This window comes from Pseudoduganella albidiflava, from assembly GCF_004322755.1.
GTDB lineage: Bacteria > Pseudomonadota > Gammaproteobacteria > Burkholderiales > Burkholderiaceae_D > Rugamonas > Rugamonas albidiflava.
Genome location: NZ_CP036401.1, coordinates 798963 through 856633, shown reverse-complemented (window position 1 = coordinate 856633; position 57671 = coordinate 798963). Strand labels below are relative to the sequence as shown.

Below are 57671 nucleotides of genomic sequence, written 5' to 3'. Positions count from 1 at the left end.
GGTGGGCCGGCATGCGCCACCCCGCCCTGCAATTGATGGTGCACGGCGAGCGCATCGCCGACCTGCAGCCGGCGATCGACTACCCGGGCGTGCGCATTGCCGGCACCACGCGCGTGGCCAACCCGAATTACCTGTTCATCGACCTGGAACTGGCTCGCGACGTGCGGCCGGGGAGTTTCGCGATCGCCTTCAGGCCCGCGGGCCAGGCCGGCGACAAGGCGCCGCCGGTCCTGACGCATGAGTACCGGCTGCTGCCCCGCGCACCGGGCTCGCGCGAGCGGCAGGGCTTCGGCGGCCGCGATGCGATCTACCAGGTGATGCCGGACCGTTTCGCCAACGGCGACCTGGCGAACGACAGCGCCACGGCGATGGCCGACAAGGCCAATCGCGCGGCGGGCGGTGGCCGCCACGGCGGCGACCTGGCCGGCATGGCCGCGCATCTCGGCTATGTGGCGGAGATGGGCTTTACCCAGGTCTGGCCCACGCCGCTGCTTGAAAACGACATGCCGGCGTACTCCTACCATGGCTACGCCGCTACCGACTTCTACCGCATCGACCGGCGCTATGGCGGCAATGAGGACTTCCGCGCGTTCGTGGCTGCGGCGCGCGGCAAGGGCATCGGCGTGATCCAGGACGTGGTGCTGAACCATATCGGCGCCGGCCACTGGTGGATGAAGGACTTGCCGATGCCGGACTGGATCGGCTACGGCGGCAAGCCGGTGCTGACGAAACACCACCGGGTGGCGAACGGCGACCCGTACGGCAGCCGCGCCGATGCCCGCAATTTCACGGAAGGCTGGTTTTCGCGCGGCATGCCGGACCTGAACCAGGCCAATCCCTTCATGGCCACCTACCTGATCCAGAACACCATCTGGTGGATCGAGTATGCCGGACTGTCCGGGCTGCGGATCGATACCTACGGCTATTCGAACAACGCCTTCCTCACCGAATGGTCGCGCCGCGTGCTGGACGAATACCCGAACCTGAACCTGGTCGGCGAGGAATGGAGCACGCGCGTGCCGGTGGTGGCGCGCTGGCAGCAGGGCAAGCAGAACCACGACGGCTACCTGTCTCACATGCCGTCGATGATGGATTTCCCGCTCAACGATGCGTTGCGCCGCGCGCTGGCCAGCCCGGTCGATGAAAAAGGCGTCGACAGCAACCACGGCACGTTCAGCCTGAACGACCTGTATGAAACGCTGGCCCAGGACCACCTGTATCCGGCGCCGCAGGACCTGGTGCTGTTCGAGGGGAACCACGACCTGCCCCGCACCTGGAGCGTGCTCAATGAAGACATGGGCCTGTGGCGCATGGCGATGGCCTACCTGGCCACGGCGCCGCGCATCCCGCAGTTCTACTATGGCACCGAGATCCTGATGCCCAGCACCACGCAGGGCCGCGACGACGCCTCGTACCGCCACGATTTCCCCGGCGGCTGGCCGGGCGACAGGGTGAACGCCTTCACTGGTGCCGGCCTCACCGCCGCGCAGCGCGAAGCGCAGGCCTACCTGAAGAAGCTGCTGAACTGGCGCAAGGGCGCCACGGTCGTCCACGGCGGCCGCACCATGCACTTCGGGCCCGAGCAGGACACCTACGTGCTGTTCCGCTACGACGGCACGCGCAAGGTGGTGCTCGCGCTGAACAAGAACCCGAAGCCCGTCACGCTCGACACCGGCCGCTTCGGCGAAATGCTCGACGGCGTGGCCACCGGTACCGACGTCATCACCGGGCAAACCTTTAACTTCGACCGCGGCATCGCGCTGCCGGCCCGCACGGCCATCATCCTGGAGCTGAAATGAACCGCACCGCCATCGCCACCGCCACCCTGGCCCTGCTGGCCGCCAGTCCCCTGCAATGCGCCGAACAGGAAGTCCCCTTCGGTTCCTGGGGCCGGCAGGAAAATGTCCGCATCACGACGCCGGACGACACCGCGCCGCTGCGCACCTATACGCACCGCACCACCATGGCCTTGCGCGACGGCGATCCGCAAACCGTCACGTATGCGGAAAACGCCGACCTGCCGCGCGTGCGCAGCGGCAACCTGGCATTCGATGCGCTGTTCGCGATGGCGATGGCCGAGATGCGGCAGGATGCCGTGTCCCACATCCGCGACGACAGCTACAACGTCGATGACAAGCGCGCCGGCCAGCCGATTCCCTGCGAGTGCTTTGAAACGGGCGAGAAATGGCATTACGTGTGGACCCGCGACCTGTCGTACGCGGCCGGCCTGGGCCTGGGCATGCTCGATCCCCGGCGGGTGCGCAACTCGCTGCAGTTCAAGCTCTCCGGCTACCGCGACGGGCTGAAGAAGCCGGCCGCCGTGCCGGGCAGCGACGATGGCCTGCAGATCGTGCAGGATACCGGCAGCGGCGGAAGCTGGCCGGTCAGCACTGACCGTGTCACCTGGGCATTCGGCGCCGACGAGGCGCTGAAGGCGTTGCCGCCGGCGGAGCGCGCGGCGTTCGCGCCCATCGCCCTGAAGGCCCTCCGGAACACCATCGAGATCGACCGCGTGGCCGTGTTCGATCCCGCGGCGGGCCTGTACAACGGCGAGGAATCGTTCCTCGACTGGCGCGAGCAAAGCTATGCGGGCTGGATCCCCGGCCAGCTGGCGCACATGGCCACCGCCAAGGCCCTGTCGACCAACGTGGCGCACTACAAGGCACTGTCGCTGGCCGCGCAGCTGGCCGGGGAACAGGGCGATGCCGCCGCGGCGCAGCGCTACGGCGACTGGGCTGTGCAGCTGAAGGATGCCATCAACCACCGGCTGTGGCTGAAGGTTGCCGGCATGTACAGCAGCCTGACGGCCGGCCACTTCGACGGCGCACCGCAGCACAAGTTCGACTGGCTGGGCCAGGCGCTGGCCATCGTGACCGGCGTGGCCGACGCCGGGCAGGCCGCCAGCATCGTCGAACGCTATCCGCACGGGCCGATGGGCGCGCCGGTGATCTGGCCCCAGCAGCCGGACCGCGCGGTGTACCACAACCGCGCCATCTGGCCGTTCGTCACGGCCTACGGCCTGAAGGCGGCGATCCAGACGCTGAACGTGGAAGCGGCCGATGCCGCCTACGACACGCTGCTGCGCGCGGCCGCCGTCAACGCCTCCAACATGGAAAACTTCGAGTGGCTGACGGGCTTGCCGATGTTCGATCCGAGCGGCGGCAAACGGCCTGAGCTGGCCGGCCCGGTCGTCAATTCGCGCCGCCAGCTGTGGTCCGTCGGCGGCCTGGCCGGCGCGCTGATCGGCGGCGCGTTCGGCATCTCCACCACCAGCGACGGCATCGTCGTCGCCCCCTTCATCACGTCGAAACTGCGCAACGAGGCATTCCAGGGCGCCGGCAGCGCCACCCTCTCCGGCCTGAAGCTGCGTGGCCATGCGATCGACGTGCAGGTGGTGCTGCCGCCACCGCAATTCCAGGCCGGGTACCACGAGGTGCAGCAGGTGCTGCTGAATGGCAAGCCGGTCGATCCGCGCATCAAGTGGGCCGACCTGGCCGAGCGGAACACCATCGTGGTGCAGCTGGGTCCCCTGCTGCCGGGGCGGCAGAAGCTGACCAGGGTCGCCGCCGATCCGCTGGCCATCGATCCCGCCGTGTTCTCGCCAGCGGAACCTGCGATCGCCTCCGCCAGCCGGGGCAAGCTGGCGTTCGGCGCCGCGCCGGCCGGCGGCGCCGTCTACAACGTCTATCGCGATGGACGGCTGGTGGCGGCCAACGTGAAAACCGCGGCGTGGACCGATCCGGCGCCGCGCCCCGCCGCGTGCTATGCGGTGGAAGCGGTGTACCCCGTCTCCGGCAACCGCAGCCACCACAGCGCACCCGCCTGCACCGGCGCCGCGATCGACATTCCCGCCGGCGACGCGCGCATCGTCTCCAGCATCAGGGCGCGCGGTGGCGTGATCGGCGGCTGGGGCGCGCCCGAGGACACCTTCAAGGCCGGCATCACGGTCCGGCAGCCGGGCACCTATGCCGTGCAGGTGCACTATCGGAACAACGCCCACCAGGTCAACCTGGGCATCACCGGCGGCGTCAAGTGGATGAAGGTGCTCGATGCCGGCGGCGGTACCGTCGCGCAGGGCGTGGTGCAGCTGCCTCACTCGCCCGAAGGCCAGCCGGTGTATTCGACGCCGCTGGCGGCGCAGCTGGCCGCTGGCCGCTACACGGTCGAACTGACGGACTTCATCAACATGAGCAGCCTGCAGTCGAACGCCACGTACGCCGATGCCGGCGGCAAGGCGGGCCCGATGAACCGGTTCGACATCCACGGCCTCCGGCTGCTGGCCACGAGCGCACCCGCACCCGCCCCGGTGGCGAAGGGCCGCCTGGAAATCGTCGACAGGTTCGCCTCGCCACAGCTGGGCAACGAACGCAAGCTGCGCATCTGGCTGCCGCCCGGCTATGACAGTAACGCCGGCAAGCGCTACCCGGTGCTGTACATGCACGACGGCCAGAACCTGTTCGACCAGAAGACGGCCTACAGCACCGAATGGCATATCGACGAAGTCGCCGACCGCCTGGCCGCGCAGGGCGACATGCGGGAGATCATCGTGGTCGGCGTCGACAACACGCCGGACCGGAACGCCGAGTACACGCCATGCTGCGACCCGCGCTGGGGCGGCGGCAAGGTGGCGGCCTATGGCCGCTTCCTCGCCGATACCGTGAAACCGTACATTGACAGCCACTACCGCACGCTGCCGGACCGCGCCAATACCGCCGTGATGGGATCGTCGTTCGGCGGCCTGGCGTCGCTGTACATGGCGCAGCACCACGCGGACGTGTTCGGCCACGCCGGCATCATGTCCGGCTCGTTCTTCTGGAATGGCGGCGCGCTGGTCGGCGCCGCGCCGCGCGCCGCGACCACGCCGGTACGGCTGTACGTGGATGCGGGCACGGGCATGGATGGCGTCGAGAGCACCCGCGCCTTCCACAAGGCGCTGCTGGACAAGGGCTGGCGCGACGGCGGCAACGTGCTGTACGTGGAAGACGAAGGCGGCATCCACAACGAGCGGGCCTGGGCCGGCCGCGTGCACCGCGCGCTGACCTGGTTCTTCCCGGCCGCTCAGCCGCGCAGCGGCAAACCGGCTTCCGCGCCGGTGGCGCAGGCGGCGCCGAAGTCGATGCAGTAAATATTGGTATCGCGCAGGTCCGGCGGAAAGCGCGCGCTGCGCAGGAAGCTCAGCCCGAGCTTTTCCAGCAGCGCGATCGATGGCGCGTTGGCCGGGCTGGCGATGCCGAACAGGCGCCGCAGCCCCAGCTTGCGGCGGGCGTGATCGACGATGGCCGCCGCCGCTTCATGCGCATAGCCCTGGCCCCAGTAAGCCGGCGCCAGCGCATAGCCGATGTCGGTGCCGGGCAGCGTATCGCGCAGGATCAGGCCGCACAGGCCGAGCGGCGCGCCGTCGGCCTTGCGTTCCACGAGGTACAGCGAATAGCCGAGCAGCCGCTGCAGGCGCATCGGCCCGGCCACGATGGCGGCGCGCGCGTCGTCCAGCGTGCGGATGCCCTTGTCGCCGATGTGTTCCAGCCACGACGGCTCGTTCACCAGCGCCAGGTAGAACGGCGCATCGTCCTCGCGCATCGTGCGCAGCAGCAGCCGCTCCGTTTCCAGGATCTTCATCGGGCCCTGCCCAACTGGCGGAAGTCGGCGCTGGCGGGCCGGCCCGGCAGGTCGAGGCGCGCCACGGCACGCGGCGATTCGGCCACGATGCGGCCGCGCCGCATCACCATGCGCCGCGCCGCCCGCAGCCGGATCGCCTCGACCGGATCGGCCGCGTCGAGCAGCACCAGGTCGGCGTGGCAGCCCGGTTCCAGGCCGTACCCTTCCAGACCCAGGATGCGGGCGGGATTCTCGGTGACGGCGGCGAAGCACGCGCGCATCGCCTGCTGGCTGGTCATCTGCGCCACGTGCAGGCCCATGTGCGCCACCTCCAGCATGTCGCCGGACCCCATGCCGTACCACGGGTCCATCACGCAATCGTGGCCGAACGCCACGGTAACCCCGGCCGCCATCAGTTCCGGCACGCGCGTCATGCCGCGCCGCTTCGGGTACGTGTCGTGGCGGCCCTGCAGCGTGATGTTGATCAGCGGGTTGGCGATGGCCGCCACGCCGCTTTCCGCGATCAGCGGCAGCAGCTTGCTCACGTAGTAGTTGTCCATCGAATGCATCGACGTCAGGTGCGAACCGGCCACCCGGCCGTGCAGTCCCAGGCGGTTGGTCTCGAAGGCCAGCGTTTCGATGTGGCGCGACAGCGGGTCGTCCGATTCGTCGCAGTGCATGTCCACCATCAGGCCCTGTGCCGCGGCGAATTCGCACAGCACGCGCACCGACTCGGCGCCATCGGCCATGGTGCGCTCGAAGTGCGGAATGCCGCCCACCACGTCGACGCCCATGCCGATCGCCCGCTTCAGGTTGGCCAGCGCGGTGGGGCTGCGCAGCAGGCCGTCCTGCGGGAACGCCACCAGCTGCATGTCGAGGTAAGGCGCCACGCGGCGCTTCACTTCCAGCAGCGCCTCCACGGCCAGCAGCCGGTCGTCGCAGACATCGACATGGGTGCGGATCGCCAGCAGGCCGCGCGCCACCGCCCAGTCGCAATAGCGCATGGCCCGTTCGACCAGCGCCTCCTGGGTCAGGGCCGGCTTCAGTTCCCCCCACAGCGCGATGCCTTCGAGCAGCGTGCCGCTGGCATTCACGCGCGGCAAGCCATACGACAGCGTGGCATCCATGTGGAAGTGCGCGTCGACGAACGGCGGCGCGACCAGGTCGCCTTCGGCATCGATCTCCCGCGCGGCGGTGACGGCGAGGCGCGGGGCCACGGCGGCGATACGGCCTTCCTGCACGGCGATGTCGATGCCGGTACGGCCATCGGGCAGCGTGGCGTTGCGAATGACAAATTCCATGAGCGAGCTCCGGCAATGGGGATGGCCGATTGTAGGGATAACGGGCCGCGGCATGCAACGCTTGCCGCAGAAATGGATGTTGCAGTGCATAAATCAACGAATAAAGAAAGCACAAAGCGCTTTGCAATGCCTTGTTTCATCGCTAGAATGCCTTTATTGCAACGCACCATTCCTTGTTCTTAGGAGAGCTCATGTCTTCGATTACCGAACAGATTTCCGCAACGAGCAGATCGCAGTTAGAAAGCCAGCTCAACTTCCTGAACAGCGTGCTGAAGAATACCGTCGAGGGCGCCGGACAGATCGTGGCGCTGAACCTGAGCACCGCGCGCAATGCCGCGGAGCGCGGCACGGCCGCGGCGCGCCAGCTGATCGAAGCAAAGGATTCGCGCGCCGTCCTCGACCTGGCCAAGCCGGCCTCCGCCATCGAAAGCCTGGTGGCTTACCAGCGCGAACTGTTTTCCATCGCCAGCCAAACCCAGCAGGCCTGGCTGAAAACGGCGACGGACCGCCTGCGCGCCGTGCCCGGCAAGACGCTGGTGCTGGCCGCGCCCGTCGTGGCGCAGGTGTCGGAATCCGCGGTCAACGCGGCGACGGCTGCCACCAACGCCGCCGCCGAGGCAGCCCAATCGGCCGCCACCGGCGCCACCGACACGGCATTCCGCGCCGCGCAGGCGGCCAGCGACGCCGCGCAGGCCGCCTCGAACAGCACGGTGGAAGCGGCCCGCGCGGCCAGCGGCACCGCGGCGCAGGCCGCCACCACGGCTGCTCAAGGCACCACCGAAGCCGCCACCAAGGCCGTGCAGGACACGAGCGAGGCCGCCACGAAGGCCACGCAGGACGCCACCGAGGCAACGGTCAAGGCCACCCAGGACGCCACCGAAGCGGCAACCAAGGCCACCGGCGACGCTGTCGAAGCGGCCAGCAACAACATCGCCAGGGCAGCCGAAGCGGCACCGGCCACCACCGACGTGGTCGTCGAAGCGGTGGAACGCGTGACGGAAGCGGCAGCGCAGGCACCGGTCGCGGCCGAACCGGCCGCGTCGACCGCGCCGCTGTTCGAGACCGAAGCGGCGGCATCGAAAACCGTGCGCGGCAAGCCGGCCACGAAACCGGTCGCCGAGGCACTGGCCGCGCTGGCCGACAACAAGCCGTCCCGCTCGGCCCCGGGCAAGTCGCGCAAATAAGCAGCAACCAGGTTGCAAGCAAGCCGCAAGCGAACCGGCAACTCACCGGCAAACAAGCAGGCAAGCAAGTCCATCCCTTCCGCCGCCGGGTCCGCACGGACCCGGCAACGCGCTCCGCCCGCCTGATGTATCCTTGCGAGCTTCACTGAAGGATATGTCATGAGTTTATCGAGGCTGATCACGGGCTTCGTGAGGGTGCACTGGCGCGCGTATGCCAGTGCCGGCGTGATGCTGGCGCTGGTCGCCGTCATCGGTGTCTGGATTCCCCGCAAGGTCGGCCAGCTGGTCGACGCACTGGCCGCGCAGCGCCTCCCGCACGCCGAACTGCTCGAAGGCGTGGGGCTACTGCTGCTGGTCGGCGTGGCCAATTATGGCTTGCGCGTGGCATGGCGCATCAAGCTGTACTCGACCGCCTACCGCCTGGGCGTGGAATTGCGCACCCGCTTCTACCGGCGCCTTACCTTGCAGGGTCCGGCCTTCTACCAGAAGCAGCGCACCGGCGACCTGATGGCGCTGGCCACCAACGACATCGATTCGATCGAGCAGGCCGCCGGCGAAGCGATGCTGGCCGGCTTCGATGGCGCCCTGACGCTGGTGCTGGTGATCGGCATCATGACGCTGGGTGTCGACTGGCGGCTTTCGCTGGTCGCGCTGCTGCCGTTCCCGCTGATGGCCTACGCGTTCTGGCGCATTTCCTCGCAGATCCACAAGGCCGCCGCCGATTCGCTGAAGCGCTTTTCGGCGCTGAACGACCATGTGCAGGAAACCCTGTCCGGCGTGCGCACGCTGCGCACGCTCGGCCTGGAAGGACGCAGCGCCGCCACGTTTTCCGAACTGGCCGGCAAGGCGGCCGACGCGGCGCTCACCGCGCAGCGCTGGGAAGCGGGCTATGAACCGGCGGTCGGCCTGACGCTGGCCGCCGCCACCGGCCTGACGCTGGGCGTGGGCGGCTACCTGGTGTGGACCGACCAGCTGACGATCGGCGCGCTGACCAGTTTCTCGATGTACCTGGGCCAGCTGATCTGGCCGATGTTCGCGGCCGGCTGGGTGCTGTCGCTGCTGGAACGGGGCCGCGCCGCGTGGCAGCGGCTGCAGCCGATGCTCGACGCGCCGCTGACCATCGCCGACCACGGCACGCTGGCCGAGCTGCAACCGGGCGACCTGGCGCTGGAACACCTTACCGTCTGCTATCCCGGCCATTCCGAGCCGGCGCTGGCGGACGTCTCGCTGCGCCTGCGCCCCGGGCAGACCCTGGGCCTGGTGGGGCCGACCGGCTCCGGCAAGACCACGCTGCTGCGCGTGCTGCTGCGCCAGATGGCGCCGCAGTCGGGCAGCGTGCGCTGGAACGGCCATGCGCTGGAAGACTACCGGCTCGATGCGCTGCGCAGCGCGATCAGCTGGGTGCCGCAGGAATCGTTCCTGTTCTCGGCGTCGATCGCCGAGAACATCGCGCTGGCGAAGCCCGGCGCCACCCGGGCCGAGGTGGAACATGCGGCCGACCTGGCGGCGATCCACGACGACATCCTGCTGTTCCCGCACCGTTACGAAACGGAAGTGGGCGAGCGTGGCATCACGCTGTCGGGCGGGCAGCGCCAGCGCGTGGCGATCGCCCGCGCCCTGCTGTCCGACAACGACCTGCTGCTGCTCGACGATGCGCTGTCCGCCGTCGATACCGGCACCGAAACGCGCATCCTCGAACACCTGGAAGAACTGCGCCGCGCGCGGCCGGTCCGCAGCGCTATCATCGCCAGCCACCGGCTATCGGCAGTGGTGAACGCCGACTGGATCGTCGTGCTGCACCACGGCCGCATCGTCGAGCAGGGCACGCATGACGAACTGCTGGCGCGGGATGGCTGGTATGCCAGCCAGTGGCGCTACCAACAACTGGAGGCGAGCCTCGATGCAAGCTGAAGACCTGGCGACGGAGAAAGACGCACAACAAAGCGTGGAAAAAGGCGTGGAAAAAGATGTGGAAAAAGGCGGGGAACAAGCCGCCGACCCGGCCCATGCCGACTCGATGCGGCGCGCGTTCGGCCTGCTGAAGACGGCCGCCGGACCGGAAGGGCACCACCTGTGGTGGGCCGTGCTGTGGCTGGCCATCGCCGCCGGCCTGGAAGTGATCGGCCCGCTGCTGGGCAAGCGGCTGATCGACGAGTACCTGCTGCCGCGCGTCATGGACTGGACCGCGATGGGCCTGCTGCTGGGCGCCGTGGTGGCCACCGGCTGCGCCTCCACCTGGCTGCGCTACCTGCAGCTGGTGCGCCTTTCCGGGCTGGCGATGCGCTCGGTGCAGCGCCTGCGCGAGCGGGTGTACGGCCACGTACTGCGCCTGCCGATGGCGTTCTTCGACCGCGCCATCACCGGCCAGCTGGTGTCGCGCGTGACCAACGACACCGAGGCGGTCAAGGGCCTGTACATCCAGGTGCTGTTCGTCATCCTCGACAGCACCATCGTGCTGGCCGGGACCATCCTGGCGATGGCATGGCTGGACTGGCGGCTGATGTCGCTGGTGGTCGGGCTGATGCCGTGCGTGCTGCTGATCGTGTGGCTGTACCAGCGGCTGTCGGCGCCGGCCGTGGCGAAGGCACGCCAACTGCGCAGCGACATCAACGCCCAGGTGGCGGAGTCGATCGGCGGCATGAGCGTGCTGCAGGCGAACAATGCCCAGGCCCGCTTCGCCGAACGGTTCAGCCGCACCAACGAGGACCAGTACACCCAGCGGGTGGCCGAGATCCGCGCCAACGCCTGGCTGCTGCGGCCGGCGCTGGACATGCTCAACGTGGTGCTGCTCGCCTCGGTCATCTGGCTGTTCGGCCAGCGTGCCGACGGCACCGTGCTGGGCGTGGCCGAGGTGGGCGTGCTGTATGCGTTCATCAGCTATATCGCGCGGGTGATCGAGCCGCTGATCCAGATCACCATGCAATTCTCCCAGCTGCAGCAGTCAGTAGTGGCCACCGCGCGCGTGGCCACCCTGCTCGACGAGGCGGGCTCGCCGGAACATGGCAAGGGCGCATCCGGCGAGGCGGCCAACGAGGCTGTCGCGCCGGGCACGCCGGCCATCGACATCCGCCACCTGGACTTCGCCTATGTCAACAACCAGCGGGTGCTGCACGACCTGTCGCTGCAGATCCCGCAGGGCGCCTTCTACGGCATCGTCGGCCATACCGGCAGCGGCAAGTCGACACTGCTGTCGCTGCTGCTGCGCTACTACCCGGCGCCGCGCGGCAGCATCCTGATGAACGGCCAGCCGCTCGACGATATCGGCCTCGACGCGTTCCGCGCCCGCGTGGGGCTGGTGCCGCAGGACCCGTTCCTGCTGGCCGCCTCGGCGCGCGAGAACATCGACATGGGCCGCAACCTGCCGGCCGAGCGGATCGAGCGGGCCGCCCGGGCCGCGCATGCGCACGAGTTCATCACGGCGCTGGAAGACGGCTACGACACGCTGCTGGGCGAAGGCGGCTCGCGGCTGTCGTCCGGCCAGAAACAGCTGATCGCGATTGCCCGGGCACTGGCCGGCGAGCCCCGCGTGCTGCTGCTGGACGAAGCCACTTCGCGCATCGACAGCGCCACCGAGCAGATCGTGCAGCAGGCGCTCGATGAACTGCGCGGCCAGGTGACGATCATCGCGATCGCCCACCGCCTGTCGACGATCCGCGATGCCGACCGCATCGTGGTGCTGAACCATGGCCGCATCGAGGAATCCGGTTCGCACGACGCGCTGATGCGCATCGAGGGCGGCCTGTACCAGCGCTTGTACCTGTTGCAACAGCTGGCGGCCTGAGCTTGCAAACCCGGCAATGACGGCGAAATAACGTTGTTGCGAAAATGCTGTGCGGGACCGCCCATCCGTGAAATATCACGGGTGGGCGTGAGATTCCATATGGCAACAGGCCTATAATAAGGCACAGCCGTGCACTACCCCAGCGCGGCAAGAACTTGCCGTGGCCACCCTGCTCCCTATCCCCCGTCTCCGCGCCGTACGCCGTTTCGCCGCCGCCCTGGCGCTGGCGCCCGCGCTGGCGTTCGGCCAGGCCGACCTGGATGCGGAGCTGGCGGCCACGCGTGAAATCGTGCGCTTCGTCCCGGACGACGCGGCCGCCCGGCTGGGCCGGCTGGAAGCGAGGGCGCGCGCGGCGCCACTGGCGACCCGCGCCGAATTCCTCTGGCTGTACAGCAGTGCCATCCGGCGCAGCGGCGACCCGAAGCGCGCGCTGGCGATGGGCGACGAGCTGGTGGCCTGGGGCCGCGAGGCGCGCGACGACGCCACCTATGCCAAGGGCCAGCTGGCCCGTGCCTATGCGCTGTACGAGCTGAACGACCTGGCCGGTTCGCACAAGGCGAACTTCGAGGCGGAACGGGCGGCCAATCTTACCGCCGACCTGCCGCTGCGCGTGCAGGCAACCATCTCGGCCGGCCAGTCATTCCAGGAACAGGGCAACTACCCGGCCGCACTCGGCAAGCTGCAGGCCGCCATCGACCTGGCGCGCAAGGTCGCGGATGACGACGCGCCGCTGGCCGGCGCGCTCAATGCGCTGACCTTTCTGTACACCGACATGAAGCAGTACGACAAGGGCTGGGAAGTGCAGCGCGAATCGCTGGAGGTGGCGAAGCGGATGCGCTCGCCCGGCCGCCTGGCGATCGCGCTGGGCACCGAGTACGGCCTGGCCATCGAATCGGGCCAGTACGAGCGGGCGCGCCGTGCGCTGCAGGAAGGCCTGGCGGTGGAGCGCCGGCTGGGCGCGCGGCAGATGATCGCCGACACGCTCGTCAACCTGTCGGACAGCTACCTGAAGGAACGCGACTATGCGCGCACCGCCGATGCCGCGCGGCAGGCGCTGGCGGCGGGCGTGGACATCAACAGTCCCAGCGTGATCGCCACGGCGCGCGTCAACCTGGGCCAGGCTTACCTGGGGATGGGCCGGGTGGCCGAGGGCAAGCGCCAGTTCGAGGCGGGCCTGGATGGCTTCGAAAAAAACGGCGACAAGCCCGAACTGCAGGCCGTGCTGATCGAATACGGCGCCGCGCTGGAGCGCGCCGGGGACTACCATGGCGCCATCTCCGCCTACCATCGCGAGCGCAGCATCTCGGACGAGATGTTCGCCGAACAGCGCCAGAAGGCCGTGCTGGAACTGCAGCAGAAATACGATACCGAAAAGAAGGCCCGCCAGATCGAGGCGCTGCGGCAGGAAAACCGCGTCAAGGGCGCCGAGCTGGACAATCGCCGCCTGCAGCAGCGCATCTGGTGGCTGCTGGCGCTGGTGTTCGCGCTGGCCGCCGTGGTGGTGGGCCTGCTGTACCGCAAGGTGCGCCAGGCCAATGCCCAGCTCGAGGTGAAGAACCAGGAACTGAAGCAGCAAAGTTCGCTCGATCCGCTGACCTCGCTGTACAACCGCCGGCATTTCCAGGACTTCATGCGCACCCACGCACAGGTGGAGCGGCGCCACCATGGCGGCGCCGCCGGCGACGAGCTGGTGGGCGCGCTGTTCCTGCTCGACGTGGACCACTTCAAGCACATCAACGACACCCATGGCCACGCGGCCGGCGACGCGGTCCTGAAGACGATCGCCGCCAACCTGCGCGAAACGCTGCGCGAGACGGACATGATCGTGCGCTGGGGCGGCGAGGAATTCCTGGCGTTCCTGCCGGCGGTACCGCGGGATGGCCTCGATGACGTGGCGCGCCGCATCCTGCGCGGCATCTCGTCGCAGGCCATCGCCTACGGCGAGAAGACGCTGCGCATCAATGTATCGGTGGGTTTCGCACCCTACCCGCTGGCCCCGGGCGGCACGCCGCTGTCATGGGAGCGCGCCGTCAACCTCGTCGACATGGCGCTGTACATGGCCAAGTCGCACGGCCGCAACCGCGCATATGGCCTGCATGGCTTCCATGACCTGGAGCGCACCACGCTGGAAGCGATCGAGCAGGATCTGGAAGGCGCATGGCGCAACGGATTCGTCGACCTGGCCGTGGTGGCCGGCGATGTGCTGCCGGTGGATGGGGTCGAACGGCAGGATGTGCCGGCTTGAGGGCCTGGACCGCTGCGGCGGACCGACCGGTTTTCGCATGATGTTGCCGATTTCCTGAACAGAAAACCGGTGCCGTACACTTTTCCCGACAAAGACCTTCGGAAAAAATGTCCGGCACCAGACGCAGCGGCCACTGGCTACTTCGCCTTGCCCTTCGCCTCGTCCTCCTGGCGCGCGGCCTCGGCGCTGGCCTGCATCTTCTCGCCGGCCCGCTCGAGCTTCTCGCCCACCACCTCGGCTGCCTTGTTCAGCTGCGCGCCGGCCTTCTCGGCCGCCTGGTCCAGCCCCCGGCCGGTTTCCCTGGCCGCATCCTGGAAGTCCTCGCGCGCCTTTTCCAGGTGCACGGCGGCCTTGTCGGTCGCCTGGTCCAGCTCGCGGCCAGTGTCCTTCGCCGCGTCCTGCAGATCCTCGCGTGCCTTGTCCAGGTGGCCGGCGGCCTTCTCGGTGGCCGCGTCGATGTCCTTGCCGGCGCGCTCGACGGACTCCTCGACACGGCGGTCGTCTTCCTTGTGGCAGCCGGCAAAAGCCAGCAGCAGCGCCAGCGTTCCGGCGCCCATGATGAATCGTGATGGTCGTTGCATGATGTCCTCCTTGCCGGCAGCTTAACAAAATTCGCCGGCGCAGCGCGGCGCGGATGCCGGTGGCCCTATTCGCAGCGCTGGCCGACCCATTCGCGGCCGCCCTGGACGCAGGCGTGCAATTCGCGCTCCAGCCGGGCGGCCCTGTCGCGCAAGGCGCCGCACTCGGCGCCACCGGCCGCGGTGCACTGGCCGGCGAGGCCGATCGCGCTGCGGTAGTTGCCCTGGGCAAGTTCGCGCTCGGCTTCGCCCTGCAGGCGGCGCGCTTCGGCGCTGCCGGACGCCGTCCTTGCCGCGGTCGCCACCAGGGGCGACGTGGCCGGCTGCGGCGGCGCCGTGGACAGCGGCGGCGGATAAGCGCCCTGCCCGGCCGGCCGGCCCTGGCCGGGCCTCGCCTGACCCGGAGCCACCTGCGCGCCTTCCAGCAGCGTCGCTTCCAGCATCCGCGACAGCGCTTCGCGCAGCGAGTCGATGCGCTGCCGCGTTTCCGGCCGGCGCAGTTTCTCGGCAGCGTTCAGCTTGGCTTCGACGCAGGCGCGGTCCCGCCGGTCCAGGCAGGCGCTGGCATCGTCCAGCAGTTTCTCGGCACGGCGCGCATCGATGCGGCTGCGCATCTCGCGCGCGGGCTCGTCCTCGCCCCAGCGCTTGACGAATGCCGACAGCCGCGTCGAGGCCTTGTCGAGCGCGTTCGCGGCCAGTGCGGTTTCCAGCGCAGCGCGGGTGTCCGACCACGCCTTGGCGCGCTGGCTTTTCTTTTCGCAGGCCGGTGCGGTGGCGGAAATGGCTTTCTGCAGGCGCGCCAACTGGGTCGCACTGGCCTTCTCGCGGCGCAGCTCGGCCAGCGCCTCGCGGGCATCGCCGATCTTGCAGCTTTCGGTCAGCGCGACGGCGTCGTCCACTTTCCTGTCCAGTTTCTTCGCCGGATCGCCCGGCTTGACCAGGAACCAGATCGCCAGCAGCAGCAGCGCCACGAACAGCCAGGTGCCCTTACCGATTGGCTTGCGCAGCGGCGGCTGCGATGGCCCGCCCGGCACCCCGCCCGGCGGCCGGGGCACGCCGGCGGCGGGCTGCGGTTGCTGGTAGCGCGGCGGCTGGGCCGGCTCAGGGCGCGGCGCGGCCGGCGGCCGGGCCGGTGCCGCCGGCGATGGCGTCGGCGCGGCGGCCGGCGTGCGCGGCGGTATCGGTGCAACCGGCGGCGTCGGAGGCAATGTGGGAGGCGAAGCGGGCGGCGGCACCGGCGCCGGCGGCGGAACGGCAGCGCGTGGTGCCGCGGCGGCTTGCGCGGTGCCGCAGTAAGGGCAGAACCGCACGGCGCGGGGGAAGCCGCGCCGGCAGGCTTCGTTTATGCAGCGAAAGTCTGGCGTCACCGTTTACTCCGGGTCGGGGATATCGTCCACCGGATCGGGGATCGCCTGGGCGAACAGCGGCGCCAGTTCCGCCACCGCCCCGGCCGGCTGCCATTGATCCACGTGCGGCACCCAGCGCATGTTCCAGGCCTTGGTGGCGGCGGTGACTTCGCCGCGCGCGATGCGCTCGGCCAGCTCGGCCACCGTGTACGGGCCCTGCTGCATCCGGTTGACGAACACCTTGAACAGGGAGGACGCGGCGGACGCGGTGCCCGATGCAGCGGAAGACGCGGCGGCCGGCGTGGCAATGCCAGCCGGCGCATTTACCGCCTTGGCGATCGACACGCCGCCGGCCAGCAGCGCCTGCGCCGCGGCATTCCCGGCCAGATACTCGGCGCGCGGCACGCGCTTGTCGACGCTGTGCTGCACTTCCCACTGGTAGGCATCGGACGCCGATCCCGGCACCGGCTCGCTCCACTGCGTAAGCAATTCCAGCGCGCGGTCGAGCGCGCCGGCCAGCGAGGGCTCGGCCGCCAGCGCGCGCCGCAGCCATTCGTCGTGCAGGCGCTTGGCCGTGATGTTCGGCAGCGAAGGCGACGGCAGCTCGGCGCCGGTCTCGTCCACTTCCAGGCGCGGCTGGTAGACGCGGTGCTGGAAATAGCGCATCAGTGCCGCCAGCAGCAGGAACTGGTGCGGCCCCATGCGGGCCAGGCGCTGCTGCACGGTGGCCACGATCTGCTCGCGGTAGTACGACGGCAGCCCGTTCGAGCGCACCGCGTACTCGTTGCCTACCTGCAGCCATTCGCCGGAACCCTGCTCCACTTCGAACAGGTACTGGCCGCGCGGCTGGAACGATGCCTCGCGGTCGGCCAGGTCGGCCTTGCGTTTCAGCACGCCGAGCGCCACGGCCTGCAGGAACCATTCGTAGTCGTCGGCCAGCCGGTTCAGTTCATCCATGCCGGGCGCGATCGGGTGCCGGAAGCGCGTCGCATCGAAGTGCAGGTGGGTCGGGATCTTCGGGTTCTCGATCTGGTACGAGGTGCGCCAGGTGGGCAAGCCGCGCAGCACCGTCATCGGATAGCCGGACAGTTCGATGTAGCACACCGCCCGGCCCTTGACGCCGGTGTTGACGATGTTGACCAGCTCGCCGTGGAAATAGCCGGTGGGCGCGGCGGCGCGGATTTCCGGTTCCAGCCGCTTCCACGCATTGACGTCGCCCACGCCGACGAAGCACTTGAACTGGTCGGCGCCCGGCGTGAACTCGGCCGAGAAGCGCGCGTTCACCCACGGCATGGCGCTCTTCAGCCATTCGGCGAACACGCGCTGCCGCTCCTGCACGGACATGGCCAGCAGGCGCTCGAGCAGCGGATCGGCCGGTTCCGCGTTGCCGCCCGCTTCCAGCTCCTCGGTGGACAGCTGCGTCTGCGCCCGGCGGAACAGTTTCAGCAGCAATGACGAACGCAGCTTCTCGTCGCCCAGTTGCGGGAACAGCCGCGCCGAGCCGCCGAATTCCAGCAGCACTTCCTCGCTCCACGCCGACACGTCGCCGGTCAGCTTCACGGGCGGCGGCGGCTCGTCGCTGGCCAGCTTCATGTAGGTGGCATGGTCGTGCTGCGCGTCGGCGCGCAGCTGCGCCACGCGCTGGTCGACGGCGCCCAGCATGGCTTCCACGCAGCGGCGCCCTTCCTGGAATTCGCCGGCGATGCCGGACCATACGGCCTGGCCCTTTTCATCGACCGATTGCGGCTCGCCCAGCCACGCGGACACTTGCCGCAGCACCTCGGCCGACTGGCCCGCCGTGACGGACAGCAGGTGGAAGCGCAGGTAATCGGCGATGTCGCGCTTCAGGTGGACGATCACCTCGCGCGCCTGCGCGCCGGCGTTGATCCACTTGCTAGCGGCCTGCGAAAGATTGTTGAGCGATTCCTCGACCTGCCGGGTACGCAGCGCATCGCGCATCTCGCGGTAGCGGCGCTCGTTGTGTTCCATGCGCGGGATATCGCGCTGGGCCACGCGGGCCTTGATCTGCTCCAGCAGCGACAGCACGAATTCCAGGCCGCCCTGGCGGCGGTCGTCCAGCAGCGCATACAGGCGCTCGCGCACGCGGCCCTTCAGGCGCATCACCAGTTCCTGGGTGTGGCGCTTCAGCCGGTCTTCGCTGGTCTCGGCGATGGCGCCGGCTTCGCGGATCGCGTCGCGCTCCAGCTGCGGCAGCAGCTCGGCGATCTTGGCGCGCCATTCCTTCAGGTCGTAGCCGCCGGTGATGCGGTCGATCTCGGCCTGCACCTTCGCTTCCACCCGCTCCAGCAGCGAGCGCTGGTCCTTGTCCATCAGCAGCTGGTCGGTCAGCGCGTATTCCTGGAACGGCGTGACTTCCACCGTGCCCTTCTTGAAATCGGGGAATTCGTCGAACGGGCGCTCGGCCAGCCACATGTGCTCGCGCATGAACACGTCGCGCTCGCCGTCGCCGGCGCGGCGCGCGGGCGCGCCATCCTTGCCGATGATGCCGAAGAACGCTTTCACCATCAGCGCCGCCAGCTCGTAGGCGCGGATATCCTCGCGCAGGCCTTGCTGCGTGTCGAGCACGGACTGGCCGAACGCCGAGTAGACCTTCGAATACGACAGGCGCATGTCGCCGAAGCGCGTCTCGGGCACCTTCGGGTTGAACGGACCCAGCTTGTGCTGCTGCTGGTTGACGGCGACCGAGCGCTTCCGGTTGGCGAAATCGGCCGAGGCGAAATCCTCGAACAGCGAATCGGCCACCATCTGGTAGACGTCCTTGACATCCTGCGTGGCCTTGTTCGCCAGGTTGGCGGTGTCGACGAAATACACGTCGTCATACGGCGCGCCGCGGCCGACCAGGCTGTCCGGATCGGCCCAGCGCACCTGCGCGTTCATGTCGCGCATCGCCGTCTCCATTTCCATCAGCGTGGCGTAGGCATTGGCCTCGGTGCGTTCCTTGTTGGCGCGCGCATACCCGGTGGGCATGAACATCACCAGGTCGACCTGGCTGTCGGCCACTTCCTGCCGGGCGATCGCCTTGGCCAGCCAGCCCAGGTCGAGCGCCGTGCCGGCGCCGGTGCCGCCGGCGTTCGAGGCGATGACGACGATGCGGAACTTCGATGTATCCACCTGCAGGCCCAGGCGCTGGTAATTGTCCTTGCGCTCGATGCCGGCGTTCGATGCCAGGAAGTTCAGCGCGCCCTTGATGCGGCCGCGCAGTTTCGGATATTTGTCGAACAGGTACAGCCGCGCCACGGCGCGGATCTGGCCCGCGCCCAGCGAGGGATCGATGCCCAGCGAACGCAGCTTCTTCGGGCGCAGCGGCATCCAGTTCTCGATCAGCGGGAAGCGCGCCAGGCTGTCGTCGGATTCGTGGTACTGCTGCAGGTCGATCGGCTCGACCAGCCGCTCTTCGTCGCCCAGCTTGACCAGTTCATACCACGGGTCGGTGCGCTGCGACTTGCCCTCGTCGATGACGGCGCCGCTGTCCAGGTCGATATGGAGGAAGCGCGCGACGGGGAATTCGCCGATCGATTCCACCCGCGCCGGATGATGCCGGTTCCACACGGCCGACAGGATGCGCCGCCGGATCCGCATCATGACTTCCATGCCCGTGCCGCCGGCGCCGATGAACAGCGTCGGCCGCAGGTCGACTTTCAGCTCGGTCTTTTTCCCGATCGGATCCACGGCCTACCTCCGCCCGGTAAACAGCGCGCCCGCGATCGCCGCGATGCCGAACACCAGCAGCGTGCCGGTGATGGCCACGTTCAGGAACTTGGTGGAGTTGACGAAGCCCAGCACCACCGCGGCGGACAGGAACGCCAGCCCGAAGAACAGCAGCCAGCCGGCCGTGTCGGCCGACGACGGCGCCACGCGGCGCCGCACCAGGTGGTTCGAGAACGCGTTGCGGGCAAAGAAGAAGATCACCAGCAGGAACAGGAACACGGCGCCGCCGATGGCGATGTCGCGCGTGGACGTGTCGGTGGCCGGTGCCTGGCCTTCCGGCGCGACCTCGATGCCGGTGCCCGTGGTTCCTGCCGTGCCAGCGCTATCGCCGGGCGGCGTGGTGGACAGCGTGCCGTCGCCGGTCGGCGCCTGCGCGGCTTTGTCTTCGGGGATCCGGAAACCCGGATCGCGCTGGGGTTCGTTGGCTTGCATGGTTTTTCCTCTGGTTTCTTGTCTGGCGCTCTTTGCGACTTTTATTTGCCACTTCTGCCAGCGAGCTGGACGTTGGCGCCTTCGCGCACGTTCGCCAGCTGGTATCCGAACAGCGTGGTGTGCAGCTCGGCGACCTGGTCGCCGGCCGTGTTGTACAGCGGGGTCTTCGCGCCGGCCTTGGTGCGCAGCGTGCGCGGTTCGCCGTCGACGCTGACGACGACCTTGCGGCCGCGCGTGGCGGCCACCGCCAGCGCGCCGGCCGCCGCCAGTACCGCGAACAGGCCGCCGATGGCCGCCAGCAGCGGGCCGGCGCCATATTGCAGGCGCACTTCGACGGGCAGCACGGCGCGCGAGCCCTGGATCCGCGCCGGCGGCGTGAAGATGTCCGGCAGCGGGTCGCCGGGGAACAGCTCGGCCATGCGCTGGCGGAACGCCTGCGACAGCTCCAGCCGCTGGTTGGCCAGCGTGACTTCGATGCGGCCCGGGATCACCTGCGCGGAGCCGGCCGTGGACAGCGCCGCCAGCGACCACTTGCCGGGCAGGTTCGCTACCGGCAGGGTCAGCGACGACGCCAGCGGCTGCGGCTTGCCCGGCGCGAGATTGCGCACCGCATCCGTCTGCAGGGCGACGGGTTTGACTTCACCGGCCAGCGCGGCTTGCGCACTGATGTCGGCCGCCGTGATCGTGTACGGGTACATGGTGTTTTCCAGGCGCCAGGTGATGCGGGCCGCGTGGCCGGACGATGCGCCGGCCGGCGTGCCGGCATCGAGCTCGGCGCGCAGCCGGCCATCCGGCAGCACGGCGTAGCGCACGCCCGGGGTGTTTTCCACGCGCGCCGGCACCAGGCGCACCGTGTCCTGGTCCAGCGGTTTCAGGCGCGCCGGCATTTCGGTGATCACCTGATTCAGGCGGCCGCTGGCCAGCAGCGCATCGAGTTCGCGCGCGCCCTGCTCCTGCACGGCGAACACGTAGACCATCAGGCCGCCCGCGCTGTACTGCGCGCCGCGCACCGGCATCTTCAGCGGAAACGCCAGCGCCTTGCGGATCGCCGCGCCTTCGTGGATCAGCTGGTAGAACTCGCGGTTGCGGCGCGCCGTGGCCTGGTCGTTGTTCGGGCTGTTGCGGTTGTTCGTGAACAGCCACACGAGGCCGGGCTTGCCGCCCAGCGCGCCGTCGATGGCGCTGCCCACGGCTTCGCCCAGGTCGGTATCGGCCATGGCCTTGCCGCCCGGCTTGCGGCCCACTTCCAGCGGATCGAGCACGGCGCGCAAGCTGGCCCGGTCCGGCTTGCCCTTCTGCGCCAGCAGCGCGCGCGGCGATGGCGCGCCCGGCAAGCCCTGGTTGAACGCCGCCAGCACCAGCGCATCGCCGGGCGCCATGGCCGCCTGCACCACTTCCGTCACCAGCGCCTTGTAGGGCGATGCCGGGTCCGTATAAAACGGTTCCATCCAGCCGGAGTTCTGCACCAGGAACACGTGCGACGCCGCCTGCGCGGTGAAGGTGGCACAGCACGCGAGGACAAGCACCGGCCAGCGCTGCCAGCGCGTCACGCGAAGCCCTCCAGCTTCCAGCCGCGGATCTCGTTCCACGTCGGGTGGTGCAGCCACAGGCTGCCGTGCCAGACGAACGGCACGCACTCGCCCGGGTTCTTCAGGCGGGCGATCTCGTCGAGGATCACGTTCTGCCGGCCGATCCATTCGACGAAGGTGCGCGGCAGCACCTCGCCGGCCAGCGCCGCCTCGGCGCGGCCGGTAAAGCCGGGGAAGCGCAGCACCAGGCCGGACGGCTGGTCGCGCGTGGCCGATACCGCTTCCAGCAGCGGCAGCACGAGCGCATCGCCGCGCGCCTGGTCTTCCACGTCCTCGACCGACCAGGGATCGTCCTTGACCTGGTGGCCGCGGCGGAACAGCAAGGTGCCGAAGCCGAGCCGCGCGCCGTCGATGGACTCGACCTGTGGCGTGCCCAGGCCGGCGCCATCGTCCAGCGCGCGGAACGAATAGTTGGCGCCGTCGTTCCCGATCAGCCACAGGCGGCCGTCGCGGCTGCGCGCCGGGCCGCCGAACTGCAGGCGCGGCACCCACGGGAATGGCCACGGCAGCCAGCGCGGCGGATGGCCGGGGCGCCACAGCAGCTGGCCTTCCTCGTGCAGCCAGTACAGCCGGCCGTCGTAGCTGAACGGGCGCGACCAGCCGGCCTGCGGTACCGGCACGGCGGGATCGAGCGGGTCGATCTCGAGCACTTCGGGATCGGCGCCATCGGCGGCCGCACTCCACAGGCGCACCCCATCGGGCGTGACGAACGGGCAGGCGATGCGCCGGCCGACGCCACCCGGGCTGGCGGCCAGCCGCGCCTGGAACACCGGCTCGGTGCGCCAGCTTTCCGCAAGCGGATTGACGACCAGGCGGAACAGGCCATGCGCCGTGGGCACGATGCCGAACTCGCCGCGGCGCCGCTCCCCCTGCGATTCCGCCGGCGGCAGCCACGCATAGGCCGACGCGGTGAAGTGCAGGTCCGCCGCGCCTTCGTCCGCCGCGAAGACGTGCCAGCGCGCGCCGGGCGGATCCCAGTACTGCACCACGTTGCGGGTGTACGCCAGCGCGACCAGGCGCTGGGCGGAAAAACCGAAATCGGCGGCGGCGAACACGCACACCGCGTTTGGCGGCGCGGGCATGCGCCAGTCCGGCCGGCCGACGGCCGGTTCCGGCTCGCGCCCTTCGAGCGCCTCGCCGAGCGGCAGCGCCGTCTGGGACAATCCGTGGGGTACATGCCGCGGCAGCGTGGCAGCGCCGGGTGGCAGGAGGCCGGTGGCCGGCCCCCACCATGCCGCATGCTGCACCGGCCCGGCGCGATGCAGCGCCGCGCCGCATTCGGGGCAGAAGGAGAATTCGGGCGGGAAGATCGCCGCGTGCGTGCACGTGGTGGGCAGCGCCGCGCCCACCAGCAGCGCGACATCCGTCAGCCGGTTGCGCGCCAGTTCCCAGTCGATGCGGGGCACGCCCTGCACCGCCTCGAGCACGAAGCGCGTGGACGTGGCGGCATCCTCGCGCCACACGCTGTCCCCGGCCCGCCACCATTCATCCATCGATCCCCCATCCACGTTTGCAATCTTGTTGCGTCAATCATAACGCATTTGACTGCCGCCAGATGAACTGGAGGTGACCCAAAACAAAGGCGCTGTGCGCGGTAATTGGGGGAACTTCCTGGCGGAATGATCGTCTGACCTCCTGTTGAGCTACTTCATGTATTTGAACTACTTCATGTATATCAGGAGGCGACATGGGCGCGGCGGATGTTCAGGAATTGATTGAAGCGTTGATCCAGCAACAGCTTTCAGAAGACCAGGTCACATTGCTGCACAGCTTCCTGGCCAACGTCGAGCAACCAGGCCAGTGCCTTCGCCTGATCGAGGAAGCCGCCGGGAGACCGCCTTGTCCGCACTGCGGGTGCCAGCGGGCCCATCGTTGCGGACAGGCCAGTGGCTTGCAGCGCTATCGCTGCGTGGCGTGCCGGCGCAGCTTCAACGCCTTGACCGGCACACCGCTTGCCCGTCTGCGCCTGCGCGACAAGTGGCTGCAATACCTGCTATGCCTGATCGAGTCGACCCCTGTGCGCTCGGCAGCCAGGCGCGTGGCGGTGGCCAAGTCGACCAGCTTTCGATGGCGCCACCGTTTCATCGCCGCCGTGCTCCGGGCGCCCCGTTCGCAGCTATCAGGCATCGTCGAGGCCGATGAAACTTATTTGTTGGAATCACAAAAAGGCTCCCGGCATCTGGACCGCCCACCCCGCAAACGCGGCGGTAAAGCCAGCCGACGCGGCATCAGCAAGGAGCTGGACTGCATCCTCGTTGCCCGTGACCGCAACCGTCAAACCTGTGATTTCGTGACGGGCCGCGGCCCGGTCACTGCTGGCCAGCTGATGAAACACCTGAAGCCCGTGCTGGCGGCCGATGTCCTGCTCGTCACCGATGCCGCCAAGGCGTACCAGGCTTTCGCGAAGCAGGCCGGCATCACGCACGAAGCAATAAATGTGCGTGCCGGCGTCCGGGCGCGCGGCGCACTCCATATCGAAGGGGTCAACGGATGGCATGGCCGCTTCAAGACCTGGCTGCGGCGATTCAATGGTGTCGCCAGCCGCTACCTGGCGAATTACACCGGCTGGCTACGTGTGCTCGATGCCGCCGAGCTGACGGCACCGCGGCACTGGTTGCGCGTTGCCGTGGCGCCAGACTAACTGATCGGCTCTTTTGTCGAGCTCGACATGTGAAAAAGTTTCGTGCTCAACGGCAAAGCTATTCAACGCGAACAGCGCCAAAACAAAGCGCCCCGCACAGTGGCGGGGCGTTGATTTGACAGGTTTTTATCGCCGTATCGCGCCGGATCGGCTTTTTTTGTCAGCGCTCGGTGTCGATGGACGATTTTTTCGGTGGCGGCGGCAGCGCCCAGGTCACGGTTTCGCTGGCGGGCGCGGTGTCCATCGCATCGGAAAATTCCAGCCAGCGCTTCAGGCTGTCCATGCGGCGGATGTTGATGCCCTTGCCGCTGATGTAGCCCACCTGCTCGAAGTATTCCAGCTTGGTCGTCATCTTCGACGTGGTCGGCAGGTCGTCCACCAGACGGGCATAGGCCTTGCGGGCCTTCAGTTCCCACTTGGCCAGCGTCGGTTCGTTGAAGCGGTTGCTCTCGTAGTAGATCGTCACGCTGCGGTCGTGGTTGCCGAAACCCACCACGGCGGCGCCCTTGCGCACCAGTTGCAGGACATCGTCCTTGATGTCCGCTTTCGGCACGAACAGGGCAGCGCGGCCATCGGCATCGGGGCGCTCCAGCGGCAGATCCTGGCCAAACGTAATGCTCATCTTTGCTCCGTGATTGCGTCGGCCATATAGGTGTTGCCGAGTGGATATATTCGGCGATTCTACTTGGGGTTGCGGCCAGTCACAAGCGACACGCGACTTATAATGTGCTCGCCGCAACACTTTGCCGTTTTCCATTTCCGCTTTTGCAAACATGATGACTTATGCACCATCCGCCAGCGGTGACGCCGCCAAGGTGACCAGCGAGGCCGCCACCGGGGCCGCCGCGCGCAACGTGGCCGACCTGCTCGCCCACGCGCTCGAGCACGGGCCCGCGCACCGGGCGCTGGTGGTGTTCGACCGCCGCAGCGAGCTGAACGCCGTGCTGACGGAAGCCTACCGCCGCGCGCTGCCCGACGGCACGTTCATCGACTTCGACGCAGTGTCCGCCGACGCGGTGCTGGCTGCCTTCGCGGACCTGGCGCCGCGCGACCTGGTCGTGCTGATCCAGACCACCAGCTTCCGCCTGAACGAATACCGCATCCGCATGGAGCTGTTCCAGCGCGGCCTGAAGGTGATCGAGCACCTGCACCTGTCGCGCATGCCCGGCGAACAGGCGCTCGTGTATATCGATGCGCTGGCATATGACCCGGCCTATTTCCGCGGCACGGGCCACGCGCTGAAGGCCCGGCTGGACAAGGCACAGGGCGGCGTGGTCGACAGCGGCAACGGCTGCGAGCTGGTGTATGCCTCGCCGTTCGAGGAAGCCAAGCTCAATATCGGCGACTATTCGGCGATGAAGAACGTGGGCGGCCTGTTCCCCATCGGCGAAGTGTTCACGGAGGCGCGCGACCTGGAGGCGGTCAATGGCCGCGTGCGCGTGTTCGTGTTCGGCGACACGTCGTTCCGCGTCAACCGCCCCGCCGAACCGATCACGATGATCGTCGAGCGGGGCCGCGTGACCGGCGCGGAAAACAGCACGCCGGCGTTCGACGACATGCTGGCCATCATCCGCGCCCACGAAGGCGATGTGTGGGTGCGCGAACTGGGCTTCGGCATGAACCGCGCGTTTTCGTTTACCCGCACGGTGGACGACATCGGTACCTATGAACGGATGTGCGGCGTGCACCTGTCGCTGGGAGCCAAGCACGGGCAGTACCAGAAGCCGCAACTGAAGCGCAAGGATGCGCGCTATCACGTGGACGTGTTCGCCGTGACCGAGGGGGTGTACCTGGATGGCGAGCGGATCTATGCTGGCGGGGCGTGGACGGTGTGACGTGCCGGCTGCCGCTGCGGGAGCGCCCTCGCCCCGGGCAGCGAATCGACTCGGGAGTGCGGCGCCTTGACGGTGCCAACATGGCCAGGCTTCCCGGGGTCCAGTGAATGCGCGCTTGCGTGCCCGCTCATCGGCGCCGTTCGGGTAAGATTTCCGAAGTTCGTTTTTTCCGGAATGTCCAGCCATGGTTGATGCTGCCGATCTGCACCAGCGCCTGATGCTACTGCGGGATACCGTCTTCGCGGCCTGGCTCGACGCCGTACGTCAACAGGTGCGCTTCGCACAGGCATTGCCGGCCCCCTTGCTGCTCGATACCTTGCCGATCTTCTACGAGCACCTGTGTTCAGTCGCCTCGGGCGAGCACTTCAATTACCGCCAATCGACGCTGGCGTCCGAGCATGGCGGCGAGCGCGCACGGCTGACTTCATACGATGTCGAAACCGTCGCGCACGAGCTTCAGCTGTTCCGGACCGTCCTGTTCACGACCTGGAAAGACGCCGGATTCGCCATCACCCCGGAGCAGGCGGCACGGCTCAACTCCCTGCTGGACGAAGCCATCCGCGAATCGATCACGGGTTTCATCCTGAGCAAGGCGGCCGCGCGGGAGCAGTTCAGCGCTGCCGCGGTACACGATATCCGTGCCCAGCTGTCGGCCGCGGCGATGGCGGTCGACCATATCTCCGGGACCGGGCAGGCGGAGACCGCCCATGCGCTTGCAGCGCTTGCCTCGAACCACTTGACGCGCATCGCGTCGATGCTGGCGGAGATGCTGGACATGTCGATGCTGACCCCGCCGACGTCGGACACGCCCGAGCTCCAGTTCCTCGATCTGCACGACGTCCTCGTGGACGTCACCCGTCGCTCGGCAGCCGCATCCCGCACGCACGTCGTCGGCAGTTCCGTGCATGGCTACTGGCATCGGGATTCGATATCGAAGGCGATCGACAATCTCCTCGCCAATGCCGTCGAATACAGCGACGAGGGATCGCCTGTCACGGCGACCCTGCGCTGCTATGGCGGGCGCGTGGCACTGTCGATCACCAACGAAGGGCCACCGATCCGCCCGGAAAGGCTGGAAGCGATTTTCCAGCTCTACAAGAGAACCGCCGCGAAAGGCGAAGGCGGTTGGCAAATCGGGCTGCCCTTCGTGCGCAGCGTCGCCGAACAGCATGCGGGCAGTATCGCCGTCGAGTGCCGGCACGGCTTCACCACCTTCATCTTCGACACCCCGATCGATCCGCGGCCGATTCTTTCAGCCCGGGCACGCGGATAGCACGGCGCTGTGCGTTTCGACCCTGGTGAAGTCGCACTAGCGCAAGAACCGGGCGGCCTTCGCCTCGAGCAGTTCCACGAGTTCCGGCTGCATGTACTCGTAGTCGTCGGGGATGTCCAGGCAGATGATCCGCTTGCCGTTCAGGTATTTCCGGAATCGCGACGACAGCCGGCTCCGGTGCGACTTCTCCATTACGAAGACGATGCTGGCCCAGGCCAGCTGTTCGGACGACAGCGGCACGGCCGCATCGCTGGCCAACCCGGCGGAGTCGGTCTCGACATCCGGCCAGTTCGCGAACACCTGCTCCGCGGTAGGACTGCGCAACCGGTTCCTGCTGCAAATGAAAAGTGCCCGCTTCATTGTTTCTCCGTTGAAGGCGCGAATTTAGCATACCGGTTTCGGCAGTAATCCCCGGGCGCCGGGATGATGACTGAGTCGCTCGACAGCGCATATTGTCTGATCCGGGCCTTCCAGAAGAGCTTGAAGTATTGGCCCGCTAACACTTGCCAGCCGGCATGCAGCCGCTATTCGAGCTTCAGTGCGGATTTCAGGGCGCCGGCGTCCAGCGCGCCCGGAATCACTTCGATCTGCCCCTTCGCGGACCGGTAGTACATCAACGGCACGGACTGGATCGGTGCCGCCGGATCCAGCGCGTGCATGAGCGCCGTGTTGCTTTCCACGGTGGACAGTGCAGCCTCTGTCGGCACCGACGTGATCGCCAGGGGATTTTCCGACAAGCGCATGGATTCCTCATTCGCCGACATGATGGCTGCCGGGTTTGCCGATTCCAGGATCACCGCGCCCATCGCAGCGCTTTCTTCGCCGAACACGCTGACCGGCACCCACACGAAATCGACCTGGTTCTCCACGGAGTGCGTTGCCCTCCACAGGTCGCTGCAGTAGGAACAATGGGGGTCGAAGAAGACGAACGCCTTATTCGGTGCCCCGCTGCCTGTCGAGATACCCCTGGCCTCTTTTTCGATGCGCGCCATGATCGCGGCGCGCCGCTCGGGCGTGATGGTTTTCACGTGGGCTTCCATCATCGTTTCCTCCCGCACCTTGACCGCGGGGGTACAGGCGGACAGGGATAAGGACAGGGATAGAAGCAGCAACGATATCGTCGCGATGGGCAGGCGGGTTTCTATTTTCATTGATTTTTCAACGTGGAATATTAGAAGTCCAGGCCATGCCGCCGGGCTATCGGCGCTGCGGGGCGAGGCGCGCCCAGGATTGCCACAGGCCCGCGGCATGCACGATGCCGAACACGGCGCAAATGGCCGAGCTCCACAACCAGAAATTCGCCGATCGTCCCGGCGCGTCGGACATGACGAAGACTCCGCCGAATCCGCGCAGCAGATAAACCGCCGTGATGGCGGCGAGGGCGGTGCGCAGCAAGGGCAGCCTGCCGATCACGCCGGCACCCGACAGCGCATACAGCGCCCAGAGGAAGAGAATGCCGGCAATGCACAGCGTGACGATCGCCGGGTAGGACGATCCGGCTTCCGCCATCCGCGCCATCTCTTCCCCGGCGCCCAGCGCGCGATACCACGGCGCGCCAAAGTAAATGCATGCGAGGTGCAACAGCGCGGCAAGCGCGCTGAGCGCCGCTGCCAGGGAAAGAAGATGATTGGGATGGGGGCGCATAGTCACCGTTGTCGTAGATTGAGAACCCGATCGCATGGACCCTCGGCTGCCGTGCTCCGGTCGACGTGGAGGCCGGCACGACAGTTTCGCGGGAAATGTCATATTGTTAAGCAATCCTTCGACTGTAGCATACCGCCCAGTCCTGCCCGGGCGTGGCGTTCCGTACCGCCGCGCTGGCGGGTGATCGGTCAAGGCGGGCAGTCCGCCGCGCAATGCCCGTCCGCGCCGTTATTCAAACAAGGCAAACATGCAAATAAAGTATGGAGGGGCCGGCCAATACGGTTACACTGTAACGACGGTGTGCCATCCTTTTCGGATGAACGCTTGCCGAGATTGGCTTGCTGACTTGAGCTTGCTGACTTGAGCTTGCTGACTTGTGCTTGCTGACTTGTGCTTGCAGACTCCCGCTTGCAGATTCCCGCTGACAGGGTCCCGCCGACAGGCTCCCATTGACAGCCCATTGACAGCCCATTGACAGCCCCATGGCAGAGCCGCCATCCCGGTCGTCATCGTCACTGGCCATCTTGGCCTGCCGTCCTGTTGCTTTCGTCCCCGCTCGGACGATCATTCCCGTATTCCTGCAGCCGCAGCCGGGCCATTTTTACTCATAACGGAAGCAACATGCCAATGCAATCGTATCGGGGCCACGTGATCGACGTGCACTGCCAGTCCCTTGGCGAACGGATCACGTACCTCAGCAGTATCACGGTCGGCGCGACCGGCGAGCTGCGCCATGAAGGCAGCGCGCCGGCCAGCCGTTTCGGCAGTGCCAACGAAGCCCATGACAGCGCCTTCGCGGATGCCCGTTCGTGGATCGAGCGCTTCCCGCTGCGCTGGCCTTTTCAGGCCTGCAAGGGAGCCGCGCGATGACACGAACCAACCCATGCAGGGCCTTGTCCGGCCCGGCTGGATGTCCAGCGAGCCAGCCATGACGAAGACGGTGCTCGCGCTGATCGTGTTCGCCGTGACCGTGGCCTGGTTCCTGTGGCCGCATAATGCGGCGCCGGCGAAAACCCCGGTCCAGCCGACGGCTGGCAGCCACGCAACGTCCGCCGTCCGCTAGCAGGCGCTGATGCAACCCGCCGCCGCAAGGATCACCATCGGCGCCCCGTGCGGGTGGCGCCATAGGAGCAGGCCATGAATCCAGCCGCCAATCCAGCCAACAATCCAGCCAACAATCCAGCCAGCAATCCAGCCGACACCGGCACCGCGCTCGAGGTCACCTTCGACGGGCGGCACTATCATTTCCGCCAGCACAGCTACGACCGGCTGGACGACGCATTGCGCTACGCAAGCGCACAGCACGCCACTCCCGGCTTCGTGCGCGACCCGGCGTTCCGTCCGCAATGGATGCCCGAATTCACGCCGGACGAGGCACAGCAGCGCCTGATGCGCGAGCTGGACATCGGTTTCGCCGCCGGCCGCTTCAGCTTCGGCGCCTATCGCTACGACAGGCTGGAAGACGCCGTCGCCTTTGCGCGCCGTGCCAGGCCCGGCAGTGCGAGGGATTCCGGTACACGGCCGCCCGATCGATGAGCGACCCGGCGTGGCCGTCCCTCCTTACCCCAGACATCCTCGCCCCAGGCATCCTCACCCCAGGCATCCTCGCCCCATGCATCCCCGTCCCAAGAACACGGTGTCCAGATGAGCTCCGACCGGCGCAGCGACCTCCTCCAGGCCCAGCGCATCGACGCGGCGATCCAGATCGATGCGCTGTGGGGCTGCGTCAGCGCGTGGCACTACCTGCGCTCGCGCGGCACCGCGCGCGGCGTGGCCTTGCGTGTCCTGGGCCGTGGCGGTCCGCACCGCCGTTCGGATGCCGCGCATTCCGCCGCCAGGGATGCGATGCCGCGCGGACCGGATGGCGGAATGGGCCAGCGCGCGGCCAGCACGGCCACCGCGGCCGAGGGGGACAGCGGGGAAAGCGGCGACACCGGTGCGGCCACGCCAAGGAGCAACGTGGCCGCCGCCTATGCGGTCGAGCGTGCGATCGGCCTGGCCGCCACCGAAGGCCGGCAATATGCCGAGAGCCTGTTGCGCATTTATGGCTTGCCCACCGCGACCGTGATGCGCGTGCTGTTCGAACCGCACCGCAGGCGGCGCGCCGCGCCCCCGCCCAGCCATGATCAGGGAACGCCGCCCCCCGGCATCAGGTAGGCTTTTTCAAAGGCACCCGCGTCGAGCGCATGGCTGTAGAAATAGCCTTGCCCGTGCGTGCAGCCACACTCCGCGAGGAAGCTTTCCTCGCCCTCCGTTTCGATGCCCTCGGCCACGGTGGGCAGCGCCATGCTGTCCGCCAGTGCCAGCACGGCCCGCAGCAGTGCCTGCTTGCGCGGTTCGGCGTGGTCGATGCCGTGGATGAAACTGCGGTCGACCTTGAGCAGGTCGATCGGCAACTCGGCAAGGTAGCTCAGGCTGGAATAGCCGGTGCCGAAATCGTCGATCGCCAGCGACAGGCCAAGATTCTTGAGCTGCTGCAGGATGCTGCCGGTGCCGCCGGCGTCGCGCATCAGGGTCGATTCCGTCAGCTCCAGCTGAAGGCTCGAGGGGGCCAGCAGCGCATCGGCCAGATAGGTCTCGACACCGTCGACGAATCCCGACTGCCGCAACTCCAGCGCCGACACATTGATCGCGATGGGGCCGGCCAGCCGCCCGGCCCGTTCCCAGCGCTTGGCCTGCTTGATGGCTTGCTCCAGCACCCATTTGCCGAGGGGGACGATCATGCCGGATTCCTCGGCGCTGCGGATGAACTGCGCCGGGTTGACCCAGCCCCATTCCGGATGGCGCCAGCGCAGCAGCGCTTCGCAGCCGCACAGCATGCCATCGGCCATGCGGATCTTCGGCTGGTAGAACAGCTCGAACTCGGCAGCGCGCAGCCCGTTGCGCAGGCCGTCTTCCATTTCCTTGCGCTGGATGGCGGAGATCAGCAGGTCCTGGGAAAAGAAGCGCAAGCCCTTGCGTCCGCCGATCTTCGCGCCGTGCAGCGCCGTGTCGGCGTGGCGCAGCAGCGTTTCGCCCGTTACGCCATGTTCGGGATACAGGGCGATGCCGATGCTGGTGCCGACATGGACTTCCTTGCCGTCCACTTCATGGGGCAGCGCAATGGCGGCCAGCACCCGCTCGGCGGCCCGGGTCGCATCGGCCGTACCCGCTCCCGGCGCCATCAGCACAACGAATTCGTCGCCGCCCTGCCTGCTGACGAGATCGATCAGGCGGAAGCAGCTGCGCAGGCGCGCGGCGACCGAGACCAGCACGGCGTCGCCGGCGGCATGGCCGAGCGTATCGTTGATCAGCTTGAACTTGTCCAGGTCCAGGTACATGACGGCGAGCGGCAATTCCCTGGCCTGCGCTTCGAGCAGGATGCGGTTCAGGTGGCGCTGGGCCGCGAAGCGGTTCGGCAGGCCGGTAAGGAAATCGTTCCATGCCAGGTAGTCGACCTGCGCGCGCAGTTCGTGCGCATCCGTGACGTCGTGGAACACCATCACGGCGCCCTGGATCGCGCCGGACTGGGAGACCACGGGGGCGGTTGAGTCCTCGATGATGATCTCGGTGCCGTCGGTCCGCAACAGCATGGTGCCGCGTGGCAGGCGGATCGTCTGCCCCGTCGCGATCGCCTTCATGGCAGGGTGTTCCAGCCGTTCGAGGGTGGTGTCGTCATGCAGCGTCATCAGCGCAGTGATCGGTGTTCCCAGGGCCGACTGCGGCGTTGCCGCGATCAGCCGCATGGCGGCCGTGTTCAGGTACCGCACCTTGCCTTCGGCGTCGGTGCCGATGACGCCATCGGCGATCGCCTCGAGAATACCCCGTTCGTTGCTGGAGAACTGCAGGGCGGCGCGCCGCTCGACGGCCGCGGCGATGAGGGTATGGAACACTTCCAGCAGCATTTGCCAGCTGGCGGTTTCCAGCACGATCATGGTCCGGTACGACGTCCCGTGCGCACCAGCACCCTCCGGTAGCCGCATCGCCGGGGAATATTCCTCGGCAAGGATGGCGATGGGAATCGTATCGAAGGCGATGGCCAGCGCATCGACGGCCTGCTCGGGTGCGCACCCGAGCCGCAGCGGATTCAGCAGGATCAGGTCGGGATAAGGCTTGCGCCGGGGGCCGGTCGCGACGGCGATACTGTCGGCGAACCGGAAGGCGATGGCGGCGCCGGAAGCCAGTGGCTGGTGCCGCAGGTCGTCCAGCCTGGTGCGGTCGCGCGCATTGCTGGTGACGACAAGAATCTGTATTTTCATCACGTTCCCCAGCCAGCACCAATGCGTTCCCCACAGTAGCACATTGCCACTCTCCGGGCAGGCCAGCGGCTCGCGTGCGCAACACGCCGGGACCGCGGGCAGCCAGACCGGCTGAGGCGAGCGGTGCACAGTGCTGCGCGGGGAAAAACCAATGACTTGTCGCTATCGCGCGGGCTGTGTCCGATTCGCGGGGCTATTGGCGCAAAGGGCACATAATCGGTGGTGAAAAGGACACCATATGGACACTACCCATCCGGACAGCGTACCCGGCGCGGAACAGGATGACGCGCAGGAAGCGCAGGACACGATCGACGCCGAGAATATTGACGCCGACTACATGGAGGCATCCGCCGACGTGGGCTGTACCACCGACCTCGTCAGGGTGGCGGAACGCTCGGCCCACCTGATCGACGACGACATGAACGAGACCGAAGCCGAGGAAGAGCGCAATGCCGCCTCGGAAGGCCAGGCGATGCGCTAGCGGCCACCATCGGTCACCCCACCCCCCCAATTTCCACGTCCCACGGCGGTACCGGCTGGTACTCGGCCACCAGGAAATCGATCAGCTGGCGCACCTTCGGCGAGGGCCGGCCGCTGGCGGGATACAGCGCCGACAGGTGATTCAGCGGCAGCTGCCATTCCGGCAGCACCGCCACCAGCGTGCCGGCTTGCAGCGCGCGCCAGGCCAGGAAGGTGGTGCTGTACACGATGCCGCTTCCCTGCAGCGCCGCATGATGCAGCACCAGGCCGTTGTTCGACGTGAACGCGGCATCCACGTGCACCGTGCGCCGCTCCCCTGCCCGTTCGAAATGCCAGGCCGTACCGTCCGTCAGGTGGGAAAAGTGCAGGCAGCGGTGGTGCGCCAGGTCGTCGGGCGTGCCCGGCATGCCGTGCTGTTCCAGGTAGGCCGGCGCGGCGCACAGCACGGCGCGGCACGGGGCCAGCGGGCGGATCGCCAGCGCCCGGCTGTCCGGGATGCCGCCCACGCGGATCGTCAGGTCGAAGCCGTGGGCGATCGGGTCGAGCAGGGCATCGTCCACGTGCAGCAGCGGCTGCAATCGGGGATGTGGCTGGCTGAAGCGGGCCAGCGCATCGGCCAGCCACGCCACGCCGAAGCTCGACGGCGCCTGGATGCGCAGCGGCCCGGCCAGCGTGTCGCCCGTTTGCGTGACGATGCGGGCCGCTTCCTGCGCCGCCTTAACCGCCGCGTCGCACGGCGCCAGGTAAGCCTGGCCGGCATCCGTCAGGCTGACTTCCCGGGTGGAGCGGTGCAGCAGCCGGACATCCAGGCGGGCTTCCAGTTGCAGGATGTGCTTCGACACCATCGCCCGCGACATCCCCAGCCGGCGCGCCGCTGCGGAAAAGCTGCGCTGCCGGGCCACCTCGACGAAGATTTCCATTGCGCGCAACTGGTCCATCCGCCCATTGTCTGCATTTTGGCGACAATGTGTCAACCATTGCATGGCTGCCGGTGGACAGCGCGGCCCCGTACAATCGCGCCATCACTTGCCATCACTTGCCATCACTTATCGGAGCATTGCCATGCTGAGCGCAGCGCAACAGGAGCAGTACCAGCGGGACGGGTTCCTCGTCATCCCAGGATTCAAGTCGGCGGACGAGATCGCCGCATTGCGGGCCGGCGCCGCCCGCATCGTCGATGCCTTCGACCCTGCCGCCGCCAGCGGCATCTTCACCACGAAGGACCAGGAAAAGAAGGCGGACGAGTACTTCCTCCGCTCGGACAACACGATCCGCTGCTTCTTCGAGGAAGAAGCGTTCGGCCCGGACGGCCAGTTGCGCCAGGCGAAGGAACTGTCGATCAACAAGATCGGCCACGCGATGCACGACCTCGATCCCGCCTTCCGTGCCTTCTCGAACGATCCGCGCCTGCAGCAGGTCGCGCACGATGTCGGCCTGGCCGATCCGCAGGTCTGGCAGTCGATGTATATCTTCAAGCAGCCCGGCATCGGCGGCGAAGTGCGCTGGCACCAGGATGCGACCTATTTCGAGACCGACCCGATCAGCGTGACCACGTTCTGGTTCGCGCTGGAAGACGCCACGCTGGACAATGGCTGCCTGTGGGCTGAACCGGGCGGCCACCGCACGCCGCTGCGCGAGCGCTTCGTTCGCAATGGCGACGACATCCGGGTGGAAAAGCTGGACGCCACGCCCTGGCCGGACGACAGCACCGCCGTGCCCCTCGAATGCAAGGCCGGCGCGCTGGTGCTTTTCCACGGCCTGCTGCCCCACTACAGCGCGCCGAACCGCTCGCCGGTATCGCGCCATGCGTACACGCTGCACGTGACCGACGGCGGCACCGTCTACTCGCCGCGCAACTGGATCCAGCGCGATGCAGCGTTCCCGGTGCGGGGGTTCACGTGACGGCGATCCGCATCCTCGCCCCGCAGTGGGGCAACAACGACGTGCCGGCCGCCGAGTTCATCGACCGCGTGATGGCGGCCGGATTCGATGGCATCGAGATGTCCTTGCCGGACGACGGCGCCGAGCGCGAAGACTGGCTGCGGCGCATCGCCGATGCGGGGCTGGACCTCGTGGTGTCGCAATGGCAGACCGTGTTCCATAGCGAATTCCACGCCCACCGCGCAGCGCTGCAATCGCTGCTGGCGCAAGCCTGCGCGGCGCGCCCGCTGCTGGTCAACTCGCATACCGGCAAGGACTTCTACAGCCCGGAACAGAACGAGGAACTGATCGCGCTGGCCGATGCGATCGCCCGCGAATACGGCGTGCCCATCGTCCACGAGATCCACCGCAGCCGCTTTTCCGGGCACCCGATGCTGCTGCGCCCTTACCTGCAGCGGCTGCCGCAGCTGCGGCTGACGGCGGACCTGTCGCACTGGTGCGCCGCCTGCGAATCGCTGCTGGAAGACCAGCCGGCCACGCTCGATGCCGTGCTGCCGCGCGTGCGGCACATCCACGCCCGCGTGGGCCACGCGCAAGGTCCGCAAGTGCCGGACTTCCGCGCGCCGGAATATGCGGTGGAACTGGCCGCGCACCTGGCGTGGTGGGACCGCATCGTGGCCTTGCGCCGTGCCGACGGCGATGCGGTGCTGACCATCACGCCCGAGTTCGGGCCGGCACCCTATACGTTCCGGCTGCCGTACACGCAGGCGCTGGTGGCCGATGCGTGGGAGCTGAACGTGGCGATGGCGGGGTTGCTGCGGGAACGTTATTCGTAGAAGGCAAGGCGGGCGCGCTCACGCGTGGCCGATGCCCGCCGCGCCATAGGCATGCTCGAATTCGGCGATCGGAATCGGGCGGCCCAGCAGGTAGCCCTGCATCGACGAACAGCCGCCATCGAACAGGAAATCGCGCTGGGCCTCTTCCTCGACGCCCTCGGCAACGATGTCCAGCTTGAACTTGCGCGCCAGCGCGATGATGGCTTCGACGATCGATGCCGAACCGGGATCGACACCCAGGTCGCGCACGAAGGAACGGTCGATCTTCAGCGCCGACAGCGGAAAGCGCTTGAGGTAGGCCAGCGACGAATAGCCAGTGCCGAAATCGTCCAGCGCGAAGCAGATGCCCTGCGAACGCAGCTCGTGCATGCGCTGGGAAATCTCGTGCATGTCTTCGGCGAACACGCTCTCCGTCAGTTCCAGGTACAGCCGCTCCGGGCGGGCACCGGTGCCGTCCAGGATCGCCGCCACCGCCGCCGGGAAGCAGGGGTCGCGCATCTGATGCACGCTCACGTTGACGGCCAGCTTCAGGCGCCCCAGGTTGGGGTCGAGGTGCCAGCGCGCCAGCGCCCGGCAGCTTTCCTTCAGTATGTGCTCGCCCAGCGGAAGGATGAGGCCGGACTCTTCGGCGAAGCCGATGAACTGGTCCGGGCCGATCAGGTCGTGGTCGCCGCGCTGCCAGCGCACCAGCACTTCGGCGCCCACCACGCCACCCAGCGAATCGAATTGCGGCTGGCAGAACAGGCGGAACTGGCCCAGCGACAGCCCATCGCGCATGGCCGCCTCGAACGCGGCGCGGCGGTCGGCGGCATCCTGCATGCTCGGGTCGAAGAACCGGGCCGTGTTGCGCCCGTCGGCCTTGGCGCGGTACATGGCCAGGTCGGCCTGCTTGAGCAGGGTTTCGATGTTCGCCTCGTTGCTGTCGAACAGCGTGATGCCGATGCTGGCGGTGGTCTTGAACAGCAGCGCGCCAAGCTGCATGGGCTGGCCGACGGCCGCCAGGATCTTGGCGACGACACAGGCGGCCTCGGCGGCCGCGCCACGTGGCGATGGCCCCAGGCCTTCCAGCACGACGACGAATTCATCGCCACCGAGCCGCGCCAGCTGGTCGCTGTGGCGGACCGTGGACCGCAGCTGCTGCGCCGTCTGCCGCAACAGCATGTCGCCCAGGTCGTGCCCCATCGTGTCGTTCAGCAGCTTGAAATTGTCCAGGTCGAGATAGAGCAGCGCGCAGTAATGCCCCGAGCGCCGGCCGCGCGCCAGCACGTGGTCGAGTTCCCCGATCAGGAAGCGCCGGTTCGGCAAGCCCGTCAGGTGGTCGAAGAAAGCCAGCTCGTAGATGCGGCGCTCGGTTTCCTTGCGCTCGGTGAGATCGGTATTCACGCCGGAGATCCGCAAGGCCTTGCCGGCGGGGTCGCGCAGCACGTAGCCACGCGACAATACCGACACGTAGTGCCCGTCCCGGTGGCGCAGCCGGAATTCCAGGCTGTAGCCGTCGCGCTGGCTGGGCAGCAGGCTGCCGAGGTATTCCTGGATCATCGCATCGTCGTCCGGATGCAGCATGCGGCGCCACGCGCCCGCGTCGTCCAGCCCCTCGCCGCTGGCATAGCCGAGCATGTTCCACCAGCGCTCGGAGTAATACACTTCGCCGGAGACCAGGTCCCAGTCCCACGGCGCGTCGGTGGACCCCTTGAGTACCAGCCGCAAGCGCTTTTCGGACTTTTCCAGCGACTGCTGGGTATTCTTGAGGACCGTGCAGTCGGTGAAACAGACCACTACTTGCCGCACCGAACCGGCCGCGTCGAATTCCGGGTAGGCGTTGCACAGCAGCCAGCAGGTCCCCCCGGGGCCGACGACACCGGCGACCAGGCCGGACAGCTTGCGGCCCGTCTTCAGCACCAGATTGGCGGGAAATTCCTCGGGCGGCAGCGGCGAGCCGTCCTCCCGCACGAAGGTCCAGGTGTCGGCGCTGGCTTCGGCGCCGAGCAGCTCGGTTTCGCTGCGGCCCAGCAGCTCCTGGGCCAGCCGGTTGGCCGACACGATGCGGCCGTCCGCCCCATGCACCACCACGCCTGCCGGCAGGTTGTCATGCAGTGTCTCGATGGAAAATACCGCATCGGCTGGAGGAGTTGGGTGCATGGCGGTGGCCTGGCAGTCGGCAAGCGATGGGCCATGCTAACAGCTTCGCGTCACCACTGGTAGGCCAGGGTGGCGCTGACGTTGCGCGCATCGCCCCAGTAGCAATAGCTCGCGCTCATGCACGACGCCACATACGTCTTGTCGAACAGGTTGCTGGCGTTCAGCCGCAGGCTGGCGCCCCTGAAGGCCGTGCCGAGCCGTCCGAGGTCGACGTTCAGCGCCAGGTCGGCCAGCACGTAGGACGGCACCTTGAAGGTATTGGCGTTGTCGCCCCAGCTCGTGCCGACATGGCGCACGCCCGCCCCCAGCGAATACCCTGGCAGGAAGTTCCAGTCGGCCCAGGCGGACGCCATGTGGCGCGGCGCCTGGTACGGGGTGTTGCCCTGGTAGCCCGCCGGCGATGCCTGGAACGTCATGTCGTTGAAGGTGTAGCTGGCCAGCAGCGACAGCTTGTCCGCCAGCTGCGTACGCGCTTCCAGCTCCAGTCCGCGCGCGCGGACCGCGCCGGCGGGCACGAAGTAGAAGAAGCCGGCCGGCTGGGTGGCGACATTGCTCTGCTTGAGCTGGTACACGGCCGCCGACAGCAGCGTGGCCCCGCCCTCGGGCTGGTAGCGGATGCCGGCTTCGACCTGTTCGGTCTCGGTGGGCGGCAGGTTGTTGCCCTGCCGGTCGTTGCGCAGGCTGGGATTGAAGCCATCCGACCAGGAGGCATATGGCGCCACGCCGTTGTCGAACAGGTAGACCGCCCCGGCACGCTTGGTGAACCGGCTGCCCTTCCAGCGGGCCGGCTCGGCCGGTGCCATCTGGTTCGATGCCTCGACCCGGTCGTCGCGCCCGCCCAGCGTGAGGCGCCAGCGCCCGATCGCCATCTGGTCCTGCACGTACACGCCGGTTTGCCGCAGGTGCCGGTCGATCGGCGCGCCGCCCGTGACAACCATGCCGGGCGCGCCGTAGACGGGCGCGAACACGTCGATGGGATCGGCGGTGCCCCAGTCCCAGCGGCCATTCACATGGCGCTTCTGGTAATCCAGCCCGGCCAGCAGGATGTGCGATACCGGGCCCGAGCGCAGGCGTGCTTCCAGCTGGTTGTCGATGGCATGGCCGCGGGTGGACTCGCCGGCGCCGGAGTAGTAGCGCGCCAGGGTCCGCGGGCCACTCCATCCGTCGCCATAGACCTGGCGCAGCGTGGTATCGGTCGATACGTAGCGGGCGTTCTGGCGGAAGGTGAAGGTGTCGTTGAATGCATGTTCGAGCTGGTAGCCGGCGATGCGCTGGTCGCGCCGGTACTCCTCGACGGAGGGATCGCCATCGAAGAAGTAGCGGGAAATCTTCTGGCCGTTGTGGCCTGCGCCCACGCTCGCATCGGCCGGCACGCCGCTGTGATAGCTGCCTTCGGGGTCACGCTGCAGGTAGACGTGCAGGCGCAGGCTGGTCTGTTTCGACGGGCGGATGGTCAGCGACGGCGCCAGCGCCAGCCGTTCTTCCTTCACGCCGGTGAACTGCGAATCGAGCTGGCGCGCCAGGGCCGTGACCCGCCACGCCAGCGTGCCGCTGTCGCCGAGCGGGCCGGTCAGATCGAGCGTGCCCTCGCGGCGGTTGCGATTGCCCACCGTCAGCCCGATGCTGCGCTGCGGCGTGAACTGCGCGGTCTTGCTGGTCAGGGCGACCAGGCCGCCCGGCGAAGCGCGGCCGTACAGCACGGAGGCCGGACCACGCAGCACGTCGATGCGTTCGAGGAAGAAGGGGTCGACCTGCATCGAGCTGTAGCTGCCCTGGTCGCTCAGCAGGCGCTGGCCATCCAGCAGCGTGCTGTCCACGCTGCTGTCGGCAAAGCCGCGCAGGGCCACGTAGTCATAGCGGTTCGACGAGCCGGCCAGGCCGGCGAAGGCGCCCGGGGTGTAGCCCAGCACTTCGCCGATGCTGCGCGGTTTCTGCGCGTCCAGCTGCGCGGCGGTGATGACCGATACCGATTGCGGCGTTTCGAGGATGGGCGTATCGGTCTTGCTCGCGGACACGGTACGCCTGGCGGGCGCCCCGCCGGATTCCTCGTGCGCCGCGGCCGTGACCGTGATCGGCGCCATGGCCTGTTCCGCCGCCGTGTCCGGCGCGCGGCTGACGACGACGGTGTTGCCGTCCACCGTGGCCACCAGGCCGCTGCCGGCCAGCAGCCGGTCGAGCGCCTGCCGGGCGGTCATGGTGCCGGCGACGGCCGGCGCGGCACGGCCGGCGACCAGCCCGGGTTCCACGATCAGTTCCAGCCCGGCCTGCCGCGCCAGTTCGTTCAATGCCGCCGCCAGGGGCTGGGCCGCCAGGCTGACCGGCACTGTTGGCGCGGCGGCGGGCTGCGCGAATGCCGGCCCTCCGGCCAGCAGCGCGGCGGCCAGCGCCACCGGCGCGGCGGACCGAATGGCGAGTGAAACAGGATGCGGACGGGTTTTCAGGCCAAAGCTGTTACGGGTCATGCAAGGGTCTCCACGAATGAGTGAACAGAATCATTCTGGTAGACGCATGAGCATTGAAAAACCCCAGGTGCCTCGGCATTATCAACAGGAAGTCAGACCGTGATTCCGGCGGGGAGTTCCCTCAATTACCGCGGACAGCGCCTTATTTTTCTACCGGCCCCGGATTTCCGTCTCGCCACCGGCACTGGCCAGCCGCACTGGCAGCGCCCGGGGCAGCAGTTGCGCGAACCTGTCGGGCCGCAACAGGTCGAAGGTACCCGTCACGCGCAGCCTCGCCACCGCTGGATCGCGCACGCGCAGGCCGGTGTCGCCATACCGTTCGAATGCGGCCAGCACCTGCGCCAGCGTGGCGTTCTCGAAACTGGTGCGCCGCGTGTGCCAGGGCGCGAGATCGGCCGCGCGCACGGCCGAAACGGCGCCGAGCACGCCGCTCGCATCGCTGCCGATGGCCTGGCCGGCCACCAGGTCCACGGCCTCGCCGGACGACGCGAACCAACCGCCGCGCGCCACCCGCACCCGCCCTTCCTCCACGGCGATGCATATCCCGCCCTGCGGGCCCGCCACATGGCGCACGGAAAACCGGGTGCCGACGACGGTGATGCGCAAGGCGCCGGCCAGCACGGTGAACGGCCGGCCGGGATCGCTCGCCACCTCGAAGCGTGCCTGGCCATGGGCCAGCGCGATTTCCCGGCGCGTGCGGTAGATGGCGAGCGCCGCGCGGCTGGACGATGCCAGTTGCAGGCGGCTGCCGTCCGGCAGGAGCGTGTCGAGCCGTTCGTTGCCCGCGGTGACATGGCTGGAACTGGCCAGCGGCTGCCACCATGCCAGCCCCGCCAGGCCAGCCGGCAGCAGCACCGCGAGGCCGGCGCCCGCCACGATCGCGCGCCGCCGGGGCGGCACGGCCTGCGCGTTGCGGTGGCCGGGTACATCGAGCTGGGCCCGGCAGCGCCGGCAGGCCGCCATGGCCAGCGCGATATGCTGCTCCACCATCTTGCGCGAGATGCCCATGCGTTCGGCCACCTTGGCATGCGGCAAGCCTTCGAAGCGGTGCAGGGTGAACGCTTCCCGGCAGCGCGGCGGCAAGTCCTCGATCGCCTGCAGCATGGCGCTGACGGCCTGGGCCGATGCCAGCGCCGCTTCCGGTTCCCAGGCCGCCGGCCCGGCCAGGCTGGCCATCTCCGCGCCGTCGTCCGTCACCGCTTCCATCTCGCGGCGGGTCACGCTGCGCCGGTGCCGGTCGATGACCAGGTTGCGCGCGGTATGGTAAAGCAGCGCGCGCGGCTGGGCGACGTCGCTGCGCTGGGCCAGCACGCGCGCATAGGCTTCCTGGACGATATCGGCCGCGCTGTCCCGGTCCTGGACCATGCGCGTGAAGTGATTCAACAGTTCCTGGTAATAGCGGGCAATCATGGCGTGGACCTTGTACCTGGCTTATAGTGATTCCCAATGAGTGATCCGCGATGAGTGGATCCGCGATGGCGCGGCGGCGCCAGGCGAACGACGCACACCAATGAGAATGCTTCTCATTATCACATAAAGAGATCAAACCGGCATCCCGGGCTTGAGAGTTCCGGGCAGACAACGAGGTCGCAATGAATGAATTTCGCTTCAGGGTGTTCGGCAAGCTGGTGGCCGTGACAGGCCGGCCGGGGGCACGGCGGGCGTTTTACCTTGGGCCCGAGGGCAAGCGAAGGCCGGCCGATTTCATCGTGCCGAAGGATATTGCCGACGCCGACCTGGCCGAATACCTCGGCGACCTGTTCCACGAGGATGCGACGCCGCGCTACGACTCGGTGGAGCGGCTGGACTAGCTTCCCTGGCGTCTCAGCGCCGCAGCGCCAGGTCCACCACGAGGGCCGCCAGCAGCAGGAACGACACGCCCTTCCAGAAGGCCACCGGGCTGCGCTCGATCAGCGGCGGGCGCGTGCGTTCCAGGAAGGCGCGGTTCGGCTGGTGCAGGTCGTAGACGAATTCGTCGACATCCGCGTAGCGCTTGCCGGGGTCGACCTGCACCGCCTTCTCGATGGCGGCATCGACCCAGGCCGGAATGGTCCGGTCATGCTCGCGCGCCGGTACATACACCAGCTTGCGCTGCGAGGCGCGCGTCTTGGCCTGCGGGATCTGCACGCCGTACGGCAGGTGCCCGGTGAGCATGTGGTAGGCCAGCACGCCCAGGGAAAACACGTCGGAACGCACGGTGCCCTGCTCGCCCAGGAAGTACTCCGGAGCGGCATACAGCGCCGCGCCGGCCAGCGTGAAGCCGGGCACCTCGGGCGCCATCTCCAGCACGCCGGCCACGCTGGCCGAGCCGAAGTCGATGATCTTGGCGGTGCCGCTGCGGTCGATCATCACGTTTTCGGGACGGATATCCTGGTGCAGCATTTCCAGCCGGTGGAAGGCGCGCAAGCCCTTCGCCACCTGGGCAACGATGCCGCGCGCCGCGTCCAGTTCCGGCTTGCCCCGGTCGCGCAGCCATTGCGCCAGCGTCACGCCTTCGATGTATTCGGTGACCAGGTAGACATAGCTGCGCTGCCGCTCGTGCACCACCGGTTCGCTCACGTGCGGACTGACGATGCGCCGGGCGATCCATTCTTCCATCAGGAAGCGTTCCAGGTAGGCGGGGTCGTCGCGCAGGTCGATGGACGGCGTCTTGATCGCCACGGATTCGCCGCTGGCCACGTCGAGCGCCAGGTAGATGTGGCTGCGGCTGCTGCCGTGCAGCGTGCGCATGATGCGGTAGCCGTCGAATTCGCTGCGCGGTTCGAACAGCGGGGGGAATGGCAGTTCGGCCATGCGCTGCAGCAGTTCGTCCGCCGCGTGCGCCTGCAGCGTTTCCACGCGCACCAGCTGCACGGTGAGGTTGTCGCCGCTGCCGTTGGCCAGCGCGCGCGCCACCAGCAGCCTTGCCGCTTCGTTCAGGTCGGGGCCGGACGACAGTGCCTCGCTCACTTCCGCCGCGGACACGTATTCGTGCACGCCATCGCTGGCCAGCATGAACAGGTCGCCTGGCCGCACTTCCACCGCGCGGTAATCGATCTCGAGGTGCGCGTCGACGCCCAGCGCGCGCGCCAGGTAGCTCTGCCCGGGCGACACCCACACGCGATGGTCCGTCGTCAGCGGCTCCAGCGCGCACCCTTGCGGCCCCGCATGCACGCGGATGATGCGCGTATCGCCGATGTGGAACAGGTGCGCGGTGTTCGACTTGATCACCATCGCCGACAGCGTGCACACGTAGCCGCGGTCCTTGTCGTAGCGCCCCTGGCCCTGCTGGGTCTGCGCATACAGCCAGGAGTTGGTGGCCGCCAGCACGCGCTCGACGGACGTCTTCACCGACCAGGCATCGGAGGTGCAATAGTAATCCTCGAGGAAGGCGGCCACCGCCGTTTCGCTGGCGATGTGGCTGACATCGCTGCTGCCGATGCCGTCGGCCACCGCCAGCGCGGCGCCCTTGACCGACAGCTGCGGCTCGTGCGGCACATAGCTGCCGTGGAAGTCCTGGTTGACGGCCTTGCGGCCGGCATCCGTGTGCTGGCCGATGGACAGCGTCAGTCGGGTGGGCATGGTAAGAGAAGGATGCCGGCCGCGCGGGCGGCCGGCATCCTGGGTCGGCGATGCAGGCGGCTGGCTTGCATTCAGTTGGATTTACCTCGGTTGAATTTACCTCGGCTGGCTTTGCCTCAGTTGAACTTACCTTAGTTGAATTTCCGTTTTGCGCCGGTGCGCACGTGCGTGGAGTACAGCGTGAGGCCGGTGAAGGCCAGGCCGCCCACCAGGTTGCCCAGCACGGTCGGGATCTCGTTCCAGATCAGGTAATCCATCACCGTGAAATTACCGCCCATCATCATGCCGAACGGGAACAGGAACATGTTCACCACCGAGTGCTCGAAAGCCATGAAGAAGAACAGCATGATCGGCATCCACATCGCCAGCACCTTGCCGCCCACGGTGGTCGAGACCATCGCGCCGACCACGCCCATCGATACCATCCAGTTGCACAGCATGCCGCGGATGAACAGGGTCAGCATGCCGGCCGCGCCGTAGGCGGCATAGCCGGTGGTCCGGTTTTCGCCGATGTGGGCCACGGTCTGGGCGATCTTGCCGCCGTCGGTGTTGAAGCCGAAGGTGAACATGTAGGCCATCAGCACGGCCACCGTGAAGGCGCCCAGGAAGTTGCCGAGGAAGACGATGCCCCAGTGTTTCAGGATGCGGGGAATCGTCACGCCCGGGCGGCGGTCGATCCAGGCCAGCGGGGTCAGCACGAACACGCCGGTGAGCAGGTCGAAGCCCATCAGGTACAGCATGCAGAAGCCCACCGGGAACAGCATGGCGCCGATCAGCGGGACGCCGGTGGCCACCGTGCAGCTGACGGCGAACACGGCCGCCAGCGCCAGGATGGCGCCGGCCATGTAGGCACGGATCAGCGCGTCGCGGGTGGCCATGTAGATTTTCGATTCGCCCGCGTCCACCATCTTGGTCACGAATTCGGTTGGGACCAGGTATGCCATGCTTGCTTCTCCTTAGGTTCGGTCGGTGAGCTTGCGCTCTTATGTGTGGAATACCTCAGGATGAGCAAGAAGCGGGCCAGAACCATGGGAGGGGCAGGCGGTGCTTGCCCGGCAGGGAAGGAACGCCCGGCCGGCACCTGGGCGGCATAGGGCAAAGCGCACGAAGTTGGGCCGCCACGCCATGCACTGGTGCGGCGCTGCACCAGCCGGGACCGCGATGCGCGATGGCGGCGCATCGCGCCGAACAAAGTCCATTCGGCCGCTGCCCGACGGCGGTGCGTTCCGCGGCCCTGCACGATGATCGGCCCCCATCCGGGAGCGTGCGCCTGTCCGTGGTGCGTTACGGGGGCCTAGGCGGCCTGGGCCTGCGTCACCGAACGGGGCAGCGTGATCACCACGGTGGTACCGCTGCCCGGGGTGGATTCCACGCGAATGGTACCCTTCAGGATGCCCGTGACGATGTTGTAGACGATGTTCATGCCCAGCCCTGAACCGCCCTGCCCCATCCTGGTGGTGAAGAAGGGATCGTAGATCTGGTGCAGCGTGCGGTCGCTCATGCCCACGCCATCGTCGGTGAAGCGCAGTTCGGCCATGTCCTCGCCCAGCGGGCGGGCGGCGATGGTGACCAGCCCATGCGGCCGGCCCTCGAAGGCGTGCAGCAGCGCGTTGTTGATCAGGTTGCTGAGCACCTGGCTCACGCTGCCCGGGTAGGAATCGAAGTCGAGGCTGTCCGGCACGTCGACCCGGGCGGCACAGCCGGCGCGCCGCAGCTGCGCGGCGAACGTGGCCAGCGTGTCGCGCACCACGTCGGCCAGGGCGAACGGGCGGCGCTGGTCGGACGCCTGGTCCACCGCCACCTGCTTGAACGAGGTGATCAGGTCGGCCGCCTTGCCGAGCGAGCCGGCGATGATGCCGCAGGCGGTCTTCGCATCGTCGAGGTGCGCCTCCAGCGCCGAGCGCCGCACGCCCGGGCCGTCCAGCTGGCGCCGGAAATCCGTCACCATGTCGCCCAGCGCGGTCGCCGTCAGCAGGCTGTTGCCGATCGGCGTATTCAGTTCATGCGCGATGCCAGCCACCAGCGCCCCCAACGAGGCCATCTTCTCGGACGTGACCAGGGTATCCTGGGCCTGCCGCAGGCGGTCCAGCGCATCGGACAGTTCGCGGTGCGCCGCGTCCACCTGCGCCTTCTGCCGCGCCAGCTCGGCCAGGCTGTTGCCGAGCGCCGCCTCGGTGCGGCGCCGGTCGCTGATGTCGCACAGCACCCAGACGCAACCCTTGTCGGGGGCCTGCCGGTCCAGCATCCGCCCGTTGACGATGCACCACATGCTGCCGCCATCGCGCCGCGCCAGCTCCAGTTCGCGGTGCATGCGCTGGCCGCCCGGACCGCACACGAAGGGATCCGGCCCCGCGTGCCCGTGCTGCACCAGCGTGGCCGTGGGCCGTCCCGCCAGCGCCCCGTGCGGATAGCCCAGCATCTCTTCCATGCCGCGGTTGCAGCGGATGATGCGGCCATCGGAAAACAGGCCGATGCCGACTACGGCGCTGTCCTGCAGGGCACCCTGCTCTTCCAGCGCGGCGCGCAGCGTCTGCGCCAGCGCCCGGCGCCGCTGCAGCGTGACGAGCAGCACGCCGATGAGCGCACTGATCAGGAAGCCGCAGCCGCCGATCAGCCAGATCGTGCCCTCGTCGCGGCCGTAGCGCGCGCCATCGTAGCCGGCCACCTGCACCAGCCAGCGGCGCTGGCCCACGTTCAGCACCGCCTTCGACAGCAGCCCGGGCACCGTGGTGCGTGCTTCGCGCCTGCCGCCCAGCTTTCCGGCACTGTCGAACATCAGGCCATCGATGGCCGGCGCGAGCCCGGCATCGTCCTGCATGTAACCGGTATCGTGGATCACCACGTGCAGGTGGCCCAGCATCTGCGGATCGATCACTTCGCGCATCAGGTCCGTCATGCGGAACACGATCGCCACGAAGCCCACCAGCGCCGCGCGGCGTTGCTCCACCGTGTCGAGCGGGGCATTCTTGCGGTAGACCGGCAGGCGGGCGATGAAGCCGGGCTGGCCGCTGGCATCCTGCACCAGCGTGATGCGCTCGGTGGCCACCAGCTCGCCGGTGTCGCGCCCCAGTTCCAGCGCGCGCAGGTGGGCCGGCAGCGCGGCCAGGTCCAGCCCGAAGGCGTTTTCATTGCCGGCCATCGGTTCGTTGTAGACGATCGGGAAATGCTCGCCGCGCACGATCGTGGGATGGATGCGGTAGCCGGGATAGCCGCCCGGCAGCACGCCGGTATCGGCCCGCACGCCGGCCACGTGCCCGGCCAGCTCCGCTTCCGGCACGCGCAGCACCCACTGGATCGCCTGGAAGCCAGGGTAGCGGTCGGTCAGGCGCAGTTCGCTGACGTAGCGGTGGAAGTCGGCACGGCTGGCGGGGCCGTGCACGGCGAACGTGCCGCGGATCGCCAGCAGCGTGTCGAAATAGGTCTTGAGGCGCGCTTCGGTATCGCGCGCCACCTTGTCCGTGTCACGGCCGAAGCGGTCGGCGATCTGCCGGTCCTGCGTCTCCATCGCGAACAGGCATGCCCAGGCGGTGAGGCAGATCCCGACGGTAAAGGCCAGGTAACCTTGTGCACGCATTGCGTCCCCTGCTTGTGCTTATATTCTGCAAGCGACTATAGCATGGGGGGCGGGAGCGAACAGCGCCGGGCCGGACAGCAGGGGCTGGTGTCCGGCGGCGAAAATCCTGGGAAGTGGCGCTTGCCGATATGCACGGCCAGTGGCCCGTAGCAAATCGCCGGCTGCGGATCACCGACCGCGGATCACCCCGAATGCAGGCGGGTCATCCACGGCGGCCGATCCACGGCGGCTACCGGCACTGGAAAGCGCCGGGTTGGTTACTCGATCAGCGCGGGAGTACCGTCTGGAAGGAAGGCGCCAAAGCAGCGTGTGCATTCCAGGCAGAACAGGTGCGGCACCCGCACGCTCTTCTGTCGCAATACCAGCTGCAGATGGCCTTCGGCACAGACGGGGCAGGTTTCACGCATGGTGCCGCAGGTACGGATCTCGTCCGCAAGATAGGTGTCGTCGTAGCGCACCCCGTCGACCACGGTCTGGGGGTCGAGTTGCACGAGGTACAAATGGGCAGCGTCGAGACGCTGGTCACCTGGCTGCGCATAGTGCGAGTTGTCTCGCGATTCTGCACGGTTGCTTGCACGATTCATTGTGAGCCTCCTGGCCCGCCAACGGAGGAAAGACGGGCCTGAACACCTTAGCCAAATCGGCCGACGCTTGCAAGCACATTCGTCCGCTCAAAAGTAGGTTGCAATTGTATCGCGCACTATCTATACTGGCGGCATGAATACTCCGACTCCCACTCCGCCGCCTTCCGGACCTGCGCCGCAGGTTCCCCAGCTCGACCAGCAGCTGTGCTTCTCGCTGTACTCGACCTCGCTGGCCATGAACAAGCTGTACCGCAAGCTGCTGCGCAAGCTCGACCTCACGTATTCGCAGTACCTGGTGATGATGGTGCTGTGGGAACGGAACGAACAGACCGTAAGCGAGCTCGGCGACAAGCTGTTCCTCGACTCCGCCACGCTGACCCCGCTGCTGAAGCGGATGGAACAGGCCGAGCTGATCACCCGCACGCGCTGCGCGAACGACGAACGCCAGGTCATCATCGCGCTCACCCCGAAGGGCGACGCATTGCGCGAAGGGGCCAAGGCGATCCCCGCCTGCGTGCTGGCGGCCAGCCAGTGCAACCTGGACCAGATCAAGGACTTGAAGGCGCAACTCGACTCGCTGCGCGGCAGCCTGGCCGACGCGAGCTGAATTGCCGCGAGCTGAGCGGGCGTCGCGGCGATACGACACGGGCGCCGCACCGCCACGCCGGGCGTTTTCCCTGGCCGGACAGCGGACGTCCGGCGCCGCGCCCCAGTGGCGCGGTTTGCCGCATGCACTGTCCGGCACGGACGTCCGCGCCTTCCGGCGTGGCCATGCTCCCAATGAATTGTTTCAAGGTTGTTACAAGCGAACCGCCAGCATTTACTGACGAGCGCGCTTAGAATACCCCGGCTGTTTCCACAAAAACACGAAGGAGTATCGCCCGGCCAGACCCGGCACGGCGCGGCACCCTCATTGCCCTGGGGTATCAATGAAGCGCCTGCCTATCGTCACTTCCATCATCGCCAGCCTGGCCCTTGGCCTGGCTGCTTCCGCCATTGCCGCCGAACCGCCGGCCGGCAAGTTCGACGACAAATTCCGCCAGCTCGACGAGCTGCTGCCCACCGCCACGCCGTACCGCACCGCTTCCGGCGCACCCGGCCACCAGTACTGGCAGCAGCGCGCCGACTATACCATCCGCGCCACGCTGGACGAGGCCAACCGCTCGATCTCGGGCACGGAACAGGTCACGTACCACAACAACTCGCCCGATACGCTCACCTACCTGTGGCTGCAGCTGGACCAGAACATCTACCAGCCCGGTTCCGATGCGCGCCGCGTGCAGACGGCACCGTCGCGCGAGGCGTGGATGAAGCCGCAGGGCGAGGAAGGCGGCGCCAAGTTCGAGGGCGTGCGCGCCGTGCTGACGGGCCGCGAATTCGATGGCGGCTTCAAGCTGTCGAACATCCGCACGGCCGGCGGCGCCCCGCTCAAGTACGTTGTCAACGGCACCATGCTGCGCATCGACCTGCCGTCGCCACTGAAGCCGGGCGACAAGGTCAGCTTCGGCATCGACTGGTCATACAAGATCAATGAACAAAAGGTGCTCGGCGGCCGCTCCGGCTACGAGTATTTCGAGGAAGACAAGAACGCCCTGTTCGAGATCGCCCAGTGGTTCCCGCGCATGGCCGCGTACTACGACGTGGCGGGCTGGCAGCACAAGCAGTTCCTCGGCTCCGGCGAGTTCACGCTGGAGTTCGGCGACTACGACGTGAAGATCACCGTGCCGGCGGACCACATCGTGGCCTCGACCGGCGAATTGCAGAACCCGGGCGACGTGCTGACGTCGGCCCAGCGCGACCGCCTGGCGAAGGCGCGCACGGCCAGCAAGCCGGTGCTGATCGTTACCCAGGCCGAGGCGGAAGCGGCGGAAAAGAGTGTCAGCAAGGCCACCAAGACCTGGCACTTCAAGGCGAAGAACGTGCGCGATTTCGCCTTCGCCTCGTCGCGCAAGTTCATCTGGGATGCCCAGGGCTACAAGAAGGACGGCACCAGCGTGCTGGCCATGTCGTACTACCCGAAGGAAGGTAACCCGCTGTGGGAGCGCTATTCCACGCCGTCGATCATCCACACGATCGAGCAGTACAACAAGTACAGCTTCGACTATCCGTACCCGATCGCCATCTCCGTGAACGGCCCGGTGGGCGGCATGGAATATCCGATGATCTCGTTCAACGGCCCGCGCCCCACCAAGGACAAGAAGACCGGAGAACTGACCTATTCCCAGCGCACCAAGTACGGCCTGATCGCGGTGATCATCCACGAGGTGGGCCACAACTATTTCCCGATGATCGTCAATTCCGACGAGCGCCAGTGGACGTGGATGGACGAAGGCTTGAACTCGTTCGTCGAATACCTGGCCGTGCAGGCCTGGGAAAAGGACTTCCCGATCGGCCGCGGCGACCCGCGCGACATCACCGCCTACATGCGCTCGGCCAACCAGGTGCCGATCATGACGAATTCCGAATCGCTGCTCCAGTTCGGCAACAACGCCTATGCCAAGCCGGCCACCGCGCTGAACATCCTGCGCGAGACGATCCTGGGCCGCGAACTGTTCGACCATGCCTTCCGCGAGTACTCGCGCCGCTGGAAGTTCAAGCGACCCACCCCGGCGGACTTCTTCCGCACCATGGAAGACGCGTCCGGCACGGACCTCGACTGGTTCTGGCGCGGCTGGTTCTACACGACCGATGCGGTCGACATCAGCCTCGACAACATCACCGAGTTCAATATCAATACCAGGGACCCGGAAATCGAGAAGGCGTGGCAGCGCGCCCGCAAGGCCGAGGAACCGGTGTCGATCACGGACCAGCGCAACGAGGGCATGGAACGCCGCATCGACCGCCACCCGGAACTGAAGGATTTCTATAACGAGCACGACCAGTTCACCGTCACCAACGCGGACCGCAACAAGTACCGCGAAGCGCTCGGCGAACTGGAGCCGTGGCAGAAGGACCTGCTCAAGCAGGGCAAGTACCTGTACCTGGTCGACTTCACCAACAAGGGTGGCCTGGTGATGCCGCTGATCCTGGAAATCACGCTCAAGTCGGGCAAGAAATACATCGAGCGCGTGCCGGCCGAAGTGTGGCGCTATTCGCCGAAGAAGGTGACCAAGCTGCTGGTGACGGATGAACCGATGACGGCGCTGGCGCACGACCCGTACTGGGAAACCGCCGACATCGATACCAGCAACAACGCCTGGCCCCGCAAGGCCACGCCATCGCGCCTGGAACTGTTCAAGATGGAGCGCAAGCCGAACGACATGATGAAGGACTTCAATGCCCCGCTGAAGGGCGACGAAGAGGCGGCGAACGGCCAGAAGAACGGCGCAAAGGCCGACGCAAAAGGTGCCGATGCCGCCACCCCGGCCAATGGCGCCGCGGCCAAGCAGCAGGCCGAGACGCAGCAACTGAAAGACCCGGCGCCAGCACAGGCGGCACCGGCCCGGCCGAAGGCCGAGCCGAACGCGGAGCCGGCCCGGTAATGCCACGCTGGCTGACGATGGCCGCCCTCGCGGCGGCGCTGGCATCGGGCGCCGCCGCGGCCCACAACTACCATATGGGCCTGGCCGATATCGGCTACAACGCCGACACCGGCAACACCGAGATCGTGCACACCTACACCGCGCACGACGTGGAAACGCTGCTGGCGAACCTGTACGGCCGCCAGTTCGACCTGGGCCTCGAGGAAGACCAGGAAGCGCTGCGGCGCTACCTGGACAAGCGCTTCGTGCTGACCGCCGGCGGCCGGCACCTGCCGCTGCAGTGGGTGGGCATCAAGGCCAGCGCCGACACGATCACCGTGTACCAGATGGTCGCCGGGGCCGCGCTGCCCGCCGGCACGGTGCTGAAGAACGGCGTGCTGGCCGATTTCCTGCCCGGGCAGATCAATACCGTCAATGTCGGCGGCAGCGCCGGGCGGGCGGCGGCCACGCTGACGTTCACGGCGGCGCAGGACGAGCAGCGGCTGCCTTGAGTGTCATCGGCTTACGTTTCCTACCCCAAGTGCAAATTCCGGGGTCAGACCCGCCGGGTCTGACCCCAGCCCTTCGCTGTTGGGGTGCATGCATGCGCTTTCAATGTGTCGGGCAATGCTTAACTTAACTGCATTAGCATCCGGCGCCGGCCTCCGCTCCACGAATCAACCCATGAAAAGAACCCTCCTCGCCTCCGCCCTCGCGGCGATCGCCCTGTCCGCCCACGCGGACGATCCGTTCCTCCCCCGCGTGACGATCGATGCATCGCGCATCAGCCAGCTCGGCATCGCCGACTCGGCGGCAGAAGGCACGGTGACCGGCCGCCAGCTGGCGGCGCGCACCGTGTACCGTCCCGGCGAATTGCTGGAAGCGGTGCCCGGCCTGGTGGCCAGCCAGCATAGCGGCGAAGGCAAGGCCAGCCAGTTCTACCTGCGCGGCTTCAACCTCGACCACGGCACCGACCTGCGCACCACGGTGGACGGCATGCCCGTCAACCAGCGCAGCCATGCGCACGGCCAGGGCTGGACCGACCTGAACTTCGTCATCCCGGAACTGGCTGCGCGGCTCGACTACCGCAAGGGCCCGTATTCGGCATGGGGTGGCGACTTCGCCTCGGCCGGGGCCACGGAAATCGCCTACGCCAGCCGCCTCGCGCGCGGCATCGCCAGCCTCGCCGGTGGACAGAACGGCTACGGGCGCGCGCTGGTTGCCGGGTCGGCCGACATCGACCGTGGCGCACGGCCGGGGGCATTGCTGTACGCGCTGGAGACGATGCACAACGATGGCCCGTTCACGCGGGGCGACAATTACCGCAAGGTGAACGGCGTGCTGCGCTACAGCGAGGGCTTCGCGAACAACGGCTTTCATGTAACGGCGATGGCCTACCGGGCGAAGTGGCACGCCACCGACCAGATCCCCCAGCGCGCTGTCGACAGTGGCGCGCTGGGCCGCTTCGACAATATCGATCCCACCGATGGCGGCGGCGCGCACCGCTACAGCCTGTCCGGCGCGTGGGCGCGCAGCTCGGACGCCAGCTCCACGCGTATCTCCGCCTACGCGATCGCCAACCGGCTGGCGCTGTTCTCGAACTTCACCTATTTCATGGACGATCCGGTCAACGGCGACCAGTTCGCCCAGCCGGACCGGCGCGTCACATCGGGCTTCGATGCCAGCCATGCCTGGCATGCGCACGGCGCGGACGATGCCTTCGCATCGACGACGACGGTGGGCATCACGGCGCAGAACGACAACATCCACAACGGCCTGTATGGCACGAAGGCGCGCCGGGTCATCGCCACCACGCGCGAAGACCATATCGTGGAAACCAGCGGCGCGCTGTTCATCGAGAACCAGACGCGCTGGAATCCGTTCGTGCGCACGGTGGCCGGCCTGCGCGCCGACCATTACCGCTTCGACGTGGCGAGCGACCGCCCCGCCAACACGGGCAAGGCCAGCGACACGATGCTCTCGCCCACCATCAGCCTGGTCTTCGGCCCATGGGCGCGCACCGAGTTCTATGCGAATGCCGGCACGGGCTTCCACAGCAACGACGCGCGCGGCACCGTGATCGCCGTCGATCCGAAGACGGGCGAGCCGGTGGACCGCGTGACGCCGCTGGCGCGCACGCGCGGCCTCGACCTGGGCGTGCGGAGCGAATGGATCCGCGGCCTGCAGACGTCGCTGTCGCTGTACCGGCTCGACATGGCGTCGGAACTGGTGTTCGTCGGCGACGCCGGCACCACCGAGGCGGGCCGGCCGAGCCGCCGCCATGGCATCGAATTGTCGAACTACTACAAGCCGGTGAAGTGGCTGGCGCTGGATGCCGATCTCGCCTATGCGCGCGGGCGCTACCGCGATAGCGCGCCGGAAGGCAACCGGATTCCCGGCGCGGTGGAAGGCGTCGCGCAACTGGCGGCCACGGTGACGCCGGAGGGACCGTGGTCCGGCGCGCTGCGGCTGCGCTGGTTCGGCCCGCGCCCGCTGGTGGAAGACAACAGCATCCGCTCCGCCGCCACGCTCACGCTCAATGGCCGCATCGGCTACCAGCTCGGCCGCCGGCTGCAGGTGGAGCTGGAAGCATTCAACCTCACCAACCGGCGCGATGCGGCGATCACGTATTACTATGCCTCGCAACTGAAGGATGAAGCGGCGCCGGTGGACGATTACCATTTCCACCCGATCGAATCGCGCTCGCTGCGGCTGTCGCTCAGCTACGCGTTCTGACCCGGCGGCTGGTGGCGCCGGTGCCGACAACGCGGTTTGCTGCCAGCCCCCAAAAAAGTAACTTCTGAATTGCTCCCCTGACACACTCGCTGTTGAAGTCGTACAATAAGACAATATTCAGACATCCACCGAAGGTCCGCCATGACGCCGGAGTTCACATCCCTCGATCACGTTGCGCAGGCGCTGCGCACGCAAGGCTGGGCGCTGCTGCCGCCCGCCGACGTGGCGGCACTGTCCGGCACCCCGCTGGCGCAGCTCGATGCGCTGGCGCCGGCCTGGGACAGCCTCGAGCTGGACAATTACCTGAAGGACGGCGGCCGCTATCGCCGCCGCCGCCATTCCTGCTTCGTGCAGCGCGTCCAGGAAGAACGCGAACTGGCCCAGACCGCGCACCGCGCGCACTGGCAAAGCGTGGAATACAACGCGCTGCATGGCGGCATGCACCGGATGTTCGAACCCGTGCTGCCGGAAACCGTGGCGGCGCCGGGCTGGCAGGGCTTGCTCACGGCGCTGGGCCGGCTGTTCTCCAGCGTGCGCGGCGAACCCACGTGGTATGTGGAAGCCCATCAGTTCCGCATCGATACCGCCGACGGCATCGGCCGGCCCACGCCGGAAGGTGCGCACCGCGACGGTGTCGACTACGTGGCCGTGATCCTCGTCGGACGGCATGACATCAAGGGGGGCGAGACGCGCATCTTCGAGGCCGATGGTCCGAACGGCAAGCGCTTCACGATGACCGAGCCCTGGACCATGCTGCTGCTCGACGATGCGACCGTGATCCACGAATCGACGCCGATCCAGCCATTGGGCCCGCATGGCCACCGCGATACGCTGGTGATCACCTACCGGGCCGGCGGCTTCCAGGGCGAGCAGCAGTCCGGCGCACCCGCAGTCCCGCAGTAGCGCGCGGGCGCCGCGGCGCCCGCAATTCATTTATAGTCGAACATGGTAAAACCGGATGAAAGTTCAGGGCAGGCGCGTGGATTCCACCTACGAAATCGAACCAGATGAAATCGAGATCCTGATCGTCGAGGACAGCCCGACGCAGGCCGAGCGGCTGCGGCGCCTGATCCAGTCGGTGCGCTACAAGGCACGGGTGGCCGGCAATGGCCGCCTGGCGCTGGAGGCGATCGCCGCGCGCAAGCCGCACCTGGTGCTGTCCGATATCGTGATGCCGGAGATGGATGGCTATGAACTGTGCCGCGCTATCAAGGCCGATGCGGCGATGCGCGACATCCCCGTCATCCTCGTCACGTCGCTGAACGACCCGAAAGACATCATCCGCGGCATCGAATGCGGCGCCGACAATTTCATCCGCAAGCCGTACGCCGAAGACTACCTGCTGAACCGCATCGGCCACATGCTGGTCAACCAGAAGCTGCGCAAGGACCAGAACATGGAGGTCGGCATCGCCCTCTACCTGGGCGAGCAGAAACACTTTATCAATGCCGAGCGCCAGCAGATCCTCGACCTGCTGATCTCCACCTACGAGCAGGCGGTGCAGGTCAACAGCGAATTGCAGGCGCGCGAGCGGCAGGTGATCGAATTGAACATGCGCCTCGCGCACCACGCGGGGCAGCTGGAGACGATCAACCGCGAGATCGCGCTGAAGAACGTCGAACTGGGCGAGGCGAGCCGGATGAAATCCGCGTTCATCGCCAACATGTCGCATGAACTGCGCACGCCGCTGAACGCCATCATCGGCTTTACCGGCGCGCTGCTGATGAAACTGCCCGGCCCCCTCACGGACGAGCAGGAAAAGCAGTTGAACACCATCCGCGGTTCGGCGCGCCACCTGCTCTCGCTGATCAACGACATCCTCGACGTGGCGAAGATCGAGGCTGGCAAGGTCACGCTGTCGATCGAGCGCCTGCAATGCCAGGACGTGGTGCGCGAAGTGGCGGAAACGCTGCGTCCGCTCGCCGCGCAGAAGGGCCTTGCGCTGGAAGTCGTGCTGGACGAGCAGCCGATCACGATCGACACGGACCGCCGCGCCCTCGCGCAAATCCTGATCAATCTTGCCAACAACGCCATCAAGTTCACCGAGAAGGGCTCGGTGCGCGTGTCGCTCGCGCGGCGCACGCTGGACGATGGCACGGTCGCCGCCGAATTCTCCGTCTCCGACACCGGCGCCGGCATCCGCGAGGAAGACCAGGCCAAGCTGTTCCACGCCTTCTCGCAACTCGACTCCACCTCCACCCGCCATGCCGAGGGTGCCGGCCTCGGTCTCTACCTGTGCCAGAACCTCGCCAATGTGCTGGGCGGTTCGCTGTTCTTCCGGAGCGAGTTCGGCCAGGGCAGCACGTTCACGCTGCAGCTGAAAACGACCTGACGCAGCCACGCAACTGACAAGACTATAGCCGCGTATGTTTTACGCAACCGCAAAATATTTTTGCGGAGAGCACTGTTGCGCCTGTCGCACACCCCGCCCTTTTACTCAGCTGAAGAAGGCTTGGTAATTTGCGATTTGCGCTTGGCGATATTCGCCATACCGCGCCAGCGCCGAATTTTGTTGCAGTGCACATAACCGCTGGAAACGCTTCCCC

At 67.5% G+C, this 57671-nt stretch carries 44 protein-coding genes (1 of these 44 only partly in view); 23 read left to right on the top strand and 21 right to left on the bottom strand.

Features of this window, described 5'->3' with window-relative positions; all coding sequences use genetic code 11:
• Both EYF70_RS03630 and EYF70_RS03625 read left to right on the top strand, forming a co-directional pair.
• Positions 1-1799, top strand: partial view of a glycoside hydrolase family 13 protein gene (locus EYF70_RS03630; protein ID WP_229420691.1) — the 3' portion only. 124 nt of this gene lie to the left of the window's left edge; the window shows 1799 of its 1923 coding nt (coding positions 125-1923); its start codon lies off the left edge, out of view; the stop codon is at positions 1797-1799.
• Positions 1796-5125, top strand: coding sequence for an alpha/beta hydrolase-fold protein (locus EYF70_RS03625; protein WP_131144183.1), 3330 nt, complete (start codon positions 1796-1798; stop codon positions 5123-5125). The genes EYF70_RS03630 and EYF70_RS03625 overlap by 4 nt, the downstream gene beginning before the upstream one ends.
• Here EYF70_RS03625 and EYF70_RS03620 read toward each other — a convergent pair.
• Both EYF70_RS03620 and EYF70_RS03615 read right to left on the bottom strand, forming a co-directional pair.
• Positions 5059-5616, bottom strand: a complete 558-nt coding sequence (locus EYF70_RS03620) for a GNAT family N-acetyltransferase (RefSeq protein WP_131144182.1) — start codon at positions 5614-5616, stop codon at positions 5059-5061. The two genes, EYF70_RS03625 and EYF70_RS03620, sit on opposite strands and share 67 nt — an antisense overlap.
• The gene (locus EYF70_RS03615) at positions 5613-6896 is read right to left on the bottom strand and encodes an amidohydrolase family protein (RefSeq protein WP_131144181.1); all 1284 of its coding nucleotides are present in this window, start codon (positions 6894-6896) and stop codon (positions 5613-5615) included. The genes EYF70_RS03620 and EYF70_RS03615 overlap by 4 nt, the downstream gene beginning before the upstream one ends.
• A gap of 191 nt (positions 6897-7087) precedes the next feature.
• On the opposite strand from EYF70_RS03615, the gene EYF70_RS03610 reads away from it, so the two are divergent.
• The 4 genes from EYF70_RS03610 to EYF70_RS03595 all read left to right on the top strand — a co-directional run bounded on the left by EYF70_RS03610 (position 7088) and on the right by EYF70_RS03595 (position 14106).
• Positions 7088-8080, top strand: coding sequence for a phasin family protein (locus tag EYF70_RS03610; protein ID WP_131144180.1), 993 nt, complete (start codon positions 7088-7090; stop codon positions 8078-8080).
• A 159-nt stretch (positions 8081-8239) separates the two neighbouring features.
• Positions 8240-9991 (top strand): ABC transporter ATP-binding protein, encoded by a 1752-nt coding sequence (locus EYF70_RS03605; RefSeq protein ID WP_131144179.1) that lies wholly within the window; start codon positions 8240-8242, stop codon positions 9989-9991.
• A 106-nt stretch (positions 9992-10097) separates the two neighbouring features.
• Entirely contained in the window at positions 10098-11861 is a 1764-nt protein-coding gene (locus tag EYF70_RS03600; protein ID WP_131148876.1) for an ABC transporter ATP-binding protein, read from the top strand.
• A gap of 160 nt (positions 11862-12021) precedes the next feature.
• Positions 12022-14106: a tetratricopeptide repeat-containing diguanylate cyclase gene (locus EYF70_RS03595; RefSeq protein ID WP_131144178.1), complete on the top strand. Its 2085-nt coding sequence runs from the start codon at positions 12022-12024 to the stop codon at positions 14104-14106.
• A gap of 137 nt (positions 14107-14243) precedes the next feature.
• On the opposite strand, the gene EYF70_RS03590 is transcribed toward EYF70_RS03595, so the two are convergent.
• From EYF70_RS03590 to EYF70_RS03565, 6 genes are all read right to left on the bottom strand, one after another.
• The gene (locus EYF70_RS03590) at positions 14244-14687 is read right to left on the bottom strand and encodes a hypothetical protein (protein WP_131144177.1); all 444 of its coding nucleotides are present in this window, start codon (positions 14685-14687) and stop codon (positions 14244-14246) included.
• Positions 14688-14752: 65 nt separating this feature from the next.
• A complete protein-coding gene (locus EYF70_RS03585) occupies positions 14753-16051 on the bottom strand; it encodes a hypothetical protein (RefSeq protein ID WP_131144176.1) in 1299 nt (432 codons plus the stop codon).
• 3 nt (positions 16052-16054) lie between these two features.
• Complete coding sequence (locus EYF70_RS03580; protein WP_229420690.1) at positions 16055-19720, bottom strand: tubulin-like doman-containing protein; 3666 nt, start codon at positions 19718-19720, stop codon at positions 16055-16057.
• 3 nt (positions 19721-19723) lie between these two features.
• Positions 19724-20191 carry a hypothetical protein gene (locus EYF70_RS03575; protein WP_131144175.1) on the bottom strand — a complete coding sequence of 156 codons (468 nt, stop codon included), beginning with the start codon at positions 20189-20191 and terminating at the stop codon, positions 19724-19726.
• A gap of 41 nt (positions 20192-20232) precedes the next feature.
• On the bottom strand, positions 20233-21741 hold the full coding sequence (locus EYF70_RS03570; RefSeq protein ID WP_131144174.1) for a hypothetical protein: 1509 nt from the start codon (positions 21739-21741) through the stop codon (positions 20233-20235).
• The gene (locus tag EYF70_RS03565) at positions 21738-23273 is read right to left on the bottom strand and encodes a hypothetical protein (protein ID WP_131144173.1); all 1536 of its coding nucleotides are present in this window, start codon (positions 23271-23273) and stop codon (positions 21738-21740) included. The genes EYF70_RS03570 and EYF70_RS03565 overlap by 4 nt, the downstream gene beginning before the upstream one ends.
• A gap of 194 nt (positions 23274-23467) precedes the next feature.
• Here EYF70_RS03565 and EYF70_RS03560 point away from each other — a divergent pair, with 194 nt between their 5' ends.
• Positions 23468-24421 carry an IS1595 family transposase gene (locus EYF70_RS03560; RefSeq protein ID WP_131144172.1) on the top strand — a complete coding sequence of 318 codons (954 nt, stop codon included), beginning with the start codon at positions 23468-23470 and terminating at the stop codon, positions 24419-24421.
• A gap of 160 nt (positions 24422-24581) precedes the next feature.
• Here EYF70_RS03560 and EYF70_RS03555 read toward each other — a convergent pair whose 3' ends face one another.
• Complete coding sequence (locus tag EYF70_RS03555) at positions 24582-25043, bottom strand: hypothetical protein (protein WP_131144171.1); 462 nt, start codon at positions 25041-25043, stop codon at positions 24582-24584.
• A gap of 154 nt (positions 25044-25197) precedes the next feature.
• Here EYF70_RS03555 and EYF70_RS03550 point away from each other — a divergent pair, with 154 nt between their 5' ends.
• Entirely contained in the window at positions 25198-26256 is a 1059-nt protein-coding gene (locus tag EYF70_RS03550) for a M29 family metallopeptidase (protein WP_131148874.1), read from the top strand.
• A 184-nt stretch (positions 26257-26440) separates the two neighbouring features.
• Positions 26441-27529, top strand: a complete 1089-nt coding sequence (locus EYF70_RS03545; protein ID WP_131144170.1) for a sensor histidine kinase — start codon at positions 26441-26443, stop codon at positions 27527-27529.
• Between the two features lie 36 nt (positions 27530-27565).
• Here the strand turns inward: EYF70_RS03545 and EYF70_RS03540 are convergent, their stop codons facing one another.
• The 3 genes from EYF70_RS03540 to EYF70_RS03530 form a co-directional block, all read right to left on the bottom strand.
• Positions 27566-27889: a low molecular weight protein tyrosine phosphatase family protein gene (locus EYF70_RS03540; protein ID WP_131144169.1), complete on the bottom strand. Its 324-nt coding sequence runs from the start codon at positions 27887-27889 to the stop codon at positions 27566-27568.
• 164 nt (positions 27890-28053) lie between these two features.
• Positions 28054-28680: a thioredoxin fold domain-containing protein gene (locus EYF70_RS03535; protein WP_131144168.1), complete on the bottom strand. Its 627-nt coding sequence runs from the start codon at positions 28678-28680 to the stop codon at positions 28054-28056.
• A 46-nt stretch (positions 28681-28726) separates the two neighbouring features.
• The gene (locus EYF70_RS03530) at positions 28727-29173 is read right to left on the bottom strand and encodes a hypothetical protein (protein ID WP_131144167.1); all 447 of its coding nucleotides are present in this window, start codon (positions 29171-29173) and stop codon (positions 28727-28729) included.
• A 621-nt stretch (positions 29174-29794) separates the two neighbouring features.
• Between EYF70_RS03530 and EYF70_RS03525 the strand changes: the two genes are divergently transcribed.
• The 4 genes from EYF70_RS03525 (at position 29795) to EYF70_RS03510 (ending at position 31330) form a co-directional block, all read left to right on the top strand.
• Positions 29795-30043: a hypothetical protein gene (locus EYF70_RS03525; protein ID WP_131144166.1), complete on the top strand. Its 249-nt coding sequence runs from the start codon at positions 29795-29797 to the stop codon at positions 30041-30043.
• Positions 30044-30056: 13 nt separating this feature from the next.
• On the top strand, positions 30057-30236 hold the full coding sequence (locus EYF70_RS03520; protein ID WP_131144165.1) for a hypothetical protein: 180 nt from the start codon (positions 30057-30059) through the stop codon (positions 30234-30236).
• 74 nt (positions 30237-30310) lie between these two features.
• Positions 30311-30709 carry a hypothetical protein gene (locus EYF70_RS03515; protein WP_131144164.1) on the top strand — a complete coding sequence of 133 codons (399 nt, stop codon included), beginning with the start codon at positions 30311-30313 and terminating at the stop codon, positions 30707-30709.
• 108 nt (positions 30710-30817) lie between these two features.
• Entirely contained in the window at positions 30818-31330 is a 513-nt protein-coding gene (locus tag EYF70_RS03510) for a hypothetical protein (RefSeq protein ID WP_131144163.1), read from the top strand.
• Here EYF70_RS03510 and EYF70_RS03505 read toward each other — a convergent pair.
• Positions 31300-33411, bottom strand: a complete 2112-nt coding sequence (locus EYF70_RS03505) for a putative bifunctional diguanylate cyclase/phosphodiesterase (RefSeq protein WP_131144162.1) — start codon at positions 33409-33411, stop codon at positions 31300-31302. The two genes, EYF70_RS03510 and EYF70_RS03505, sit on opposite strands and share 31 nt — an antisense overlap.
• 238 nt (positions 33412-33649) lie before the next feature.
• On the opposite strand from EYF70_RS03505, the gene EYF70_RS03500 reads away from it, so the two are divergent.
• The gene (locus EYF70_RS03500; RefSeq protein ID WP_131144161.1) at positions 33650-33892 is read left to right on the top strand and encodes a hypothetical protein; all 243 of its coding nucleotides are present in this window, start codon (positions 33650-33652) and stop codon (positions 33890-33892) included.
• A 13-nt stretch (positions 33893-33905) separates the two neighbouring features.
• Here the strand turns inward: EYF70_RS03500 and EYF70_RS03495 are convergent, their stop codons facing one another.
• Entirely contained in the window at positions 33906-34829 is a 924-nt protein-coding gene (locus tag EYF70_RS03495) for a LysR family transcriptional regulator (RefSeq protein WP_229420689.1), read from the bottom strand.
• Positions 34830-34953: 124 nt separating this feature from the next.
• Between EYF70_RS03495 and EYF70_RS03490 the strand changes: the two genes are divergently transcribed.
• Together EYF70_RS03490 and EYF70_RS03485 are read left to right on the top strand one after the other, a co-directional pair.
• Positions 34954-35793 carry a phytanoyl-CoA dioxygenase family protein gene (locus EYF70_RS03490; protein ID WP_131144160.1) on the top strand — a complete coding sequence of 280 codons (840 nt, stop codon included), beginning with the start codon at positions 34954-34956 and terminating at the stop codon, positions 35791-35793.
• On the top strand, positions 35790-36608 hold the full coding sequence (locus EYF70_RS03485) for a sugar phosphate isomerase/epimerase family protein (protein ID WP_229420688.1): 819 nt from the start codon (positions 35790-35792) through the stop codon (positions 36606-36608). The genes EYF70_RS03490 and EYF70_RS03485 overlap by 4 nt, the downstream gene beginning before the upstream one ends.
• 18 nt (positions 36609-36626) lie before the next feature.
• Here the strand turns inward: EYF70_RS03485 and EYF70_RS03480 are convergent, their stop codons facing one another.
• The 3 genes from EYF70_RS03480 to EYF70_RS31335 all read right to left on the bottom strand — a co-directional run bounded on the left by EYF70_RS03480 (position 36627) and on the right by EYF70_RS31335 (position 42619).
• Positions 36627-38747 carry a bifunctional diguanylate cyclase/phosphodiesterase gene (locus tag EYF70_RS03480; protein WP_131144159.1) on the bottom strand — a complete coding sequence of 707 codons (2121 nt, stop codon included), beginning with the start codon at positions 38745-38747 and terminating at the stop codon, positions 36627-36629.
• 50 nt (positions 38748-38797) lie between these two features.
• Complete coding sequence (locus EYF70_RS03475; RefSeq protein WP_131144158.1) at positions 38798-41209, bottom strand: TonB-dependent siderophore receptor; 2412 nt, start codon at positions 41207-41209, stop codon at positions 38798-38800.
• Between the two features lie 150 nt (positions 41210-41359).
• Positions 41360-42619 (bottom strand): sigma-70 family RNA polymerase sigma factor, encoded by a 1260-nt coding sequence (locus EYF70_RS31335; RefSeq protein WP_229420687.1) that lies wholly within the window; start codon positions 42617-42619, stop codon positions 41360-41362.
• A gap of 182 nt (positions 42620-42801) precedes the next feature.
• Between EYF70_RS31335 and EYF70_RS03465 the strand changes: the two genes are divergently transcribed.
• On the top strand, positions 42802-43020 hold the full coding sequence (locus EYF70_RS03465) for a DUF7661 family protein (RefSeq protein ID WP_131144157.1): 219 nt from the start codon (positions 42802-42804) through the stop codon (positions 43018-43020).
• Between the two features lie 13 nt (positions 43021-43033).
• Here the strand turns inward: EYF70_RS03465 and EYF70_RS03460 are convergent, their stop codons facing one another.
• From EYF70_RS03460 to EYF70_RS03445, 4 genes are all read right to left on the bottom strand, one after another.
• Positions 43034-44770 carry a bifunctional protein-serine/threonine kinase/phosphatase gene (locus EYF70_RS03460; protein WP_131144156.1) on the bottom strand — a complete coding sequence of 579 codons (1737 nt, stop codon included), beginning with the start codon at positions 44768-44770 and terminating at the stop codon, positions 43034-43036.
• A gap of 131 nt (positions 44771-44901) precedes the next feature.
• Positions 44902-45714: a formate/nitrite transporter family protein gene (locus EYF70_RS03455; RefSeq protein WP_131144155.1), complete on the bottom strand. Its 813-nt coding sequence runs from the start codon at positions 45712-45714 to the stop codon at positions 44902-44904.
• A 350-nt stretch (positions 45715-46064) separates the two neighbouring features.
• A complete protein-coding gene (locus EYF70_RS03450; protein WP_131144154.1) occupies positions 46065-48344 on the bottom strand; it encodes a CHASE domain-containing protein in 2280 nt (759 codons plus the stop codon).
• A 257-nt stretch (positions 48345-48601) separates the two neighbouring features.
• Positions 48602-48928 (bottom strand): hypothetical protein, encoded by a 327-nt coding sequence (locus EYF70_RS03445; protein WP_131144153.1) that lies wholly within the window; start codon positions 48926-48928, stop codon positions 48602-48604.
• Positions 48929-49061: 133 nt separating this feature from the next.
• Between EYF70_RS03445 and EYF70_RS03440 the strand changes: the two genes are divergently transcribed.
• The 6 genes from EYF70_RS03440 (at position 49062) to EYF70_RS03415 (ending at position 57457) form a co-directional block, all read left to right on the top strand.
• On the top strand, positions 49062-49535 hold the full coding sequence (locus EYF70_RS03440) for a MarR family winged helix-turn-helix transcriptional regulator (RefSeq protein WP_131144152.1): 474 nt from the start codon (positions 49062-49064) through the stop codon (positions 49533-49535).
• Between the two features lie 322 nt (positions 49536-49857).
• Positions 49858-52410: a M1 family metallopeptidase gene (locus tag EYF70_RS03435; protein ID WP_131144151.1), complete on the top strand. Its 2553-nt coding sequence runs from the start codon at positions 49858-49860 to the stop codon at positions 52408-52410.
• The gene (locus EYF70_RS03430; RefSeq protein WP_131144150.1) at positions 52410-52901 is read left to right on the top strand and encodes a DUF6702 family protein; all 492 of its coding nucleotides are present in this window, start codon (positions 52410-52412) and stop codon (positions 52899-52901) included. Before EYF70_RS03435 ends, EYF70_RS03430 begins: the two co-directional genes overlap by 1 nt.
• A 172-nt stretch (positions 52902-53073) precedes the next feature.
• Positions 53074-55125 (top strand): TonB-dependent receptor, encoded by a 2052-nt coding sequence (locus EYF70_RS03425; RefSeq protein ID WP_131144149.1) that lies wholly within the window; start codon positions 53074-53076, stop codon positions 55123-55125.
• Positions 55126-55266: 141 nt separating this feature from the next.
• Positions 55267-56028, top strand: a complete 762-nt coding sequence (locus EYF70_RS03420) for a 2OG-Fe dioxygenase family protein (protein WP_131144148.1) — start codon at positions 55267-55269, stop codon at positions 56026-56028.
• Positions 56029-56104: 76 nt separating this feature from the next.
• On the top strand, positions 56105-57457 hold the full coding sequence (locus EYF70_RS03415; RefSeq protein WP_131144147.1) for a hybrid sensor histidine kinase/response regulator: 1353 nt from the start codon (positions 56105-56107) through the stop codon (positions 57455-57457).
• Positions 57458-57671: the final 214 nt, after the last annotated feature.

Bases quoted from the DNA above. Each gene is read 5' to 3' on its own strand.
- EYF70_RS03625 (WP_131144183.1), top strand. From the start codon at position 1,796: ATGAACCGCACCGCCATCGCCACCGCCACCCTGGCCCTGCTGGCCGCC.
- EYF70_RS03620 (WP_131144182.1), bottom strand. From the start codon at position 5,616: ATGAAGATCCTGGAAACGGAGCGGCTGCTGCTGCGCACGATGCGCGAG.
- EYF70_RS03615 (WP_131144181.1), bottom strand. From the start codon at position 6,896: ATGGAATTTGTCATTCGCAACGCCACGCTGCCCGATGGCCGTACCGGC.
- EYF70_RS03610 (WP_131144180.1), top strand. From the start codon at position 7,088: ATGTCTTCGATTACCGAACAGATTTCCGCAACGAGCAGATCGCAGTTA.
- EYF70_RS03605 (WP_131144179.1), top strand. From the start codon at position 8,240: ATGAGTTTATCGAGGCTGATCACGGGCTTCGTGAGGGTGCACTGGCGC.
- EYF70_RS03600 (WP_131148876.1), top strand. From the start codon at position 10,098: ATGCGGCGCGCGTTCGGCCTGCTGAAGACGGCCGCCGGACCGGAAGGG.
- EYF70_RS03590 (WP_131144177.1), bottom strand. From the start codon at position 14,687: ATGCAACGACCATCACGATTCATCATGGGCGCCGGAACGCTGGCGCTG.
- EYF70_RS03575 (WP_131144175.1), bottom strand. From the start codon at position 20,191: ATGCAAGCCAACGAACCCCAGCGCGATCCGGGTTTCCGGATCCCCGAA.
- EYF70_RS03565 (WP_131144173.1), bottom strand. From the start codon at position 23,273: ATGGATGAATGGTGGCGGGCCGGGGACAGCGTGTGGCGCGAGGATGCC.
- EYF70_RS03560 (WP_131144172.1), top strand. From the start codon at position 23,468: ATGGGCGCGGCGGATGTTCAGGAATTGATTGAAGCGTTGATCCAGCAA.
- EYF70_RS03555 (WP_131144171.1), bottom strand. From the start codon at position 25,043: ATGAGCATTACGTTTGGCCAGGATCTGCCGCTGGAGCGCCCCGATGCC.
- EYF70_RS03550 (WP_131148874.1), top strand. From the start codon at position 25,198: ATGACTTATGCACCATCCGCCAGCGGTGACGCCGCCAAGGTGACCAGC.
- EYF70_RS03545 (WP_131144170.1), top strand. From the start codon at position 26,441: ATGGTTGATGCTGCCGATCTGCACCAGCGCCTGATGCTACTGCGGGAT.
- EYF70_RS03540 (WP_131144169.1), bottom strand. From the start codon at position 27,889: ATGAAGCGGGCACTTTTCATTTGCAGCAGGAACCGGTTGCGCAGTCCT.
- EYF70_RS03535 (WP_131144168.1), bottom strand. From the start codon at position 28,680: ATGAAAATAGAAACCCGCCTGCCCATCGCGACGATATCGTTGCTGCTT.
- EYF70_RS03530 (WP_131144167.1), bottom strand. From the start codon at position 29,173: ATGCGCCCCCATCCCAATCATCTTCTTTCCCTGGCAGCGGCGCTCAGC.
- EYF70_RS03525 (WP_131144166.1), top strand. From the start codon at position 29,795: ATGCCAATGCAATCGTATCGGGGCCACGTGATCGACGTGCACTGCCAG.
- EYF70_RS03520 (WP_131144165.1), top strand. From the start codon at position 30,057: ATGCAGGGCCTTGTCCGGCCCGGCTGGATGTCCAGCGAGCCAGCCATG.
- EYF70_RS03515 (WP_131144164.1), top strand. From the start codon at position 30,311: ATGAATCCAGCCGCCAATCCAGCCAACAATCCAGCCAACAATCCAGCC.
- EYF70_RS03510 (WP_131144163.1), top strand. From the start codon at position 30,818: ATGAGCTCCGACCGGCGCAGCGACCTCCTCCAGGCCCAGCGCATCGAC.
- EYF70_RS03505 (WP_131144162.1), bottom strand. From the start codon at position 33,411: ATGAAAATACAGATTCTTGTCGTCACCAGCAATGCGCGCGACCGCACC.
- EYF70_RS03500 (WP_131144161.1), top strand. From the start codon at position 33,650: ATGGACACTACCCATCCGGACAGCGTACCCGGCGCGGAACAGGATGAC.
- EYF70_RS03495 (WP_229420689.1), bottom strand. From the start codon at position 34,829: ATGGACCAGTTGCGCGCAATGGAAATCTTCGTCGAGGTGGCCCGGCAG.
- EYF70_RS03490 (WP_131144160.1), top strand. From the start codon at position 34,954: ATGCTGAGCGCAGCGCAACAGGAGCAGTACCAGCGGGACGGGTTCCTC.
- EYF70_RS03480 (WP_131144159.1), bottom strand. From the start codon at position 38,747: ATGCACCCAACTCCTCCAGCCGATGCGGTATTTTCCATCGAGACACTG.
- EYF70_RS03475 (WP_131144158.1), bottom strand. From the start codon at position 41,209: ATGACCCGTAACAGCTTTGGCCTGAAAACCCGTCCGCATCCTGTTTCA.
- EYF70_RS31335 (WP_229420687.1), bottom strand. From the start codon at position 42,619: ATGATTGCCCGCTATTACCAGGAACTGTTGAATCACTTCACGCGCATG.
- EYF70_RS03465 (WP_131144157.1), top strand. From the start codon at position 42,802: ATGAATGAATTTCGCTTCAGGGTGTTCGGCAAGCTGGTGGCCGTGACA.
- EYF70_RS03460 (WP_131144156.1), bottom strand. From the start codon at position 44,770: ATGCCCACCCGACTGACGCTGTCCATCGGCCAGCACACGGATGCCGGC.
- EYF70_RS03455 (WP_131144155.1), bottom strand. From the start codon at position 45,714: ATGGCATACCTGGTCCCAACCGAATTCGTGACCAAGATGGTGGACGCG.
- EYF70_RS03450 (WP_131144154.1), bottom strand. From the start codon at position 48,344: ATGCGTGCACAAGGTTACCTGGCCTTTACCGTCGGGATCTGCCTCACC.
- EYF70_RS03445 (WP_131144153.1), bottom strand. From the start codon at position 48,928: ATGAATCGTGCAAGCAACCGTGCAGAATCGCGAGACAACTCGCACTAT.
- EYF70_RS03440 (WP_131144152.1), top strand. From the start codon at position 49,062: ATGAATACTCCGACTCCCACTCCGCCGCCTTCCGGACCTGCGCCGCAG.
- EYF70_RS03435 (WP_131144151.1), top strand. From the start codon at position 49,858: ATGAAGCGCCTGCCTATCGTCACTTCCATCATCGCCAGCCTGGCCCTT.
- EYF70_RS03430 (WP_131144150.1), top strand. From the start codon at position 52,410: ATGCCACGCTGGCTGACGATGGCCGCCCTCGCGGCGGCGCTGGCATCG.
- EYF70_RS03425 (WP_131144149.1), top strand. From the start codon at position 53,074: ATGAAAAGAACCCTCCTCGCCTCCGCCCTCGCGGCGATCGCCCTGTCC.
- EYF70_RS03420 (WP_131144148.1), top strand. From the start codon at position 55,267: ATGACGCCGGAGTTCACATCCCTCGATCACGTTGCGCAGGCGCTGCGC.